The organism is Tardiphaga robiniae, from assembly GCF_001618955.1.
In the GTDB taxonomy this organism is placed as follows: domain Bacteria; phylum Pseudomonadota; class Alphaproteobacteria; order Rhizobiales; family Xanthobacteraceae; genus Tardiphaga; species Tardiphaga robiniae_A.
Genome location: NZ_LVYV01000013.1, coordinates 1 through 57,373, shown reverse-complemented (window position 1 = coordinate 57,373; position 57,373 = coordinate 1). Strand labels below are relative to the sequence as shown.

Here is a 57,373-nt window from a genome sequence, read left to right as displayed (position 1 = left end):
CGGATCGAGCGCCCTTCGGCGTAAAGCTGGGCAATCCTGTAGCGGTCATCCAGCGACAGCTGGGCGTAGGTTCGGTCCATCGCAACACCCTAGTCTGGTGTTGCACTTCGTTTGAGAACTCAGCGGACCCGTAAACACCGTGTCAGTGTTCGGGGGGCAGCCATGCGTCAATCCCGCACGTATTTCGTCTACATCCTCGCCAGCGGCCACCACGGCACGCTCTATATCGGCGTCACCAATGACATCCGTACCCGACTCGAATTGCACCGCTGCGGCCGCGGGTCTGAATTCGTAAAGAGATACAAGGTCATGCGGCTCGTCCATGTCGAGGAATTCAGCTCGATCGTTGAAGCAATCGCCCGTGAAAAGCAGCTCAAAAACTGGAAGCGGGAGTAGAAGACCGAATTAATCGAACGGAATAATTTAGATTGGAGCGACTTGTCCGCGATACTTTGACAACAGTGGGTATGGGTCCCGGCGTCCGCCGGGACGACAACAAATTTTGCCCAATTCCCGGGCAGTTCCATTGCAAAACCTCGCCACCTCTACGGGTTCCGGCAGCAGTCAAATGCGCGTATGATTTTGGTCAGTGACACAGCTCAGGATGGCCGGTTTGTCAGATCAATCAGTCCCAGCGAAATTCCAGCCGGAGAACACGCCTGTCGATGAACTGGCGCTTGCCGACATCAAGAGCGCCATTCTCGTCAAGCTGCGGCTGGCAATCGGCAAGGAAGCCGCCTTCGCCACCAAGCACGACTGGTACAAGGCTGCCGCCCTGACGCTGCGCGACCGCATGGTGCATCGCTGGCTGACCTCGGACAAGGAGAGCTATGATGCCGGCCGCAAGCGGGTCTATTACCTCTCGCTGGAATTCCTGATCGGCCGCCTGTTCACCGACGCGCTGAACAATATGGGCCTGCTGCCGCTGTTCGAAGCCGCGCTCGGCGATCTTGGTGTTGGCCTCGACGAACTCCGCAAATGCGAGCCGGATGCCGCGCTCGGCAATGGCGGCCTCGGCCGCCTCGCTGCCTGCTTCATGGAGAGCATGGCAACGCTCGGCATTCCCGCTTTCGGCTATGGCATCCGCTACGACTTCGGCCTGTTCCGTCAGGTCATCTCGCACGGCGTGCAGCAGGAATATCCCGACGAGTGGCTCGGCTTTGGCAATCCGTGGGAACTACCGCGGCGGGAAGTCACGTATAACGTCTATTTCGGCGGCAGCATCGAGACCGTCGATGACGGCAAGGGCCGCAAGCAGGTGATCTGGCATCCCGGCGAGACCGTGGAGGCTGTTGCCTATGACACCCCCATCGTCGGCTGGCGCGGCCAGCATGTGAATGCGCTGCGGCTGTGGTCGGCGCGCGCGCCGGATCCGCTGCGGCTCGACGTCTTCAACACCGGCGACTATGTCAGCGCCAGCGCCGAGCAGGCGCGCGCCGAAGCCATCTGCAAATTCCTCTATCCGAACGATGAGAGTGCTGCCGGCCGCGAATTGCGTTTGCGGCAGGAATACTTCTTCGTCTCGGCGTCGCTGCAGGATCTGGTGAAGCGTCACCTCCATTCCGACGGCAATCTGCGTGGCCTCGCCAACAAGGCCGCAGTGCAGATGAACGACACGCATCCGAGCCTGGCCATCGCCGAGCTGATGCGCATCCTGGTCGATCAGCACAATATGCGCTGGGATGCCGCGTGGCAGATCACCAACGCGACCTTGTCCTACACCAACCACACGCTGCTGCCCGAAGCACTGGAGACCTGGCCGGTCGAACTGTTCCAGCGTCTGCTGCCACGGCATCTCGAAATCATCTACCGCATCAATGAAGCGCATCTCGACCGCGCTGATGCGACGCGCCCCGGCGACACCGCCTATCGCGCCTCGGTCTCGATCATCGACGAGACGTCAGGCCGCCGCGTCCGCATGGGCAATCTCGCTTTCATCGGCTCGCACCGCATCAACGGCGTCTCGGCGATGCATTCGGAGCTGATGAAAGAGACCGTGTTCCACGATCTCAACCAGCTCTATCCCGGTCGCATCACCAACAAGACCAACGGCATTACTTTCCGCCGCTGGCTGATGCTAGCCAATCCGAAGCTCACCGACCTGTTGCGCGCCACCTGCGGCGAAGCCGTGCTCGACGATCCCACGCGCCTCATCAAGCTCGAGGCCTTTGCCGGCGACGCCGCGTTCCAGCAGGAATTCCGCAAGGTCAAACATCACAACAAGCTCGCATTGGCCCGCGTGATCGGAGAGAAGCTCGGCGTACAGGCCGATCCGTCGGCGCTGTTCGACGTGCAGATCAAGCGCATCCACGAATACAAGCGACAGCTGCTCAACCTCGTTGAAACAGTCGCGCTGTATCAGGCGATCAAGGACGAGCCGGGCAAGGACTGGGTGCCGCGCGTCAAGATTTTCGCCGGCAAGGCGGCAGCGAGCTATCGCTATGCCAAGCTGATTATTCGCCTGATCAATGACGTCGCCGAGACCGTCAACAACGACACCACCATCGGCAGCAAGCTGAAGGTCGCATTCCTGCCGGACTACAATGTCAGCCTCGCGGAAGTCATCATTCCCGCGGCTGATCTCTCCGAGCAGATCTCGACCGCAGGCATGGAAGCCTCCGGCACCGGCAACATGAAGCTCTCGCTGAACGGCGCGCTGACCATCGGCACGCTGGACGGCGCCAATATCGAAATCCGCGACAATGTCGGCCCGGAGAACATCGCGATCTTCGGTATGACCGCTGCCGAAGTGGTTGAGCGTCGCGCCAAGGGCCTGGATGCCTCCGACGTGATCAACAAGTCGCCCAATCTCGGCCGCGCGATCCAGGCTATCGAGACCGGCGCGTTCTCGCCGGATGATCCCGGCCGTTACGCGTCGGTCGGCCACGCGCTGCGCCACCTCGATCACTATGTGGTCTCGGCCGACTTCGACTCCTATTACGAAGCCCAACGCGGCATCGACACGCGGTGGAGGGCCGGCTCAGCCTGGAGCCGCGCCGCGATTCTCAACACCGCCCGGATGGGATGGTTCTCGTCGGACCGTACTATCCGCGAATATGCCGACGATATCTGGGGCGTGCCGGTTGCGGGCGATCTGCCGAGCACAACGAGTCTGCAGGCGCGAAAGGCGACGTGAGCGCGGCGGCGCTCACGCGCGATACGCGACGAGCACCGCGCCGCAAGCGATCAGGATGACGCCGAGCCAGTTCGGCAGCGACAATTTCTCGCCGAGAAACAACACGGCAAACACCGCCACGAACACCACACTGAGCTTGTCGATCGGCGCCACCTGCGCGGCATTGCCAAGCTTGAGCGCACGGAAATAGCAGATCCACGATGCTCCGGTCGCGAAACCAGACAGCACCAGAAACACCCACGTCTTCGCTGATACATTGGACGGCGACTGCCAGTTGCCGGTGACATAGACCATCATGCCCGCGGCCAGCAGGATAACGATGGTGCGGATGAAAGTGGCAAAATCGGAATTGACGTTCTCGATGCCGACCTTGGCGAAGATCGCCGTGAGCGCCGCAAAGGCCGCGGACAGCAGCGCCCAGAATGGCCAGGTGAGCATCATGTTCTTCATAGGTGGGCCTTCCTGAAGTGGGCTCTCAGTTCACTATGTGTCGTCGCCCGGCTTGACCGGGCGACCCAGTATTCGAGCGAGAGGCGATATTCACCGCTGGATCGACGCTGCATCCATGCAGAAGCCTGTGTGGCATGCCACTGACATTCGTGTGTGCTGGATCGCCCCGGTCAGGCGGGCCGATGACAACAGAGCGCGGTGACCAAACAAAAAGGGCGGCCTTACGGCCGCCCTTTCGCATTCAATCTTGAAGCAGCGAATTACTCAGCTGCCAGCTTCACATCCGGCGCCGCGGCGCGGACATCCGCGTCGACCTGCGCTTCGAACTTGGCGAAGTTCTTCTGGAACATGCCAACCAGCTTGCGCGCGGTGGCATCGAACTCGGCCTTGTCCTTCCAGGTGTTCACCGGATTGAGGATTTCCGACGGCACGCCATCCAGCGCGGTCGGGACTGCGAAACCGAAATACTTGTCGGTGCGGAATTCCACATTGCGGAGCGAGCCGTTCAGCGCGGCGGTCAGCAGCGCGCGGGTCACCTTGATCGGCATGCGCGAACCGACCCCATACTTGCCACCGGTCCAGCCGGTATTGACCAGCCAGCAGTCGACATTGTGCTTGGCGATCAGGTCGCGCAGCATGTTGCCGTAAACCGACGGATCGAGCGGCAGGAACGGCGAGCCGAAGCAGGTCGAGAATTCCGGCTCGGGATCATTGCCGAGGCCGCGCTCGGTGCCGGCGACCTTAGCGGTGTAGCCGGACAGGAAGTGATACATCGCCTGCGCCGGGGTCAGCTTGGCGATCGGCGGCAGTACGCCGAACGCGTCGGCGGCGAGCATCACGACGTTCTTCGGCTGCGGCGCGCGGCCGGTGCGCGAAGCGTTCGGGATGAAGTCGAGCGGATAGGCCGAGCGGGTGTTCTCGGTCTTCGAACCATCGTCGAAATCCGGCAGGCGGGTATTGGCGTCGAGCACGACGTTTTCCAGCACCGCACCGAAGCGCTTCGATGCCGCATAGATCGCGGGCTCGGCTTCCTCGGAAAGCTTGATGGTCTTGGCGTAGCAGCCGCCTTCGAAATTGAAGATACCGTCCTTGCCCCAGCCATGCTCGTCGTCGCCGATCAGCGTGCGCTTCGGATCGGCCGAGAGCGTGGTCTTGCCGGTGCCGGACAGGCCGAAGAAGATCGCACTGTCGCCGTCGGGGCCGACATTGGCCGAGCAGTGCATCGGCAACACGCCCTTGGCAGGCAGATAGTAGTTCAGCGTGGTGAAGACCGACTTCTTCATCTCGCCGGCGTAATAAGACCCGCCGATCAGGACGATCTTGCGGGCGAAATCGATGGCCACGACGTTCTCGGAGCGGCAGCCGTGACGTTTGGGATCGGCCTTGAAGCTCGGCAGGTCGATGATGGTGAGTTCAGGCACGAAGTCCTTCAACGCCGATGCTTCCGGGCGGATCAGCAGCGTGCGGATGAACAGGGAGTGCCATGCGAGTTCGGTGAACACGCGGGTCTTGATCTGGAAACTCGGATCGGCGCCGCCGCAAAGGTCCTGCGCGAACAGGGTCATGCCTTCGGCGTGCTTCTTGAAATCGATATAGAGCGCTTCGAACTGCTCCGGCGTGATCGACTGATTGCCAGCCCACCACATCTGTTCGGTGGAAGCATCCTTGACGGTGAACTTGTCCTTCGGGCTGCGGCCGGTGAACTCACCCGTGTCAGCGCAGAGCGCGCCATCGGACGACAATTCGGCTTCGCCATTGCGCAGCGAATACTCGTAAAGCTGCGGCGCGCCGAGATTCCAGTTCACCGCTTTGAGATTTTTCAGTCCGAATTTGTCGGCGCCATAGGCACCGTTGCGTACGCCCGTCTCTTGCACGGAATATTCCTCCTTGAGTCCGCATATCCGACCTGTGCAACTGTCTTCAATCGCACGTCAGCAGCGGTAGCCGTCATTATAACCACCGAGGCCGTAACCCGGCGATCTAATAGTGACGAAGATGTGAAATGCCAAGCTGCCGTCCATATATTTGGTTTATTCCAGCACGGCACTTGATACCGCTCAATTATTCAAAGCGCGGGCCTGCTCTGCGAGTTCCTTCAGGACTTGCCGCAATGCACCCGGAGTGACAATCCGCCGCGGAAAGTCCAGCCGGAGCACCGTCGCGCCGTTCTGCAGGTCCATGCCATCCGGGTCGCATCCGGTGCAGCGCCAGTCGCCCGCCTCCACGCGCAGAAGCTTCGTTGCATAGAGATTGAGCGCATCGAGATGGTCGGCGTTCATATGAGCAACAGCGCCCTCCTCTGCCTCCAGCATCCCTTCGGCATCAGTGAGATCGGTCAGGAATTGCTCCGGCTTCAGGTCGTTAATGCGGCCAAAGCCAGCCACCAGATGGGCGCTTTTCGGCACGACCCTGAAGAACGAGAAATCCTTAAAGTCTACAAAGACTTGCGCGGATGGATGGGCACTCAGATAGCGCCGGCGCAGCAGCGATTTTTCGCAGTCGCTGGCCTCCTGCGCGATACCCCCGAGCATGATGCGCGAGCCCTCCAGGGGGTCACCCGGAGCCCGCTCGTCCAGCATCAGCGAGACGCGGGCATCCGCCAGGATATTGCGGGTATGGAGCGCCAGCCGGGAAATCAGGAGAATCGGCGACCCGTCCGGGTGGCTGGCGATATTGGCCAGCGCACAATAAGGATCTCCGGAACCGACGGCCAGGGTGGCCAGCGCCCCCTGCCGACTACGCCGCAACAGCGACCGGATGACGCGCGAGGGGTCGAAATCAGGGGTCGGCTGCATCGTTAAATCCCGTATTTCATTGCAAAAAGTAGCTTCTTCTTCTTTGGCGGGAGGTCTATACATCTATGGAACCCACGCGTCATTCAAGCGTTCAGGGAACTCGGCCACACTTCAGCCCAGCTTGCATTGCTCGTTGCAGGACTTGTTTGTTGACTGTGTTCTTAAGGCCACCTCATACGGCGGATTGTTGAATTCTGCCGGATAGCCCATCCCGCTTCGGAAAGCAGGCTCATGCCAACTATCGCACTGGTCGACGACGACCGTAACATTCTCACATCCGTATCGATCGCGCTGGAAGCCGAGGGCTACCGCATCATGACCTATACGGATGGTGCTTCCGCACTCGATGGCTTCCGCACGAGCCAGCCGGACCTCGCAATCCTCGATATCAAGATGCCCCGCATGGACGGCATGGAGACACTGCGCCGTCTGCGCCAGAAGTCCGATCTGCCCGTGATCTTCCTGACGTCGAAGGACGAGGAGATCGACGAGCTGTTCGGCCTGAAAATGGGCGCCGACGATTTCATCCGCAAACCGTTTTCGCAGCGTCTGCTGGTCGAGCGCGTCAAGGCCGTGCTGCGCCGCGCCGCGCCGAAGGACCCGACTGCCGCTCCGAAGGAGACCGACGCCAAGGCGCTCGATCGCGGTTTGCTGCGGATGGATCCGGAACGTCACACCTGCACCTGGAAGAACGAGCCGGTCACGTTGACCGTCACTGAGTTCCTGATCCTGCAGGCGCTGGCGACGCGCCCCGGTGTGGTGAAGAGCCGCAACGCGCTGATGGATGCCGCCTATGACGATCAGGTCTATGTCGACGATCGCACCATCGACAGCCACATCAAGCGACTGCGCAAGAAGTTCAAGGTCGTCGACGACGACTTCGAGATGATCGAGACGCTGTATGGCGTCGGTTATCGCTTCAAGGAAACCTGATCTGTAGAGGGTTCCCGCGGCACGGTTGGGGCCTGACGGCTCAGCCGTGCTGCGCTAGAATGCGCATCCGCCCACGCAACAATGAGCACGGCATGGCGCATCGCAGATATCGACAACAACCGGGCAGTTTTGGCATTGCTGGATCGTACGCAGCCTGATGAAAGCCTGGACGCCGACGGCACGTCGCCGCATGCGGCAGGCGGCGATGCCGATCGCACCCGTCGCGGCTGGCAGCGCCCGCTCGACTGGCTGCGCCGCGCCCGGCAGTTCTTCGTTGCGCTGACTTTCTCGAGCCTGACGCGTCGCATCGTTTCGCTCAACCTCGCTGGCCTCTGCGCCCTCGTCGCCAGCATTCTCTACCTCTCGCAATTTCGCGCCGGCCTGATCGACGCCCGCGCGCAGAGCCTGCTGGTGCAGGCCGAAATCATCGCAAGCGCCATTGCCGCTTCGGCCACCGTCGAAACCAATACGATCACGATCGACCCCGACCGTTTGCTCGATCTCAAGCCCGGCGAAACCTATGGCGTGCCGGACGAACTCTCCGGCCTCGATTTCCCGATCAATCCCGAACGCGTTGCGCCGGTGCTGCGGCGGCTGATTTCGCCGACCAAGACGCGCGCACGCATTTACGACCGCGACGGCGTGCTCATCCTCGACAGCCGCAGCCTTTATGGCCGCGGTGATGTGTTGCGCTTCGAACTGCCGCCGCCGACCACCGAAAAGCCTGGCTTTGCCGAACGCACGATGATCGCGGTCCGAACCTGGCTCAATCGCGGCGACCTTCCGCTCTATCGCGAACTCGGTCCGGAAAACGGCAACGGCTATCAGGAAGTGCAGCAGTCGCTCGACGGCCTGAAGAGCAGCATGGTGCGCATCAACGAACGGGGCGAAGTCATCGTTTCGGTCGCCGTACCCGTGCAGCGCTTCCGCGCCGTGCATGGTTCGCTGATGCTGTCGACCCAGGGCGACGACATCGACCAGATGGTGACTGCCGAACGTCTGGCAATTCTGAAAGTCTTTGCCGTCGCGGCCGTGGTGATGATCGTGCTGTCACTGCTGCTGGCATCGACCATCGCAGGTCCGGTGCGACGGCTGGCCGACAGCGCGGAGCGTGTTCGCCGCCGTATCCGCACCCGTGTCGAGATCCCGGATTTTACGCGCCGCCGCGACGAGATCGGCCATCTCTCCGGCGCGCTGCGCGACATGACCGATGCACTCTATAATCGCATCGAGGCGATCGAGATGTTCGCGGCCGATGTCTCGCACGAGCTGAAAAATCCGCTGACATCGCTGCGCTCCGCCGTGGAAACACTGCCGCTGGCGAAGAACGATAACAGCCGCGGCCGTCTGCTCGCCGTCATCGAGCACGACGTGCGGCGGCTTGACCGATTGATCTCGGATATTTCCGACGCCAGCCGTCTCGACGCCGAGCTGCAGCGCAACGACACGGCGCCCGTCGATGTCCGACGGTTGCTGACTACGCTGACCTCGGTCGCCAACGAAACCAAGCTCGGTCATGACGTCGGCGTTGAAGTCCGCTTCGAAGGCGCTGCCACCGACGCGTTTTCGGTGCCCGGCCACGACTCCCGCCTCGGTCAGGTCATCACTAATCTCGTCACCAATGCTCAGTCATTCTCGACGCCGGGCGGCAAGGTGCGGATCGTCTGCCGTCGCCTGAAAGGCAAGATCGAGATCGTCGTCGATGACGACGGCCCCGGCATCGGACTGGATGCACTCGAACGGATCTTCGAGCGCTTTTACACCGACCGCCCGCATCAGGGCTTTGGCCAGAATTCTGGCCTCGGCCTGTCGATCTCCAAGCAGATCGTCGAGGCCCATAGCGGTACGATCTGGGCAGAGAACCGCATCGGACCGGCCAACGCCGACGGCGAGATCCCGGTGCTGGGTGCACGCTTCGTGGTACGGTTACCGGCCACATGAGCGCGGATGGCAAAAGCATCCATGCCTCCGCCGTACTGGTCGATGACCGCGCCGTCCTGATCAGGGGGCCGTCCGGCTCCGGAAAATCGCGGCTGGTATTCGACCTGATCCTCGCCGGTCAGAGTGGGCAGGTTCCGGAGGCCATGCTGGTCGGCGACGACCGGGTGCATCTGGATGTCAGGGACGGAAAACTGTGGGTACGGCCGGCGCCCGAACTGGTCGGGCTGCTTGAGATCAGGGGGCTCGGAATCCGGCGACTGGACTGCGCCACCGGTGCCATTGTCGGGCTGGTGGTCGATCTCGACGCCACCGACGCCGCGCGCCTGCCAGAGCCGGAAGCGCTCAAAACCACACTGGAGGGCGTCGAATTGCCCCGAATCCCGGTGAGTGCGGGCTTTTCACCACTACCATTGGTCGTAGCTGTACTTACGACAATCGATGGTTTAGCCGCAGTGCGACCTTTGGACGATTGCTCGAAGGGAATTGGTAACCATATTAGTCCCACTATCGCCACCGAATAGACCCGCGCTACTTCCCGCCGCATCCGTGCAATTTAAGGGAGATTCGCGAAGAGCCCTCTTGCATAGGGGCTCTGGATGGTCAAAGTGGCCCTTTCGTGCGGTGCACCAAAAGCACCCACGAGGAGTTTCCGATGATTGGTCTAGTACTTGTGACCCATGGGCGCCTTGCCGACGAGTTTAAGGCGGCGCTTGAGCACGTAATGGGTCCGCAAAAACAAATTGAAGCCGTGACGATCGGCGCCGAAGACGATTCCGATTTGTGTCGAAGCGACATTATCGAAGCGGTGAATCGCGTCGACAGTGGCGATGGCGTTGCCATCCTCACTGATATGTTCGGCGGCACGCCATCGAATCTGGCGATCTCCTGCATGAGCCGGCCGAAGGTCGAGGTTCTCGCCGGTATCAATCTGCCCATGCTGGTGAAGCTCGCAAAGGTGCGCGAAGAGCGCACGCTGCCCGATGCGATCGCCATGGCACAGGAAGCCGGCCGCAAATACGTCACCATCGCCAGCCGCGTTCTCGCCGGCAAATGAGCGGCAGCCCAGACGATACGACGGTGTCCAGCGGCGTCTCCCGCGAGATTCCGATTACCAACAAGCGTGGCCTTCATGCGCGCGCCTCTGCCAAATTCGTGCAGATGGTCGAACGCTTCAATGCCGACGTCACGGTGACACGCAACGGCGAGACCGTTGGCGGCACATCCATCATGGGCCTGATGATGCTGTCCGCCGGCCCCGGGACCAGCATCATGGTCACTGCCAAAGGCGTCGAGGCACAAGCGGCGCTGGATGCGATCACCGAGCTCGTGACCAACAAGTTCGGTGAAGAGTAGCGGTTCGCCGAAAGCTGCTTCGTCAGCGAACGGCTATTTCATCGCGCCAGGCGCCATCACATAGACATTCCACCGCGTGGTCGTGCCGATATTGCCCTTGAAGAAGCGTCGCGTCGACATCACGATGCGTTCGGCATTCGGCAGATTGTCCTTCATCCACGCTTCGCAGCGGTCGAATTTCCAGTCACCGACCAGGCAGATTCCGATGAAGCCGTTGCGCTTCGCTTCCTCCATCGACGTCACACCTGACGGCCATGGTTCATAGGGCGTCAGCGGCAGCGGATGATCCGGACTGTAGAACGTCATCTGCTCGGCGACATCGACGAAGCCCACGACCTCGCTCCAGCGCGTGTGGAAGCGCTTGTGCCAGACCTCGGTGAGCTCACGCGCAAGCTGCGAATAGGAGATATGGGCGAAATTGCCATTGGCATCGCGCGGCAGTGACGCAATAGCGATCTGCGGTGCCGCGGCGAGCGTGACCAGCGACAGTACCAGCCAGATCGCGGCGAGCCGTACCAGCGCGACCCGCGGCATCTTCAGCGCCGGGATCGCAATGACCGCCAGCGGCACCAGGAAGAACAGCGAGATACCCCAATCGGTCTTGATGTAGACGTCGAACAACAACGCACCGATCGGCGGGCCGATGGCGACGATGGCCTGGATCAGCCAGATATTCAGGGCCTGATCCCTGCGGACACCGGGATTGGTCGTCAGTGACCACGGCCGCTTGACGAATGCGCGGGGATCGCGCGCCACCGACGCCCACCAGCGTGGGCCCCAGGCCAGCACCGCAGCGGCCAGACCCAGCGGCAACAGCAGCAGCGCGACGTTGTGGCCGACATAGCCCCACGCCAATTGCAGGCTCTCCCAGCGCGACGAGATCTTGTAGGTATCGCCGGCGTAACGAAACGGCGCGTATTCCACCTGCCGCACCCAGTCGAGATGCGGAATCATCGCCGCCACCATCGTCGCGATGGCAATCCACGGGGCCGGCGAGCGCAGGAACAGCATCCGCTGCGGATGGATCAGCGCGGCCAGACCGATGGCGCCGATCATCGTCACCACCCAGTATTTGGTCATCAGCGCCAGCGCAGCGGCGAGGCCAAGCAGGAAGCCCGAGCGGATCGAACGCTTCTCGAATGCGTGCAAATAGGCCAGCACCACCAGCGGCAAAGTCACCAGCTGCAGCAGGTCCGGATTGTATTTGAAGCCCTTGAAATTGAAGATCGGATAGATCGCGACCATCAGCAGCACGAAAAAGGCGCGGCGCCGATCGACCACGCGCAACGCGATCGCCCAACAAAGGATCATGCCGATGCCAACGACGACCATGGCGAGCAGATAGGTCGCCCAGTCCACCGGCGGAAAAAATTTAAACCAGACGCCTGAGATCCAGCCCGACAGCGGCGGATGCTTGCCATAGCCCCACAGGAACTTCTGCCCCCAGGCATAGCCCTCGGAGACGTCGAAATGGATGTCCTGCGCGGCCTTCACCTGCGTCAGGATGGCGGTCCACAGCACCACATGGGCGATCGTGAACCCTACCACCAGGACGGTGCTCAAATGCGGATCACAGGCCCAGGCGACGAGCCGGGCGGCGCCGCGGCGACCGATTGAGAGAATACCCCGGCGCTTGGCAGGGGCGGAGGAAGCGATTGTACTCATGGGGCCCTGCCTAGCGCGTTTCGGGCCGGAGTAAAATCAGGATGCCGTGACGGAAACAGGGCCGGAATCCGGGCGAAAACCCGCATTAAGGTTGCTGCATCAGGGCCTGAATGCTATCCCGCGCGCATGACAACCTCCCCGATTTCGAACATCCGCAACTTCTCCATCGTTGCCCATATCGACCACGGCAAATCGACACTGGCCGACCGCCTGATCCAGATCACCGGCGGGTTGCAGGCGCGCGAGATGAAGGAGCAGGTGCTTGATTCCATGGATATCGAGCGCGAGCGCGGCATCACCATCAAGGCGCAGACCGTTCGCCTGCATTACAAGGCCAAGGACGGCAAGGATTACATCTTCAACCTGATGGACACGCCCGGCCACGTCGACTTCGCCTATGAGGTCTCGCGCTCGCTGGCGGCATGCGAAGGCGCGCTGCTGGTGGTCGACGCCTCGCAGGGCGTGGAAGCCCAGACGCTCGCCAATGTCTATCACGCGCTCGACGCCAATCTCGAAATCGTGCCGATCCTCAACAAGATCGATCTGCCCGCCGCCGAACCCGATCAGGTCAAGAAGCAGATCGAGGACGTGATCGGCATCGACGCATCCGAAGCGGTCATGATCTCGGCGAAAACAGGTCTTGGCGTGCCCGACGTGCTGGAAGCCATCGTGCACCGGCTGCCCCCGCCGAAAGGCGACCGCGACGCCACGCTGAAGGCGCTGCTGGTCGACAGCTGGTACGACGTCTATCTCGGCGTCGTCGTCCTCATCCGCGTCGTCGACGGCGTCATGAAGAAGGGCCAGCGCGTCCGCATGATGGGCACCAATGCCGCCTATGATGTCGAGCGCGTCGGATACTTCACGCCGAAGATGGTCAATGTCGATGAACTCGGCCCCGGCGAGATCGGCTTCATTACGGCCGCCATCAAGGAAGTCGCGGACACCCGCGTCGGCGACACCATCACCGACGACCGCAAGCCGGTCACCGAGATGCTGCCGGGCTTCAAGCCCGCAGTGCCGGTGGTGTTCTGCGGGTTGTTCCCGGTTGATGCCGACGACTTCGAAACGCTGCGCGCCGCCATGGGCAAGCTGCGGCTGAACGACGCGAGCTTCTCGTTCGAAATGGAAACCTCGGCTGCACTCGGCTTCGGCTTCCGTTGCGGCTTCCTCGGCTTGCTGCATCTGGAAATCATCCAGGAACGTCTGAGCCGCGAATTCGACCTCAACCTGATCGCGACCGCGCCAAGCGTGATCTACAAGATGCACCTCACCGACGGCGAGGAGATCGAGATTCATAATCCGATCGACATGCCGGATGTGGTGAAGATCGCCGAAATCCAAGAGCCGTGGATCGAAGCCACGATCCTGACACCCGACGAGTATCTCGGCAGCGTGCTGAAGCTCTGCCAGGAACGCCGCGGCAATCAGAAAGAGCTGACCTATGTCGGCGCGCGCGCGATGGTGAAATACGAGCTGCCGCTCAACGAAGTGGTGTTCGATTTCTACGATCGCCTGAAGTCGATCTCGAAGGGCTACGCCTCGTTCGACTATCATCTGACCGACTATAAGGCCGCCGATCTCGTCAAGATGCAGATCCTGGTCAATGCCGAGCCGGTCGATGCGCTGTCGATGCTGGTCCATCGCACCCGCGCCGAAGGCCGTGGCCGCGCCATGGTCGAGAAGATGAAGGAACTAATCCCGCCGCACATGTTCGTCATTCCGATCCAGGCGGCGATCGGCGGCAAGGTGATTGCCCGCGAAACTGTCCGCGCGCTGCGCAAGGACGTCACCGCGAAGTGCTATGGCGGCGATATCAGCCGCAAGCGCAAACTTCTGGAGAAGCAGAAGGAAGGCAAGAAGAAGATGCGGCAGTTCGGCAAGGTCGACATCCCGCAGGAAGCTTTTATCGCGGCGCTGAAGGTGGATAGCTGAGGGCATATCGCTTGCGGCTCTGACAGGAGGGGCACCACGTGGCAGCGATGCGGAAGTTGAGCAAAGCGGCCCAGCAACACTCCTCCGGTTTTTCCGATCCGGCCGTCAAAGCGGCATTCGACCGTTACCCGCCGCCCGTCAAGGCGCGGCTCATGGCCCTCCGGCAACTGATCTTCGGGACCGCCGCGGGCATCGAGGGCGTCGGTCCGCTGCAGGAGACCCTCAAGTGGAATCAGCCCAGCTATCTGACAAGCGAGACGAAAAGCGGCAGCACCATCCGGCTTGATCGCATGGGGGCCACAGCGCAGTACGCGCTGTTCTTTCACTGCCAGACCAATCTGGTTGCGACCTTTCGTGAATTGTATCCAACGGAGCTGAGCTTCGAAGGCAACCGCAGCATCTTGCTGCACGTCGATGATCCCGTGCCGGAGCAAGCCCTGAGTCACTGCGTTGGACTGGCGCTGACCTATCATCTCCGCAAGCGCAGGCCTTCAACGAGATCATCTCAGGCTGGATGAGCGCGGCGACGGCTGGCTGTCGCCCGGGGAACGAATAGCACCACGAATGAACGGATTCCGCCAATCCAATTTTCCGTCCGGCGCAACGCAGCAGATTTCTGCGACCAAACATCCCTCACCACCGCTCTTGCCTCCCCGCCCTTCGCCCCTCATGCTGCCGCTACGACGCCGAAAACGGCGCGTATGAAATTTGGGGAGGATTGAATGATCGCGCACCGCACGGTTGCGGCTACGACGTTTGCTGTTTCGCTGCTTTTCGGCGCTTCCGCACTGGCCCAGCAGGCCAATACGCTTCCGCTCAAGATCGGCGTGCTCGCCGACTTCGCCTCGGTCTATGCCGATATCGGCGGCCAGGGCAATGTCGAGGCAGCGAAGATCGCCATCGAGGAATTCGGCGGCAAGATGTTCGACAAGCCGATCGAACTGGTCACCGCAGATGCGCTGAACAAGGCCGACGTCGCCGCCACTATCTCGCGCAAATGGTATGAGGCCGAGAATGTCGACATGATCATCGACATGCCGACATCGGCCACTGCGCTGGCCGGCATGGAGATGTCGAAGCAGTTCGAGAAGATCATGATCGTCACCGACGCCGCGTCGTCGGACATCACCGGCAAGTCGTGCTCGCCCTATACCGCGCACTGGACCTACGACACCTATGGCAACGCTCACACGGTCGGCAGCGCCATCGTCAAGCAGGGCGGCGACTCCTGGTACTTCATCACAGCGGACTATCTGTTCGGCCATTCCATCGAACGTGACACCGGCGACGTGGTGCGCGCCGCGGGCGGCAAGGTGGTCGGCAGCTCCAAGCATCCGCTCAACACGGCGGACTTCTCGTCCTTCCTGCTACAGGCGCAATCGTCCAAGGCCAAGATCATCGGCATGGCCAATGGCGGCGGCGATACCATCAACACCATCAAGCAGGCGTCGGAATTCGGAATCGTCGCCGGCGGCCAGAAGCTCGCGGGCATCGTGATGTTCATCTCCGACATCCACTCGCTCGGCCTGAAGATGGCGCAGGGGCTGATCATCACCGAGGCCTATTACTGGGATCTCAACGATCGCACCCGCGCCTTCGGCAAGAAGTTCTTCGACAAGATGAAGCGCATGCCGACCATGAACCAGGCCGCGACCTACAGCGCGACGCTGCATTATCTCAAATCCGTGCAGGCCGCAGGTACCCGCGCCACCAAGCCGGTGCTGGCGAAGATGCGCGAGATGCCGGTGCGCGACGCCTTCACCGATAACGGCTATCTCCGCGAGGACGGCCGCATGGTGCACAGCATGTTCCTGCTCGAGGTCAAGAAGCCGGAAGAATCCAAGGCGCCGTGGGATTACTACAAGGTCCTCGCGGAGGTCCCCGGCGATCAGGTGTTCCGACCGATGAAGGACGGCGGCTGCCAGTATGTGAAGAAGGACTGAGGGTCTTTCGCATCAGCAACAACGGCCGTCACCCGGCCTGGCGCGCAATTGCACGCCTGGCTGGGCGACACGTTAGTTTTCATCGCATTCAGACGATGGCACTCGTTGCCGGCTTCGCCGCCGGCGTCCTTAACCAAAACAGCGCCAGGAACGCGAGCGACGTCAGCCCGCCTGTGATCGCCAGCGCGACGCGCGGGCCACCGTGATCCAGCACAAGGCCGAACAGCAGCGGCGCTGCACCCTGCAGGATGCGCGCCGGCGCGGCCAGCCAGCCGGTTCGCATGCCGTATCCGACGGCGCCAAACATAGCCAGCGGAAGCGTTCCGCGCGCGATCGTGAACAGGCCATTGCCGGCACCGTGCAGAAGAGCGAATGGAAGCGCGACGGGCGCTCCGAACAGGATCAGCAATCCGGCGCCGACGGGATGCAGGCCCGCGGCCAGGCGTGCGGATATCATGGCCGACGCATGTCGTAGCAGACCGAATTCCCCGATCCGGGCTGCGACTTGCGCAGGCCCCATCAAAGCCCCGGCGAGCACGGCCTGCGCCGGGGTGGCCCCGAGCGCTTCCAGCAGGCGCGGCATGTGCGCGGCAAAGGCGGTGGTGACAAACCAGGTCGCACCGAAGACGCCCGCCAGAACGATCATCGCCCATGGAATGCCTGATGTGGGGACGGCAGGCTCATCCAGATGCGCATGCGGCGGCGCCTTCGGAACGAGAAAGCGGTTGAGCGGCAGACCGATGACGATGTGCAACGCGGCCCATGCGAAGCAGGCGCCGCGCCAGCCGAAGGCATCGATCATCGCGGCACTGAGCGGCCAGCCGATGGTGCTCGCAAAACCGGCGAACAGGGTGATGCCGGTGATCGCACTTCGGGCCTGTCGTCCCCACAATCCCGCAACCGTCGCAAACGCAGCCTCATACAGGCCGAAACCCATGCCGGCGCCGATGACCAGCCAGGCCAGGGCCAGCGTGATCGGCCCCGTTGCAACCGCAAGCAAGGCCAGCCCCGCCGCAAACATCAGATTGGTGGCGACAAGCACGTCCCGGCCACCGCTGCGGTCGATCATGCGGCCGGCGAGCGGGCCGAGCAAACCCGACACCAGCAGCGCCACGGAGAACATGGCGAAGAACCACGTCCTGGACAGATGCAGGTCTTCGCAAATGGGATCCGCGAATACGGCCGGAACATAGTAGCTGGAAGCCCATGCCAGTGTCTGCGTCGTACCGAGCGCGGATACGACTTGCCAACGAACGACTGCCACCTCAGTTCACAGCTCCCCGCTCGTACCAGTCCCGCGTCGCCTTCACGATGTGAACCACGGAGAGCATCACCGGCACCTCGATCAGAACGCCGACGACCGTTGCCAGTGCGGCGCCCGATTGAAAGCCGAACAGCGCGATGGCCGCGGCGACTGCCAGCTCGAAGAAGTTCGATGCACCAATAAGCGCGGAAGGACCGGCCACGCACCAGGCGACACCGAGGCGCCGGTTGAGCCAGTAGGCGAGACCGGCATTGAAATAGACCTGGATCAGGATCGGGACGGCAAGCAGCGCAATGACCATCGGCTGCCGTGTAATCTGCTCGCCCTGCAGGCCGAACAACAGCACCAGGGTCAGCAGGAGCGCGACGAGTGATACTGGACCGAGCAGCGACAGCGCTTGCGATAGCGCCGCCTCGCCTCCCCTCGCCAGCAATGCGCGCCGCCAGAGCTGCGCGATTGCCACGGGCACGATGATGTAGAGCAGGACGGACAACAGCAACGTGCCCCAAGGCACGATGATGGATGATAGTCCGAGCAGAAGGCCGACGATCGGAGCGAAGGCGACCACCATGATGGTGTCGTTGAGCGCGACCTGTCCAAGCGTGAAGTTCGGCTCGCCGTCCACCAGATTCGACCAGACGAAGACCATGGCCGTGCAGGGCGCAGCGGCAAGCAGAATCAGACCGGCCGTATAGCTATCGATCTGGTCCGCGGGCAGATACGGCCTGAACAGATGGCCGATGAACAGCCAGGCGAGCAGCGCCATCGAGAACGGCTTCACCAGCCAGTTGATTCCGACGGTCGCGGCAATGCCGCGCCAGTGTGCGCCAACGTGACCGAGCGCTCCGAGGTCCACCTTGAGCAGCATGGGAATGATCATCAGCCAGACGAGAACAGCCACCGGCAGATTGACCTGTGCAATCTCCGCCGCGCCGAGCGCATGGAAAGCGGCCGGCATCCATCGGCCCAGCAGAATGCCGACGACAATGCAGAGACCGACCCAGATCGTGAGATAGCGTTCGAACAAACCCATGACCGGAGCAGAAACCGGCCTGCCGATGGCCTCACTGGTCATGACGTTGTCCTGCGATCCGCTGGCCGCTCGCATCCACGACCCGGTCGCCATCCTCTTTCGAGAACGCTCCAAGCTGCGGAGTGGGTATGATATCCAGGACCGCTTCGGATGGCCGGCAGAGTCTTACGCCCAGCGCCGAGACCACGATCGGGCGGTTCATCAGAACCGGATGGGCTTCAATGGCGTCGAGCAACTGCGCGTCGGTCAGGCTGGTGTCGGAGAGGCCCAGCTCGGCATAGGGCGTTCCCTTCTCACGCAGGACCTCGCGCACCGACATGCCGGCGCGCGCGAGCAATTGAACCAGCATGCCCCGCGACGGCGGTGTCTTCAGATACTCGATGATATGCGGCTCGATGCCGGCATTGCGGATCATCGCCAGCGTGTTGCGCGAGGTGCCGCAATCCGGGTTGTGATAGATGATGACGTCGACGCTATCAGGCACGTGACAGCTCCTTGCCATCCGACGTGCATGCGGACGCCGTGGCCGGCATACAGATGTCCGGATGGCCCGCGCAGCAATCCCGCATCAGGAACTGGATGAGGCCCGACAGCGCGTCGTAATCGGCCGTGTAGACGATCGAACGGGCCTCCCGCTTCGCGCTGGCAAGGCCGGCTTGGGTCAATTCCTTCAGATGGAAGGACACATTCGAGGCCGACACGCCTGCAGCCTCCGCGACGGCGCCGGCCGGCATCCCGGCGGGACCGGCCTGCACGAGCAGCCGCACGATGCGAAGCCGTGTCTCCTGGGACAGCGCTGCGAAAGCTGACAGGGCTTGACGTTCTTCCATATTTCAATAATCCTAAAAGTATCAAATCATGGAGTAACATCGATGCTGGACCTTGCCAAGCCGGAAATTCCGCCTTCGCCACAGATCACCACCGACGACATCAGCATCGGGGCACTCCTCGCCGCCTGCGACGCGGCACCGGCATTGCCTTTGGTGTTCGCCTATGGCGGTCACAGCATTCGGCCGGGCTATCACGTCACCGAAGTCAAGGCGGGCGCCTTTTCCGCGCTTGATTGCGGCGGCAATCCCGAAGCGTGGGCGGAGATCTTCGTGCAGTTGTGGGACATCGTCGAAGGCGACCGGACCCATATGACCGCCGGAAAGTTCGCGGCCATCATCCGAAAAGTCTCCGACCATGTCGCCCTCGATGCCAATGCGCGGCTGACCTTCGAAGTGAGCGATGGCGTCGCGCCGATGCAACTACACTGCGCGGATACACTGCGCTTGGAGGGTGACAATCTCACGGTGGCGCTTGCCCCACGTCCGGCGAGTTGCAAGCCACGCGACCGCTGGCTGGAGGCGCAGAACAAAACCAGTGCATGCTGCGCGCCGGTATCGTCCAAGAACGCGTGCTGCCCGTAGACGTCGCCGGTTCAGATCGGAGGCCTTGTTACTGGGCTCTCAATGATCGCTACGTCGGTCCGCGGGACGACCTGTCTCTTTTGGCAAAGCTCCTGGCGAAGAACCCGGCTGCGCTGACGCTTTTGCTTGCGACAGCAACCATGCACGGAATGCCTGTAACAGAGGATTCCCGGCTTTCTCCTCCGGACAGGCGAAATAGTACGAGCCGACGCTTTTCAGCGTCAGGCTCGACAACACCTTCAATTTGCCCGACCTGAGTTGATCGGAGATCAGGAATTCGGGAAGCAGGGCGACGCCAAGACCGGAGCTTGCCGCGCTTATCAAAGTGGACTGGATATCGAAGCGCGGCCCGCGGATCACATTCGTGCCACCAAGCTCCGCAGCATCGAACCAGCGACGCCATGCATCGGGGCGTGTGACCAGATGCAGAAGCCGCAGCTCGGCGACCTCGCTCGGCGGCAATTCGCCGCGCCTGCCGATCAGCGTCGGCGATCCGACCGGCAGAAGAACTTCGTCGAACAGATGGTCTGCCTGCGTGCCGGGCCAGTCCGGCTGGCCGAAGTAGAGGGCACCATCGAGCGCGGTCTCGCTGAAGAAGAAGCGCGTGTTGCGCGCACTCACATTGATGGCGACGCCGGGATGACGCGCATAGAAATCCGGCAGGCGCGGAATGAGCCATTGGGCGCCGACGGTGGGCAGCGCCGCAACGTCCAGAACCATGCCGTCGGCCTCGTAACCCATGATCTCGAGCGCATCGCGCTCGATCCGCTCGATCGTCTGTGCCACGCGGGTACTGTAGGCCGCGCCTGCTCGCGTCAACGTGATGCGTTTCTTGATCCGATGAAACAGTTTCACGCCGAGCTGCGTCTCCAGCTGCGTAATCTGTCGCGACACCGCGCTTTCGGTCAGCGCGAGTTCGCTGGCGGCGCGCGTGACGCTGAGGTGCTTGGCAGCCGCGCTGAACGCCATCAGCGCGCCGAGGCTCGGTATTCTGCGGCGCATAGTTCATTCCAAAAACGCAAGATGTCCGCAGATTAAATTGTTTGCACGCCTAAGCACAAGGCAACAATCTGCCGGCGGATGACAAAAGTCATGGTGGATAGCGACCTTTGGGTCGCGCCCCGGCAACGGTCTCAAGACATGCAGACTGCAGCGCGGTGCCCCGCACAGGTGCTTCGGTCATCAACTTCAAGGAGCACATCAGTGGCCGTCAACAAATTGCATGACGAATTCCACACGCTCGACATGGAGAGCGGCTGGCAATTGCCCGAGGGCTACGATCCCGCGTCGGGCGCGCTGGAGAAAATTCTGTCCGGATCGCTCGATACCGCGAACAAACGCGGCAGCCGGACGCGATTGCTGAAGTTCCCTCCGGGTCTCTTCACCACACAGCAGATCGTTCACGACCACTGGGAAGAAGTCTTTCTCGTCTCCGGCGACCTGATCGTTGGCAACGACGAGAACGGGCAAGGCGGCACGCCGTTCGCCGGCTACACCTACGCCGTCAGACCGCCAGGCGCGTGGCATGGTCCGTTCAAATCCGAGGGCGGCTGCCTGCTTCTCGAAATGCACTACTACGATCCCGCCTGAGAGCCACAGAGACGATGACGGCAGCCTCTTTCGAGCGGCTGCCGATCGGAGCCAATGCTCCCTGAAATCCCGCAAGAGGTCTTGATAGAATGAGTAATGCGAAGCTTCCCGTCATCATCGCTGGTGCGGGGCCGGTCGGCATGGTGGCTGCCGCAGATCTGGTGCGACAGAACATTCCAGTTCTGGTGCTCGAGAAGAACGACGCGCTGAGCAGCGAGTCGCGCGCATCGACGTTCCATCCGCCCACATTGGACATGCTCGACGATCTCGGTTTCGCCAACACGCTGATTGCACAGGGACTGAAGGCACCGACGGTCCAGTACAGCTCGTCCGAGGACGGTGTGCTCGGCACATTCGATTTCGCGGCGATCTCCGATCTGGTGCGGCACCCGTTCCGCCTGCAGGCCGAACAGTTCAAGCTCACGCGCATCATTCTCGACGCCCTGTCGGGCAATCCATTGTTCTCGATCGCGTTCGGCAGCGAGGTCAAATCGGTCGAACAGACCAGCGATACCGTCAAGGTGGTGGTCACGGCCAATGGCCACGACACGACGCATGAATGCGCGTGGCTGATCGGCGCCGATGGCGCGAACAGCATCGTTCGCCGCAGCCAGGACATGGAATTCGAGGGCTTCACTTGGCCCGAGCGCTTCCTGGTGATGACGACACCGGTCGATTTCACCGCGCTTCGGCCGGGCGTCTCGTCGGTCAGCTATGTCGCCGATCCCGAACGCTGGTACTTCCTTCTGCGTATCCTCGGCGCATGGCGCGTAATGATGCCGGTGGCCGCGGAAACATCAGATGAGGAAGCACTGTCCGAAGCCTATGTGACGGCGTCGATCCGGCGGATCGTTCCCGCAGAACTGGACGCCCCCATCCTCCACACGACGCTCTATCGTGTGCACCAGCGCGTCGCCGCGAATTTCCAGAAAGGCCGCACGTTTCTGGCCGGTGACGCCGCCCATATCAACAATCCGCTCGGCGGCATGGGCATGAATGGCGGCATTCATGATGCATTGAACCTGACGGCGAAGCTGGGTCCGGTCATCAACGGTACGGCCGATGAAAGCATTCTCGCCGATTACGACCTGCAGCGCCGCACGGTCACGATGCAGGCCATTCAGGGCGACACCATCCGCAACAAGAAAAACCTCGAAGCGAAAGACGAAGCCGATCGCGCGCGTTTCCGCGACGACATTCGCGCAGCAGCCGCCGATTCGGAAAAGGGACGACAGCTTTTGCGCCGGATCGCGATGCTCGACTCGCTCGAGCGGGCCGGTGCGTTGCATGTCGCTGAGCACCACCCGGGGTGATCAGCAACTCTCTCTGAGACGATGTCGACGGCAACCGGTCACTCGGCTGGATAAGAACCGCGGCAGTGGAAGCGCCAGTAAGCCTGGAGGAGCCAACACCATGGTTCCCAAGATGTCATGCAGGAGTTTCAGAATGCCAAGCAAGGATTTACGGATGAAGTGGACGACGTTTCTTTTGGCGGCGCTGGTAGCACCTGTCGCCTTGGGCGTGCCCGGCGCGGCAGCGGCCGGCTTTCCGGAAAAAATGATCACAATCGTGGTCCCTTATCCGGCTGGAAGCACGGCGGACGCGATTCCACGACTGGTGGCTCCGCTGATGTCGAAGTCGCTCGGCGTCACCGTGATCATCGAGAACCGTGGCGGCGCCAACGGCTCGATCGGGGCGGCTCGCGTCGCCGCTTCGCCGGCGGATGGCTATACGATTCTGCTCGCGACGACCGGCATGATGGCCATCAATCAATGGATCTATGAAAAGCCCGCCTATAATCCCGAAAAGGATTTCGCGCCGATCACCAATGGTGCTTCGACGCCGAACATCCTGGTCGTCAATCCATCGGTCAAGGCAAACTCGCTGAAAGAACTGGTAGCGCTGGCCAAGGCCGAGCCGGGCAAGCTGACATTTGCGTCAGCCGGCATCGGCAGCACGAGCCATCTGTGCGGCGAGACGCTGAAGGTGCTCGAAGGCGTCGATGCCGTCCACATCCCGTATCAAGGCGCAGCTCCGGCACTTCAGGATGTCATCGGCGGTCAGGTGTCCATGATGTGCGACAACCTGTCGAATACGGTCCAGCAGGTGCAAAGTGGAGCATTAAGGCCCATCGTCGTGACCGCGCCTGAAGCAAGCAAGCAGTTGCCCAATGTGCCGACGTCACCGCAGGCAGGCTATCCCGATCTCCTCGCAGGCAACTGGTACGGTTTTGTCGCTCCATCGGCGACCCCCAAGGACGTGATCGAGAAGCTCAACACATCGATCGTGGAGGCGTTACGAGATTCAACTGTTTCGGCTCGCCTGGAAGGCCTTGGTTTGACGGTGATTGCGGACAAGCCCGATCAGTTCGGAGCGGTTATCGCCAAGGATTCTGCGCGGATGGAAAACATCGTGAAGCGCTCGAAAGCGAAGATTTCCAACTAGGGAATCTTCCGCATACGGGACGATCCGGGCCATGCTCAGACTTTAGTCCTAGATCGGTGTATTGCCGCTGAAGCCTGTTCGGTGGCAGCAGCGGCCCGGCTTTCGGGCGCCCTAGTGCCACGGCGGCCATGGATCGTTCGCCTTCCTGGGCGATAGCAGCTTGTGGGGGGCGAAGTTTCAATCGGGCAAGAGCCCCAGATTGGCCGCCAGCAGTACGAGCGCTTCCATGATCATATGGGAGCACAGTTGCGCGGCCATCCCGTTGACGTCCTGTGGCGGACTGACCGTGTTGAAGTCCATCGCGACAATGTTCAGGCCTGACAGGCTGCGCAACAGTTCGATTCCTTCGCGGGCCGTGAGACCGCCCCACGCCGGCGTGCAGACGCCCGGGGCTACGGAGGGATCGAACACGTCCATGTCCCAGCACAGATAGACTGGCCGGCCGGCGACCGTGTCGCTGAATTCCGCAACAGTCTGCGCGAAGCCGCGTCGCAACAGGTCCTCGATGGTGATGACGCGAAAGCCGAGCCCGCGCGTGTGTTCCAGCACGCCCGAGCAATAGGTGAAGCCGCGAACGCCGATGTGCCAGGACGACGAGGCATCCACCAGGCCTTCCTGCGCCGCATTGGTGAACTGTGTCGCTGCGTTGTAGCGATCGTCCGGCGTATAGGGATAGGCGTCGGTATGGCTGTCGATATGCAGCGCGACCAGACCCTTGTGCTTTCGCGCTGCGGCCCGCATCAGCGGCAGCGAGACCGAGCCATCGCCGCCGATGCCGATGGGTACCGCGCCGGTCTTGACAATGCGCGCGGCAGCCGCCTCGATCCGCACGAACGCGTCGTCGATGCGACCGGGCACCAGCGCGACGTCGCCGGCATCGACCGCGCCGAGCAGCGACAACACGTCGACATCGGCGAGCGAAGGATGATAGCGGCGAATGAGCCGCGACTCGCGGCGCACTTCCAGTGGCCCCTGCCGCGCACCGACCCGGAACGGATGCGTGCCGCAATCGAACGGCACGCCAAGAATCGCCGCGCGGCATCCTGGCTGCGGCAGGCCCGCGGGCAAGCCCATGAAAGTCTCCGGACCGACGAACTGTGCCGCGTCACTCATCTGCTGCTCGCTTGTTTCGTGAGAAAATCAAAGGCCGTCAGCGCGTGAACGCGCGAGACGATGCCCAGTTCGGATATCTCGGCATATTCGTCGGGCGCGCCCATATTGTAGGGCGTCGGGCCATAGACCACCGTGGGGATGCCCGCCATCCGGAACCAGCGCGAATCCGAGCCACCGACGCGCATGTTCACCGCGGGCGCTGTTCCCATGACATCGCGCGCGGCTACCGCGCAGCGACGAATGAGCTCGTCGTCGGGGCTGGTGTAGTTCGGCTCGAAGCAGCGCAAGACGCGCCAGGTGACGCCGGGGAGATCGAGCCCGTGTCTCAGCCTGGCGAGAACGGCCTCGGCCGTGACGCCTACCGGCAGGCGAATATCGATCGCCGCATGCGCGGTGGACGGCACCAGGTTGGGCGACGTACCACCCGACACGATGCCGATATTGACGGTCACCGCCGACAGCACGTCGGCTTCACCGGCGCCACATAGCGGCTCCGAGATCGCCTTCGCACCGGTGATCGCGTAACGGACCTGATCGGGCATGTTAACCGGCAGGTCACGCAGCGCGCTGACCCGATCCAGCGCGACGCGCAAGCGATCCAGCGCATTCGCTCCGAGATGCACATGTGCGCCGTGCGCCGCCTTGCCCTCGACTGATATCTCGATCCAGATGAAGCCCTTCTCGCCGAAGCGCGCCACCATCGGCGATCCGGCGTCGCCGATGATCGTTGCGTCGCCTGTTGCGTGCGGGACCTGATCGAGCAGCAGCTTGGTCCCGAGCGAACCCATGGACTCTTCGTCGCCGGCCAGCGTCAGCACGGCTTCGCCGTTCCAGTGCGCACGCTGCTCGGCGAGTGCCGCCATGGCGGCGATGGATGCGGCGATGCCTCCTTTCATATCGGCGGCGCCGCGGCCATAGAGGCGGCCGTCCCGCGCCTCGCCGGCCGGATTGACCGACCACTGCGCCGGCGTGCCGACCGGATAGGTGTCGAGATGGCCGTTGAACACGATACGCCGGCCGGGACCGGCGCCGCGGATGCGGGCGACCACATTGACGATGTCGGCCGAGCCGGGATGGAGTTCGATCTCCACGCCGGGCACATGCGCCTTGATGAGGTCGGCGGCGAGCGCTGCGACCGCGCGCGTATCGCCATCGGGATTCGGCGACGGCGTGGCAATCAGCGGCAGCGCCAGATCAATCACCTGATCGACCCGGTCGCGCGCCACTTCCTGGCGCGCCGTATCAACGTTTGGCAAGGCGCGCCTCCCAGATGCGGATCGAATGGGTCAGCGGCCAGCAGATCACGAAATAGATCAGCCCGATGAAGGTGAAGATCTCCAGCGGACGGAAGGTCGATGACGACAGCTCCATGCCGCGCCGCGTCACTTCACTGACCGAGATCACGGAAGCCAGCGAGGAATACTTGATGAGCTGCACGAAGTTTGCCGCCAGCGGCGGCAGCACGCTGCGAATGGCCTGTGGCCCGACGATTCGCACGAAGCTTTGCAGCGGCGTGAGACCGAGAACCTGCGCAGCCTCGCGATGGCCGACAGGAACGGTCGCGATACCGGCCCGGAAGACCTCGGAGATGAACACTGCAGAATACAGCGAAAGGCCGAGGATCGACGCAGACAACGCGTCGATCTGGATGTTGAACACGATCGGCAGCACGTAATAGACCCAGAGCAATTGCACCAGGATGGGTGTGTTGCGGATGATCTCACCCACGGTCAGAGCCGCGATCCGCGCAATGCGAAACCGCGACATCTGCATGAGTGCGATCACCAGCCCGAGCACGGTTGCCACAATCAGCGTGACAACCGACAGGAAAAGGGTCATCTCGATGCCGTCGGCGAGAAAACCAAAATTCCTCGGGATGACGTCCCAGCGAAAGCTGTAGCTCTGCATTGGATGGCCTTATGGCGCGACGATCGGGCCGAGCTTGTTCTTCTCGGCGGCGGCCTTCAGCCGTCCATCGAGCTTGATGTTCTGGACGAACAGATTCATGTAGTTCAGCCAGATCTGGTCGCCCTGGTTCATCACATAGGCATAGGGCGTGACAGACAGCGGCTCCGGCGGCGCCAGGGTCATCGACCAGTCGAACTGGGCATTCATCTTCGTGGAGGCCGGGTAATCGGTGGCGATGGCATCGACGCGATGCGCCATCAACTCGGCCTGCGTGGTGTTCGGCGGCGCGATGGCGACCAGCTTGGCGTTCTTCAGATAGCCGCGCATGAACGGCTCGATATAGCTGCCGAGCGGCACCGCGATATTGACGCCGGGCTTGTCGAGATCGGCCCAGGTCTTCACCTTGCCGTCCTTGTAGGCCACGACATAAACGCCGCTGATCAGATAGGGCTGGGTGAAGGCGACGGCCTGGGCGCGTTTCATTGTCGCGCCGACGCCGAACATGCCGAGGTCGCATTTGTTGGCCTGCAGATCGGCGATGAAGGTACTGAACGAGGTCTCGACATATTCAAGCTTGGCGCCGAGATCCTTGGCGAGTTCTTCCGACAGGTCGATATCGATGCCTTCGAGCTTGCCGGTATCGGGATTGCGCAGCGAGATCGCATAGTAATTCGGCCAGATGCAGACCCTGAGCTTGCCGCTCTTGGTGATCTCGTAGAGATGCGACTGCAGTTGCTGGGCGCCGGCCTGATAGGCCGTCAACGACGTGACAGCCAATGCAGCGACAAGTGTCAGAAGCTTTTTCATGGTCATCAATCCTCAAAATGCGTCAGGAAACGCCTGGCTCGTTCAGTGGTCGGGTTCTCGAAGAAAAGCGATGGATTTCCCTGCTCGACGATGACGCCTTCGTCCATGAAGACGACACGGCTAGCGACACGGCGCGCAAAGCCCATTTCATGCGTGACGACCAGCATCGTCATGCCTTCGAGCGCCAGCGTGCGCATCACCTGCAGCACTTCGCGGCGCAGTTCCGGATCGAGCGCGGAGGTCGGCTCATCGAACAGTAGAATCTTGGGCTGCATGGCCAGCGCCCGGGCGATCGCGACGCGCTGTTGCTGTCCACCGGACAACCGGGCCGGATAGCTATCGCGCTTCGCTGCCAGGCCGACTTTTTCCAGTAGAGCTTCCGCGATGGCGATGGCCTCGTCACGGCCAAGGCCGCGCACCCGCATCGGCGCCTCGATGATGTTCTGCAGCACCGTCATATGCGGCCACAGATTGAACTGCTGGAACACCATCCCGATTTCAGGCCGCACCTTCTTGGCGGAGGCGCGCACGCTGGATGACGGCTCCGCTTGCGCCACCGTCATGCCATCCATCAGGATGCGTCCGTCGGAAGGAGCCTCCAGCAATGCCATGCAGCGCAACAGCGTCGTCTTGCCCGAGCCGCTGGGCCCGATGATGCAGGTCGATTCTCCCGAGCCCAAGGCCAGGTCCACGCCGCGCAAGACGGTGTTGGCACCGAATTGCTTCACTACCGCCTCGGCAACCAGCAACGGCTCGGCCCCTGCAATTGGCGAACTGATTTCATTCATGTCGGCGGCACTCCAAACAATGACGCCAATACATAAGCAAATCTGATGCCAAATAGGAATTTTACGCGCCGCGACGCCTTTATCGTTATTTTTACCGTCAATTTCAGCAAATAATGTATAGGTAAAGATTATGGATTTGAGGCTTATCGAGATTTTCAACGCGGTCATGCAGCATCGGTCAGTCACCGAGGCCGCGCGCACGCTCGGCGTCTCGCAGCCGGCCGTCAGCGCAGCGCTTAAGCGCCTGGAGCAGAATGTCGGCTTCGTGCTGTTTCGGCGCGAAAGCCGACACATCGTGCCAACAGTCGAAGCCCAACTGCTGCACCAAGAAGCCCTTCATGCCCTTGCAGGATTTGCCGAATTGGAGGATGCGGCTGCGGGCATCTCCGCCGGCCAGCGCGGCGTCCTGACGGTCGCGAGCAGCCCTGGCCCCGGCATCGTCTGGCTCCCGGAAATCATCAGCCGCTTCCGACGGGACCGCCCCGACACCAAAATCAGATTGCTCACCCGCAGCTCGGACAATGTCCGCAGTCTGGTGTCATCGCGGGCCTTCGACGTCGGCATTGCCGAACCGCCGTTCGACCGGACGAACACGGTGCTGAAGCGCTACCGCTTCGCGTTGCAATGTGTGTTGCCCGCGACCCACGCACTGACTGCCCATGAAACACTCACCCCCGACCTGCTCGAGGGGAGCGACCTCATCATTACCTCGGGGAGCCGAACGTCTTACGCGGCAATTTCGCGCGCCTTCGAGGCCAGCAATACGCCGTTTCACCCCGCCATCGAATGCGAGTTCTTTGCCATTGCACTCAATCTCGTCATCGCGGGTGCCGGCATCTGCCTGGTGGATGCCCTCAGCATTTCCGACACGCTGAGACGGATCGGCGATACCAGCGCGCTGGTCATCCGGCCCTTTTCGCCGTCAGTTTTCTACGAAGTGGGCCTGCTGAAGCCTAATCTCGGTGAACTCAGCGTGCTTGCCAAACAGTTCGCGAAACTGCTCGATGACTACACGGCGCCACACGTTGCCCAATCCTGAATGAGACTACAGCCACCTTTCACGCCGGCTGCGGATTAAGGTCCGCTTTACGCCGCGAAGGGGCATTCGCGTGGCCTAAAGGCCGGCGACTTGGATCGCTCTGCTGCAGGGCCCCTTGGCATAATTGACTTTAATCCTAGATCGGTGTATTGTCGCTGAAGCCTGATCGGTTGCTGCGTGCTCATGACACACAGCATCGATCAGACTGCAGCGGTGACCCGGTCATCCGGGCAGCTGCTGGTGGAGCGCCGGGAGGCGCAGCGTTCGCTCGGCGGGCTTCGCACCCCCACCGATGTCGTAACGCGTGCGTCTTCCCTGCGGGACTCGCAATCCCGCCGGTGCTGACGTGCGGGCCGGCCCTCGCAAGGCCAGCCTCAAGGGGTCTCGCAAGCCCCTGGCGCCTCCCGGCGCTCCATTCTCGCAATGGGAAACGGGATGAAGGGTCGTCCGCGCCCTCGCCGAAGCGGAGATCGGCGCGTGCCTTATGCGACCTGCGCGCGGACGGACAGTTCCGCGTCCGGCGCAGCAATCGCCTGAGCGCGCAGCAGCTCGATGATCTCCTCGTTCGGTCGCGCGCGGCTGAACAGGAAGCCCTGCCCTTCATGGCAGCCTTCGCTGCGCAGGCAGGCGAGTTCGGATTCGGTCTCGACGCCTTCGGCGGTGATGGTGACACCGAGGCCCATGCCGAGGCTGATGATCGAACGCACGATCGCCTGCGCATCGCGATTGGAGCCGAGATCGCGCACGAAGGACTGATCGATCTTGATCTTGTCGAACGGAAAGCTCCTGAGATAGCTCAGCGACGAATAGCCGGTGCCAAAATCGTCCATCGATATGCGCACGCCGAGTGCGCGCAGCGCGTGCAGGGTCGCCAGCACCTGATTGCTCTTTTCCAGTAGCAGCGTCTCGGTGATCTCCAGTTCAAGCCGCCGTGGCGGCAATCCGGAATGCTTCAGCGCATCCATCACCACCGAGAGCAGATTGCCAACGCGGAACTGCAGCGGCGACAGATTGACTGCGACGCGCACTTCATCGGGCCAGCGCGCAGCCTCGTTGCAGGCGCGGCGCAGGATCTGCGTGCCGAGCGCATTAATCAGGCCGGTGTCTTCCGCAACGGGGATGAAATCCGCCGGCGAAATCATGCCGCGCTCCGCATGCGGCCAGCGCACCAGCGCCTCGCAGCCGGTGATGCGGCCGGTCTTGAGATCGATCAGCGGCTGGTAGAATGGCCGGAGCTGATCGTCCTGAATGGCGGAGCGCAGATCGATTTCGATCTTGCGGCGCGCCTGCGCGCGGGCATCCATGCCGGACTCGAAGAAGCTGAAGGTGCCGCGCGAGTCGTTCTTGGCCCGCGACAGTGCCATATCGGCGTTCTTGAGCAACCGCTCGGATTCGTCGCCGTCGCTCGGCGCCATCGCGATGCCGATGCTGGCGCCGATGACCACCGAATGACCGTCGAGCAGATAGGTCTCACCGACCGCGTCGAGCAGCCGGCGCGCCAGCAACACGACATCCTCGGGACGGTTGATGCCGGTCTGGATGATGGCGAATTCGTCGGAGTTCAGTCGCGCCAGTGCGTCTTCCTCGCGCAACGACGACCGCAACCGCCGCGCCACGCCGCGCAGCAGCTTGTCGCCGATACCGTGGCCGAGCGTATCGTTGACGCCCTTGAAGTTGTCGAGGCCGAGAAACAGCACCGCAACCTTCTCGCCGGTGCGCCGCGTATGTGCGAGGACCTCGTCGAGACGCTGACGCAGCAGGTTGCGATTCGGCAGGCCGGTGAGACCATCATGATGCGACATGAAAGCCAGCCGCATCTCGGCACGCTTGCGCTCCGTGATATCCATCAGCGCCAGCATCACGGCTGGCTCCTCGTTGTAAACAAGGTGCCGCGAATAGATCGCCAGATCGATCAGCGAGCCGTCGGCCTTGACGTGTTTCCAGGTCCGTGCGGCCTGCTCGTCATTGGCATGATCGCCGACCCAGGGCGGGGCGGCGTCGAAGGCCTGCAACTGGCGGATGGTGAGCTTCTCGAATTCCGGACGCGTGTAACCGTAATGTTCGATTGCAGCGTCGTTGACGCTGAGGATGCGTTCGTCATCAAGCGCACAGACGATCATCGGCACCGGATTGCTCTCGAACAGCAGGCGGAACGACGCCTCGCGCTGCTTCAGCTCGGTGATGTCGACACGCAGACCGACGACGCCGCCATCTTCAGTGAGCCGCTCTTCGATCAGGATAACGCGGCCATCGGCCAGAACCTGCTCGTGGCGCTCGCCGGGATGGAACAGCTTGGCGACGCGCTCCGATATCCATTCGTCCTCGCGCCCGATGGCTTCAGGATAATCGCCGCGCTCGACACCGACGCGAATCGTGTCCTGCAGACGCGCACCCGGCACGAACTGATCCGAGCTGCGATTGTAGATTTCCGCGTACTTTTTGTTCCAGAGGATGTAGCGCCCGTCGGAATCGAGAAACACGATGCCTTGCGGCAGGATGTCGATCGCCTCACGCAGACGCTCATGGGATTTGCGGGCTTCCGCGATCGCCGCCTCGGCTTGGGCACGCTGTCGCACGATCTCGCGGATGGGACCGCTGACGAGACCCTTCTTTGGCGCCAATTTCGGAGCAGCCGCAATCGCCCGGCTCGGCCGGGTGATCCGAGACGCTAGTCCGGCTTTCACTTTCTTTTTCGCTTCGGGCCGGAACTTCGGCATCAATGATCCACTCGCAACGCGCGTATGACAATCTGTGCAAGAAGTGTCTGAAAAAACGGTATCAATGCCCGTTCGGCAGCAACGATTACCGTCTGCACTGCGTGCCTGTACACATCCAGTGCCTTCACAACAGGCAAAAGCTGTCGGCGTATGATTGCCCATCTCTAGATATCAGCGGGTCACGCGCGATCATCCCCGCCAAGTGAGAGACGCAAGCGGCTCGAAACGCTGATAAAACGACTGAGCCGGTGGCAACGGGAGGACCGGCAAACCCAGACGCAAAAAAAAGCGCCAGCGTCAGACGTGGTTACCCGCACGTTAAAATCATGCGTACCGCAGGTCACTCACCTCGTCGACAGCTTCAGCTATAGTCGCAGCATGAGCCTTCGCCTGATTCTCAGCCTCATATCCCTGCCGGCCGTCATCGCTTCAACGTCGCTGGCGTTGGCGCAAACCAAAGGCAGCGTCGATCTGAAACCGCTGCCGCCGCTGGCCAATCCGAACGACCCGGCCATCGGCGCCAAGGAACTGTTTGGCCGCAAGGTGCTGCCGACGAAATCGTCGGTGCGCGTGGTCGGCTTCTACGCCAAGGGCTGCATCGCAGGCGCCGAAGCGCTGCCGATCAACGGGCCGACCTGGCAGGTGATGCGGCTATCGCGCAATCGCAACTGGGCGCATCCGCAACTGGTCGAGCTGCTGGAGCGGCTATCGGTCAAGGCCAGCAAGAATGCGGGCTGGCCAGGCATCCTGGTCGGCGACATGTCTCAGCCCCGCGGCGGGCCGATGATCACAGGCCATGCCAGCCATCAGGTCGGGCTTGATGCCGATATCTGGCTGACGCCGATGCCGAACCGCCAACTCTCGCGCAACGAGCGTGAGGAGATGTCAGCGGTGATGATGGTGCGGCACGACCGGCTCGACATCGATCCGACCACCTGGACGCCGACCCATCTGCCGGTGATCCGCGCCGCGGCGCTGGAGCCCAGCGTAGAACGCATCTTCGTCAACGCCGCCATCAAGAAGGCGCTGTGCCGCGAGGCCAAGGGCGACCGGAGCTGGCTGTCGAAGGTGCGGCCGATGTACGGCCACGACTATCACTTCCACGTCCGCATCAAATGCCCGGTGGGCAGCACCGAATGCGAAGCCCAGCCGCCGCCGGTTGAGTCCGAAGGCTGCAGCGCCGGCGATCTCGCTTACTGGTTCAGCGATGCCGTGCTGCACCCGAAGCCGCCGCCGATTCCGCCCAAGCCGAAGCCTCCGATGACGCTCGCAGAAATGCCGGCTGCGTGCCGGCAGGTTCTGACGGCACCGTGATCGGCCGACTGGCTATCGCATTGTCGTGAAACCGGGTTAGAACACGCCATCGTTGTGCCGTAAGCCGACGATCGACACGGGAGCATCTCCCGAACTCCTCCCATATCAGCCGCGGCTGTCAGCTGCCCGGCCCAATCGACGAGATCCAACATGCGCATCAGTGCACGCAACCAGATCAAGGGTACTGTCCTCGAAGTCACGAAGGGCGCGACCACCTCCCATGTCCGCGTCGACATCGGCGGCGGCCAGATCGTGACGTCGTCGATCACCAACGAAGCCGTAGACGATCTGGCGCTCAAGGCCGGCGGCAAATGCATCGTCGTGGTGAAGGCCTCCGACGTCATGATCGCGGTGGATTGATCATGGTTGCGCGTCTGATTGTCGCGCTCACGCTGCTTGGTTCGGCGCCCGCATGGGCGGCCGAGCCCAGCGGCTGTGACAAGTTCAAATGGCCGATCGACAAGGAGCGCGCCGCACTGACAGCGCAAGATCGCCTCAAGATTGCCTCTGGCGCCGACCTCGCAATTCCCGCTGCAGCGACCCTCGATCTGAAGACACCCGCTGAGGCGAAGCTGCCGACATCGCCAGAGCGAAAGCCGAAAGACGGCACATTTGCAGGCTTTACGCGCTTCCAGAAGGCGCCCAAGGCCGGCACCTACACCGTCAGCCTGTCGAGCTACGGCTGGGTTGACCTGGTGCAGGATGGTGAGATCCTGAAACCGATGGAATTCAGCGGCGCGACCGACTGCGCCGGCATCCGCAAGACCATGAAGTACGACCTCGCGGCAGGTCCGTTCGTGATCCAGGTCAGCGGCGTGACTGAAAACACCATCAGCTTGGCCGTGCTGCCGTCCGAGTGACGGCAGCCTTAGAGGCCTCCGCGCCCAAGGGCCTTTACCCCCTTGGCCAGCCTGATATTATTCCCTAGCGATATCCCTGCGGACCGTAAGTCCTCGGGATTGCCGGAACGGCGCTTCCGCCTGTCGCATGTCCCACCCAACCAACGCCTGAGTTGCGCGCACTTTGCGCTGCGCTCACGCATGGAGCGCCACATGAACCGTTTTGCCGGACTTTTCGCTGCGTTCTCGATCCTGCTCGGATCGACCTTCACGCCTGCCCATGCGCAGGACAAAGCCCTCACCGTGTTCGCCGCAGCGTCGATGAAGAACGCCCTCGACGAGCTCGATGCCGCCTACACTGCCAAGACCGGCGTGAAGATCACCGCCAGCTATGCTGCAAGCTCGGCGCTCGCCAAGCAGATCGAACAAGGCGCGCCGGCCGACATTTTTGTCTCGGCCGACACCGACTGGATGGACTACGCCATCGGCAAAAAGAACATCAACACGGCGACGCGCACCGACCTGCTCGGCAACAGCATCGTGCTGATCGCCGCCAAGGACGCCAAGCTCGACAACGTCACCATCGGTCAAGGCTTCGATCTCGCCAAGCTCGCCGGCGACGGCAAGATCGCCACCGGCGATGTGAAGTCGGTCCCGGTCGGCAAATACGCAAAGGCCGCGCTTGAGAAGCTCGGCAGCTGGACCGCTGCCGAGTCGAAATTCGCCATGGCCGAGAGCGTACGCGCTGCGCTGACGCTGGTGTCGCGCGGTGAAGCTCCGCTTGGCATCGTCTATGCGACCGATGCCAAGATCGATCCGGGCGTGAAGGTCATCGGCACCTTCCCATCGGACTCGCACCCGGCGATCATCTATCCGGTCGCGGCGACCACCACCGCGAAAACCGAAGCTGCCGACTATCTGGCCTTCCTGAGGTCATCGGCCGCAAAGACGGTTCTCGAGAAGTACGGCTTCACGTTCCTGGTCAAGCCGACGTCCTGACACGTGTCCGACATCTCCCCTGAAGAATGGACGGCGATCCTGCTTTCAGTCAGGGTCGCCGTGATCGCGACATTGATCTCGACGCCGATTGGAATCGGCGTCGCCTGGCTGCTCGCGCGGCGTGACTTCTGGGGTAAGCCGATCATCGACGCCATAATCTATCTGCCGCTGGTGCTGCCGCCCGTCGTCACGGGCTATCTGCTGCTGCTGCTGCTCGGCAAACGCGGCCTTCTCGGCGCCTGGCTCGCCGAACATCTCGGCATCGTCTTCGCCTTTCGCTGGACGGGTGCCGCGCTCGCATGCGGCGTGATGTCGTTCCCTCTACTGGTGCGGCCGATCCGGCTCTCGATTGAAGCGGTTGACCGGCGGCTCGAACAGGCGTCGAGCACGCTCGGCGCATCGCCCTGGAAGGTGTTTGCGACCGTGACCTTGCCGCTGGCGCTGCCCGGCGTCCTGGCCGGCATGGTGCTCGGCTTCGCCAAGGCCATCGGCGAATTCGGCGCCACCATTACTTTCGTCTCAAACATTCCCGGCGAGACCCAGACGATTTCCTCCGCAATCTACTCGTTGATCCAGACGCCCGACGGTGACGCGGCAGCCTCACGTCTGGTGATGATCTCCATCGGCATCGCCGTACTGGCGCTTATCGCTTCGGAATGGTTCGCGCGCCGCGCGACGCAACGGCTGCACGGAAACTGATCGTGTTGCGCGTGGATGTGTTCAAACAACTCGGTGAATTTTCAGTCGACGTCGCCTTCACCAGCGAAGGCCGCGTCACCGGCCTGTTCGGCTCCTCAGGTGCGGGCAAGACCTCGCTGGTCAGCATGATCGCGGGTCTTGTGCAGCCGGATCGCGGCATCATCGCTGTGGATAGTGACGTGCTCTATGACGGCAGCGCGCGCATCCACGTCCCGCCGCATCGTCGCCGCATCGGCTACGTGTTTCAGGACGCGCGACTGTTTCCGCATCTGAGCGTCGCGCAGAATCTCGATTACGGTCGCCGAATGAACCGCCTGACACGCGATCCCGCTGAGGAAACGCGCATTACGGAGATGCTTGATATCGGACATCTGCTCGATCGTCGTCCCGGCGGCCTCTCGGGCGGTGAACGCCAGCGCGTAGCGCTGGGACGTGCGCTGCTATCGCAACCGCGGCTGCTGCTGCTCGACGAACCGATGGGGGCGCTCGACGAGGAGCGGAAGGCGGAGATCCTGCCCTACCTCAAGCGGCTGCGCGATGCAGGCGATGTGCCGATGGTCTTCGTCAGTCACGATGCCGACGAAATGCGGCAACTGGCGACGCAGGTCGTGATGCTGAAGCGTGGCCGTGTCGCGGCCTTCGGTGGCACCGAGATCCTCCCGCGTATCATCCCGGCAGCCTGAGCTAATCAGGCGCCGGACAGCGTGGTCCAGCCTCGCTTCAGTTTCCCCTTGAGGGCTTGCCTGCGTGTCAGCTTCGGCGGCGCGGGATCTTCATCTTCGGGCAAACGCAGACCAACCACATTGACACGCCCGCCGCCGAGGCTGCGCGCGACGAGATCGATGCTGTCGATCGGCAAGGCGGCACCAACAGTCGGTGCATGATCGAGGTGGATGTCGAAATAATCGGCCAGCGTCAGCGATGCCTGGGCTGGATCGACAGCGATACCGTAAATCGCCGCGAGGTCGCCGAGAGTGATTTCACCCGACACCATGAAGTCGCCGAGCAGATGCGGATCCGGCGCTGTACTCGGCGGCATGTCGACAAAGAAGCGATCCAGCGCCTCGGCCTTTTCCGGCGGCGCCAGCAGATAGATGTAATCGCCAGCCGTAACAGGCTCGGCCTCCGCCGGCGTCAGGATGCGCTCATCGCGAATGACCAGCGTCGGCTTCGACCACGACGGAATGAGGTTGCGTTTCAGGTAGAGGCTCTTCGGGCGCACGGCATAGCCGACCAGTTGCTGTTCGAGCTGACCTGGCAGATCGAGTTCGATACGGCGCGGCCCCCTGTCGGTGCGCGGCAGAGCGACATGCAGCTTCCGGGCGGCAAAAGCCAGCGTCCATCCCTGAAACAACAGCGAGATGATCACGACCACGAAAGCAACGTCGAAATACAGCGACGCCTTGGGCAGACCGACCAGCATCGGAATCGAGGCGAGGAAGATTGCGACGGCACCGCGCAGGCCGACCCACGAAACGAACATCTTTTCGCGCCAGTTGAAGCGGAAGGGCTGCAAACACAGGAAGACCGCGACCGGGCGCGCCACGAACATCAGAACCAGGGCAACACCGACCGCCGGAATGATGCTGCCCACCAGCCGCTCCGGCGACACCAGAAGACCGAGCATGACGAACATCACGATCTGCGCCAGCCACGTCGCAGCGTCGAGGAACGTCACCACGGAATTGTGCGCCCGCGTCGGACGATTGCCGATGATGATGCCGGCAAGATAGACCGCCAGAAAGCCCGAGGCGTGAGCGATCTGAGCCAGCCCGAAGATCACCAAAGCCGCGGTGCAGACGAAGGGCGCATGCAGCCCCTGCGGCAGCGCCACGCGATTCATGGCCAGGACAACCAGTCGGCCACCGACGACGCCGATCAGGGTGCCCAGCACGGCTTCCTGAATAAACTCCATTGCCACATGACCGGCGGAGGCGTCCCCCAGCGACAGAAGCTTGACCAGCGTCAGGGTCAGAAAGACCGCGAACGGATCGTTCGTTCCAGACTCAACTTCAAGCGTCGCGCCAACCCTCGGCCTGAGGCGCAGGCCTTGCGCGTGGACCAGCAGAAAAACAGCCGCCGCGTCGGTGGAAGCCACCACCGCGCCGGTCAGCAGCGCCTGGGTCCAGTTCAGGTCGAGGGCATATTTGGCGACCGGCGCCGTGATCAACGCCGTCAACAACACGCCAATCGTGGCCAGCACCATCGACGGGGCCAGCACCGCGCGAATGGCCTGAAATCGTGTCTTCAAGCCACCGTCGAACAGGATCAGCGCGAGTGCAACCGAGCCGACCACGTAGGTTGTATGGACATCGTCAAACCGCAGTCCGCCGGGGCCCGCTTCGCCGGCCACCATGCCGATAAACAGGAAGAACAGCAGCAAGGGCGCGCCGAAGCGAAGCGCAAGCAGGCTGGACAGGATGCCGGCCATGACCAGAACTGCGCCGAGAAGGATGGCAATGCTGACGGAATCAAGTGACGCCATGAGGCTCCGAGGCCGGAAATACTTGTAAATCCATGCTTATCGTCGTCATCCCGAGACGCCAAACGTTTTCTGCGTGATACCTATTTGCAGGTATATTTCTCGGGAATTGCTCAAGGCGGAAGCTCCGCTCGATGGCGCCAACGTGGTGCTTGTGTGAATCTCTGCCCATCCGAATCAAATGCACCGTCCAGCGATAATTCCACACCACACGATACATTCACGACAACGAGAGCCGCGCGATGCTTGACCTGACCGACACCCACGAATTCGTGCTGGCAACCGCACGATCGTTCGGCGCCGAGGTAACCTCGCCGTGGTTCTATCTGCAGCTCGGACTGATGATGGCCGGTGGTGGCATTGCCTTCGCCATCGGGGCCGCAATCCGCTCGCGGGTCGATATCACCTCGCTGGCGATGGGCTGGCCGGCGCCACTGCGCATGTTCATGCGCATTCTCGTCGGCAGCGCAGCCACCGCGGCCTTTGCGATCCTGATGACCCTCGACCGCGTGATCATGCTGAGCGTGACATGGCCGAGCCGCAGCTATTTGCTGTCGGTGGCTGCAAAGCTTGCACTCGCCTGGCTGGTGATCCGGCTTGTCACCAGCGTGATCCGTAACGAATTCCTGGTCCGGCTGGTATCGATCTCGGCCTGGCTCGTGGCGGCCCTCAGCATCGTCGGCCAGTTGCAGCCGACCATCACCATGCTGGATGCGAACGGGATTGATCTCGGCGGCCTCCGGCTGACGCCGCTGCTGCTGATCAAGCTCGGCGTCTTGCTCGCGGTGGCGCTGTGGCTGTCGAACGTTGCCAGCAATTTTCTGGAAGGCCGGATCAGGCAGTCCCATGACCTCACACCCTCGATCCAGGTCCTGCTGATCAAGCTCGTGCGCCTGCTCTTGATGGTGTTCGCCGTCGCTCTCGTCATGGGTGCGGTCGGCATCAACCTCTCGGCGCTCGCAGTGTTCTCCGGCGCAGTCGGTGTCGGTATCGGTTTCGGCCTGCAGAAAATCGTCGCCAATTTCATCAGCGGCGTAATCCTGCTGGCGGACAAATCGGTGAAGCCCGGCGACCTCGTCACCATCGGTGACAGCTCCGGCCGCATCAGCGCGATGAATACGCGCTACATCTCCGTCGCCGCGGGCGACGGCCGCGAGTTCCTGATCCCCAACGAGGACCTCATTACCCAGAAGGTGGTGAACTGGACCTATACGGACAAGGACACGCTGGTGAAGGTCAATTTCAGCGCCAATTACGATGCGGATCCGCGCGTCGTCTGCAAGCTGGCTATCGACGTCGCAACGGCATCGCCACGGGCCAATACGGCCAAGACGCCGAACTGCATCCTCACTGAATTCGCCGAAGCCGGCATGAAATTCTCACTGACCTTCTGGATCGACTCGCCCGATGGCATGGATGCCGTGAAGAGCGAGGTGATGCTGGGACTGTGGGATGCCTTCAAGCGTGAGGGCATCCGCGTGCCCTATCCGGTCCGCGAGCTGAAGATCCGTGGCGGTGCACTGCCGGTCGAAACGATCGTCGAAGTCGCATCCGGTCCGGAATAGTTCCGATGAAGCTACAGGCCGATCTGGTTCCAGCGACGCTGCTGCGGCGCTACAAGCGCTTCCTTGCCGATGTCGAGCTCGCCGATGGCAGCATGATCACCGCCCATGTCGCCAATCCCGGCGCGATGCTCGGCCTGCAGGCGCCGGGCGCGCGGGTCTGGCTGTCGAAGTCGCCGAGCAAGACCCGCAAGCTGCCTTTTTCATGGGAGCTGATCGAAGCCGATTTCGGCAATGGCCCGGAACTGGTCGGCGTCAATACAATGCACCCCAATGCCATCGTCGCCGAGGCGCTGGCCGCCAACGCGATCCCCGAACTCGCCGGCTACGACACCATCCGCCGCGAGGTGAAATATGGTGCGGCATCGCGGGTGGATTTCCTGCTGGAACACCCGTCACGGCCGCCCTGCTATGTCGAGGTCAAGAACGTCCACATGATGCGCCAGCCGGGATTGGCCGAGTTCCCGGATTCAGTCACCGCGCGTGGCGCCCGCCATCTCGACGAATTGGCCGCCATGGTCGCCGCAAGCGCCCGGGCCGTGATGCTGTTCGTGGTCCAGATCGGCTCCTCGACAGCTTTCGCGCTGGCGCGGGATATCGACCCGGCCTATGGCCGCGCCTTCGACAAGGCCTGCGCCGCAGGCGTCGAAGCCATCGCCTATACCTGCCGGATCGACCACGGCAGCATCGTTCTGGCCGGCCGAGTGCCGATTCAGCCATGAATATGGCTGGCGTGGGGACCGAGCGATGAGGTCCTGGAGGGGCTGCTTTGGCTTGCGCTGACCGCCCCAGCCATTAAATTGGGGCCTCAAATCGCACATTCCCGTCGCATCCTGCCTGGCAAGATCACCTGATGAGCTACGTCGAAGCCTCCGAAACCTCCCAGCGCAAAACCGGCCAGATCAAGCTACATGGTCCCGCCGCTTTTGCCGGCATGCGCAAGGCCGGCGCGCTGGTGTCGTTGTGCCTGGACGAGCTGACCGATCTGGTAAAGCCAGGTGTGCTGACTTCGGCGATCGACGACTTCGTGCGGGAATTCGCCTTCAGCCATGGCGCCTTTCCGGCCACGCTGATGTATCGCGGCTATCGCTATTCGACCTGCACGTCGATCAATCACGTGGTCTGCCACGGTATGCCCGGCGACCGCGCGCTGAAGGAAGGCGACATCGTCAATGTCGACGTCACCTTCATCGTCGAGGGCTGGTATGGCGATTCCAGCCGTATGTATGGCGTCGGCGAACTCGCCCGCAAGGCGGAGCGACTGGTCGAGGTCACCTATGAATCGCTGATGCGCGGCATCGCCGTGGTCAAGCCTGGTAATACCACCGGCGACATCGGCCATGCGATCCAGAGTTTCGTCGAACCGCAGCAGATGAGCGTGGTGCGCGACTTCTGCGGCCATGGCCTCGGCCGCATGTTCCATGATGAGCCGAACATCATCCATGTCGGCCGCCCCGGCGAAGGCGTGACCTTGCGCCCTGGCATGTTCTTCACCATCGAGCCGATGATCAATCTCGGCAAGCCGCATGTGAAGGTTCTGTCCGACGGCTGGACCGCCGTGACCCGCGACCGCTCGCTATCGGCACAGTTCGAGCACACCGTCGGCGTGACGGCGACTGGCGTTGAGATTTTCACACTATCCAAGCGGCATAACGAACAGCCACCGACGCCCGCCGCTTAAACTTCAAATCGTCACACGGCAACGAACACTTTCTGGTTGCAAATGCAGCCGGGCACGGCATGCTCGCGGATAATGTCCATGCGAGCGTTTGCGCCACATGCCCGTCAGCCCCATCGATCCGACTGCGCCGCCGGGTCTTGCCGAAGCGCCGCATTATCATGGCCATCGGGAGCGACTGCGGGAGCGCTTTCGCAGTGTCGGCGCCGATGCGCTGAGCGACTACGAATTGCTGGAAATGGTGCTGTTCCGTGCGTTGCCGCGTCGGGATGTGAAGCCGCTGGCAAAATCGCTGATCACCAAGTTCGGCTCCTTTGCCGAAACCGTGCATGCCCCGGACACCCGACTGCGCGAAGTCGGCGGGCTCGGTGAAGCCGCCATCACCGAGATCAAGCTGATCGCCGCTGCCACCAGCCGCGTCGCCAAGGGGCAATTGAAACAGCGCACCGCATTGTCGTCATGGGCCACAGTGATCGACTATTGCCGCACGGCCATGGCCTTCGCCGACAAGGAGCAGTTCCGCATCCTGTTCCTCGACAAGCGCAACCAGTTGATCTCGGACGAGGTGCAACAGGTCGGCACTGTCGATCACACACCGGTCTATCCGCGCGAGGTGGTGAAGCGTGCCCTCGAACTATCCGCGACGGCCATCATCATGGTGCACAATCACCCGTCCGGCGATCCGACACCTTCGCAGGCCGATGTACAGATGACCAAGGCCGTGATCGATGTTGCCGCCCCGCTCGGCATCGCGGTGCATGATCACATCATCGTCGGTAAACACGGCCATTCGAGTTTGAAGGGGCTGAAGCTGATCTAAGGCAAATCAGAACGCTTAGTTTTTGAAGGCTTTGACGTATTCTTCTGCTGCTCGAATACCGCTCTTTGCCTTGAGTGTTAAAGCAGTTGTCCGCGGCTTCCATTCGGACACCAGTTTTTCTGCGTTCTTGAGTTCGTGTTCGGACAACAGTGCAGCCATCTCATTCACATTTTTCGCGGGCGCCAGCTTCGAGAGTTTGAAATACGCATACGACAAAGATAGATCCTTTGGCGCTCCTTTTCCGGCAGAATACAAACGGGATAAACCAAAGAGAGCACCGGGATATCCCTGATCGCCCGCCCTCTTCCACCACTTGAGCGCTTCTTCTGAATTTCCCCGCTTGTCATACAGATTGGCGACATCGTGCTGCGCAAGCGCGTAGCCTGCTTCGGCAGAAACAAGCTTATACTTTAAAGCTTGATCCGAGTCTGACTCCACGATGCCTGCGCCTTGCCCGTCATAGTAACAACCAAGCTTATAGGCTCCCAACGGGTCGTTCGACGCAGCTGATTTTTGAAACCACTCAAAGGCCTGCGTACGATCCTGTTGTGTGCCGATGCCATTATTGTACATCATGCCCACATGATATTGCGCTTCTGCGTCTCCCTTGTTCGCCAATGCGGCCATTGCATTAAAGGTGTCTGCGTCATTTGCGTTGGCAGGCATTGAGAAGAATAAAAGGCACGAAAAAGCCAAGGCGAAAAATTTCATCTCACCCTCCAATCGGATTTGAACCATTCCATCTTGGTAACTCACAACGAAAATAGGTTCGAACCCGACTGAGATTTCGAACTCGGCGAATTTGGCGGACAGCCCGATCACGCAGTGCAATATCAGAATAGTCTTCTACCGTCGCTCCACCGAGTTTCGGGAAGAACAGTCTTACGCCTGGCCGGCAGCGATCCGCTGACAATATCCACGCGCGGAAATTGCCCCAGCCGCGGTAGCTACGCCGTCTTTTATCGGAGCGACCAATTTACTGCCGCAGCAGGATGAGTGGGTCAGCACTATCCGGCACACGGCGCCACTGCGCGTTGTCGTCGGCTTCAAAATGCCAGATCTCGCCTGAGGCCGACATCATCAGCAATTCGCCGCGTTCGAGGCGCCACTGCTTGGGATTGAAATTCGCCACCAGGGGGTCGCAGCGCGGCTTCAGGAACACGGCGAAATTATCCTGGGTCGTCTCGGTATTGGTCAGCGTCAGACCGCAGACCATGCGGCCGCTGCCGCGCACCATCGACCAGTCGCCAATCATCTGGTCCATCGACTTGGTCAGCGAGCGGGCGGCCGCCAGGTTCTGCAGGATATAGACGCCCTCGCCGGTACGAATGCCTTCAAAGATGCCGCTCTCGACTTCGGTGAAATCGATCACCGCTTCGCCCGTCGGATTCTGCAGCCGGACGATATCGAGCCCCTTGATGTTCCAGGCTGTGATATCCTTGGTGAAGGGCAGCGCCTTCGCGCAATCCGGTTCGAGTTCGAGCTTCAGCCCCTGTGGTGACGTGTCATTCTTCAGCGTCACCACACAGGTCTTGCTGCGTTCGGTGGTGGAGAGCTCCCACTGCCCGATCATGTTTTTCCGAAGGGTGGCAGCATCCTGAGCTCGCGCCGGCGCGCCGACGAGCATCGCACCGGCAACTGCCAGCGCAAAATATCGACGACGCCCCGACGCGAGTCTCACGATCAGCGTCCCTTTATCGGTGTTTCCGCAATCGGCGTCGTCGGCGCCTTGCCGGCGAACCAGAGCTTGAGGTTGTCGACCACCAGCTGATCCATCGCGTTGCGCGTCACCACCGACGCCGAGCCGACATGCGGCAGCAGCACGACGTTCTGCATGGACTTCAGCTCGTCCGGCACCTTCGGCTCCTGTGCGAACACATCGAGGCCCGCGGCCAGAATGGTGCCCGACTTGAGCGCCGCAATCAGCGCCGGCTCGTCGATCACCGAGCCACGCGCGATATTGATGATGATGCCACGCGGACCGAGCGCCTGCATGACTTCCGCATTGACCAGGTTGGCCGTCGACGGTCCGCCCGGCGTAATGACGATCAGCGTATCCACCGCCTTCGCCATCTCGATCAGGTTAGGATAGTGTTTGTGCGAGACGCCGGCAGCGGGGTTGCGCGAGTGATAGACCACCGGCACCAGCGAGGCGTCGAGACGGCGCGCAATCGCTTGACCGATGCGGCCCATGCCGACCATGCCGACCTTGCGGTCGCGCAGCGAGCCGACTGTGAGCGGATAAGGCTGTGTCAGCCACAGGCCCGAACGGACATATTTGTCCGCCTTGATGAATTCGCGGGCAGTGGCGATAAACAGGCCGAGCGCCGTATCCGCAACTTCCTCGGTCAGCACGTCCGGCGTGTTGGTGACGAGGATATCATTTTCGGCGGCATATTTAGCGTCGATGTGATCGTAGCCGACGCCGAAGCTGGAGATGATCTCGACCTTAGGATATTTCGCCAGCACCGCGCTATTGGTCGGCACCAGGCCGGTCACGGCGATGCCACGGATTTTCTCGGCGACACCCGCCGGCAACCGTTCGAGATCGTGCTGGGTTTCATACTTATGCAATACGAACTGATCCGAGAAACCATTATTGATCAGCGGCTTCGTCGGTCCATAGATCAGCAGGTCGATTTTGTCCGAAGATATTCCCGTCCCCATTATTTTTCCTTTCGCAGTGCACTCTCATGCCAGCGCCGCAACAACCCGTGGGATACCAGCGCGAGCAGCATATAAATCACAATCCCCGCAACGGACAGCAACAATAACGCGGCGAACATTCGGGGAATATTGAGGCGATAGCTGGATTCCGAAATGCGGTAGGCGAGGCCTGAACCTGCGCCCGCCGCACCTGCGGCGATTTCCGCCGCCACCGCGCCGATCAGCGACAATCCGCCGGCAATGCGCAATCCGCCAAGTATGAACGGCAGTGCCGCCGGAAGCTTCAGATAGCGCAGCGCCTGCCAACGCGATGCGCGATAGAGCTGGAACAACCCGGCCAGATTGCGATCCACCGAATTGAGGCCCAGCGTCGTATTGGCCAGCACCGGGAAGAACGCCACGATCCAGGCGCAGACGACGACGGCAGTCTGCTGCGGCAGATAGATCAGCATCAGCGGCGCGATGGCGATGACGGGCGTCACCTGCAGCACGATAGCATAGGGCAGCAGGGAATATTCCAGCCATTTGGACTGGTTGAACAACAGCGCCAGCGCGATGCCGCCGACGGCCGCGGCGATGAAGCCCTCCAGCGCTGTCAGCAATGTCACGCCGAGCGATTCAGACAGGACCGACCAGTCGGCGATCAGTGTCTGAAAGACGAGCACGGGACCGGGCAACAGATAGGGCGGGATTTCGCCGATCCGGACGACAAGATCCCACAAAACGATTCCAGCGACGAACACGACCACCGGCCAGACGATGCGCTGCCATTGCATATCGCTGCCCGGCACGACCGAACCGCGATCGACTGCGGGCAGTGGCTCCAGACCTTTCATGCCCGCGCCTTTGCGGCATTGGCCATCTCGTCACTGGCCGCGATCAGTGCTTGCGAGACATCGCGGCAATAGCCGGCATAGGCCATCGAGGTGCGAAACGCGTCGTCGCGCGGTTCAGCAGATACGATACGGCATTCGGCGCTGACGCGACCTGGCCGCGAGGTCATCACCACAACGCGCTGCGACAGATAAACCGACTCGAACACCGAATGGGTGACGAAGATGACCGTCTTGCCGAGTTCGCGCCATAACGCCAGCAAGTCGTTGTTGAGCCGGAAGCGCGTGATCTCGTCGAGCGCCGCAAACGGCTCGTCCATCAGCAGGATATCCGGCTCGGTCACCAGCGCGCGGGCCAGCGACGCCCGCATCTTCATGCCACCCGATAATTCGCGCGGATAGGCTCCAGCAAATTCCGTGAGACCGACCTGTGCCAGCACCTCGTTCACGCGCGCGCTCGATTGAGCATCCGGCATATGCGCCAGCTTCAAGGGCAGCCGTACATTCTCCCGGATTGTGCTCCACGGCATCAGCGTCGGCTCCTGGAACACGAAACCGATGGCGTGACCGCTGCTCTGCGCAGCGACATCTAAAGTGCCCGCTGACGGCGCGATCAGGCCGGCGATCAGACGTAATGCAGTAGATTTGCCGCAGCCGGACGAGCCCAACAGCGAGACGAACTCGCCCTTGCGGATATCGAGATCAAGAGGTCCTAACGCCACGGTGCCGTTGTCATAGACCTTCGTGACACCGCGCAGGCGCACGGCGGTGGGGGTATCGCTCGACGACAAGGCAGGTTCGACCATCTGCCGGGCTACTTCTTCGGCCGGAGATCGAGACCGACACCCTTGTTGATGAATTGCAGCGTATAGGCCTTGCGATAGTCGATGTCGCGCTTGACCACGCCTGCGCGTGACATCTTGTCGAAGAAGCTGGCAACACGCGCTTCGCTCATTGCGCCGATACCGTCTTTCAGCGTGTCACCTGAGTCGACGATGCCGTATTCCTTCATCTTGGCGATGGAATAGGCCAGCAGGTCATCGGTCATTTCCGGGTTGAGTTTCTTGATGATCTCATTGGCGGCTTTGTTGTCGCCATAGAGATAATTGTACCAGCCAATCATCGAGGCATCGACGAAACGCTGGACAAGGTCCGGCTTCTTGTCGACCCATTCGCGGCGCGTTTCGATCAATGTCGAATAGCCATCGAAACCGTAATCCGCGAGCAGCATCACGGTTGGCTTGAAATTGGCCTGCTTCTCGACGACGAACGGCTCGGATGTGACATAGCCCTGCATCGCGCTATTCTTGTCGACGATGAAAGGCTGCGCATTATAGGTGTAAGGCTTGACCTTGGACGCGCTGAAGCCAAGCTCGGATCGCATCCATTGGAAATAGCCGGCGACGCCTTCCTTCGATATCAGCAGCGTCATCGGCTTGAGATCTTCGAGCTTGGTCACCTTGGGATTCGGATGCGCCAGGAAGACCTGCGGGTCCTTCTGGAAGATCGCGGCAACAGCGACCACCGGCACATTATTGGCGACGGCATCGAAGGATTGCAGCGTGTTCGCGCTCATGAAGAAGTCGAGCTTGCCCGAAATCAACAGGATGCGGTTGTTCACATTCGGGCCGCCCGGCACGATGGTGACGTCGAGGCCGTAATTCTTGTAGGTGCCGTCCGCAACCGCCTGGAAGAAGCCGCCGTGTTCGGCCTCGGCCACCCAGTTCGTTCCGAAACTGACCTTGTCGAGCCTGGTTTCCGCTGTAGCGGGCGACCGCGCGGCCATCACGGCCAGTGCGCCAATGGTTAACGCGCGCAGCAGGGATATCGGGCTCATATTGGACTCCGTCGACCGTTATGGCCCATGATAGGAAGCAATCTGCTGCCAGACTACCCTGCAAAATTGACCAAAGAAACGCACCTTGATGACTGCCAACATGCCGCCCCGCGACTGGACTGCCATTCACTGGCCCGACATCGCCCAGAGCGATCCGGCCTCCTGGATTGCAGTGCTGCCGCTCGCCGCGACCGAGCAGCACGGACCACATCTGCCCCTCGGCACTGACGTCATGATTGCGGAGGCTTATCTTGCAGAGGTCCAACGCCTGCTGCCTGCCGATATTCCGGCGACGTTTCTGCCGCTTCAACCTGTAGGCATTTCAACCGAGCACCTCGCCTTCCCCGGTACGTTGACCCTGCCGACCGAGATCGCATTGCAGACCTGGACCGCGATCGGCGAAAGCGTCGCGCGCGCTGGTGTTCAGAAACTCGTGATCGTGACCAGTCACGGCGGCAACAGCGCAGCGATGACGCTCGCGGCGCAGGACTTGCGCGCCGAATACGGCATGCTGGTCGCCACCAGCGGATGGAATCGGTTCGGCGCGCCGGATGGCCTGTTCACCGACGAAGAATTGCGTCACGGGATTCATGGCGGCGCCGTGGAAACATCGATCATGCTGGCGCGCTATCCGCAGCACGTGCGCAACGACAAGATCGCAAACTTCGCGTCGTCAGCGATCGCGATGGAGAAGACCTATCGCTGGCTGTCGGCGAGTCGACCCGCGCCATTCGCGTGGCAGGCCGAAGACCTCCATCCCAGCGGCGCGATCGGCGACGCCACGCAAGCATCAGCCGACAAGGGTGAGAAACTGCTGGCACACGGCGCAAAAGCGTTCTGCGAATTACTCGCGGACATGCATCGCTTCGACGTGACAGCGTTTGATCGCGAACCGGATGCCGGCGTGTGAGGTGTGGTTAACCGCGGATTGCGCGATTCGCGCGACGACATATTCCGCGCGGATGACGACACAATCCTGAAACCAAATAGTTCGACCGGGTCTCGAACCTGATCCGTTTGGGCTCCGACTGATTGGCATGCAGGCCACGATGGCTGCACTTCAACAGGATGGAGTTATCCCATGTCGATCAAGTCCAAGATTGCTGCTTTCGCTCTCGTTGCTCTCACGGCTGCCGGCACCATGGCATCGTCCCAGCAGGCTCAGGCCAAGGGCCCGGGCATCGGCTTCGGCATCGCTGCCGGTGTTGTCGGCGCTGCCGTCGTCGGTAGCGCCATTGCCGCCAACAACGGCTACTACGGCTACGGATATCGCTGCGGCTGGGTCCGCCAGTATGACGGCTACGGCAACTATGTCGGCCGCGTCCGGACCTGCAACTACTAATCCCTTGATCGACTGAAGTGGATTTGCGTCCGACACGGGCGCCTCATCCACCCCGTGTCGCACCAGACCCGCTCGGTTGTCCCCCCGAGCGGGTCTTCTTTTGCGATCGCTGAGCCGCCTGCCTGAGGCGCGTCGGCCAGCCACCGTTATCCAATCGTCATGATCAGCTGCCACTTGAAACATGCCCTCCAGTCACCTCTTGCTATTGCGAATTAGTCGCAATAGTGATTAACGAATGGTGGTTGCCCATTTGGCTCGGCTTGTCTCAAAGGTGTCTTCGACACCCTGCAGGCATGGTCGAATCGGCTATTTTTATGGAATATCAAACGGTTCGTTGCGTGATCGGCAAGGACCTAAAGCGAGAAATGACGGCCGCATGAAGTACCCCGACCGACCGCGAGCATTGTCGTGAAGCGCGTTTTGGCCGGTTTTGCGCTGGGCGCACTGGCGTTCGATGGCTCTGCGATCGCAGCCGATATCTCGCCCGGCATGGCGCTGAAAGCGCCCCGCCTGGTTTACGACTGGACCGGGTTTTATCTCGGTGGTCACATCGGCTATGGCGGCGGCACCTTTGGTCCCGGCACCAACGCGCTGCCAGCGCAGGGCGTTCTCCTGCCGCCTTCGCCGACCGGCCTGATCGGCGGCTACCAGGTCGGCTACAACAGACAGTTCAACAACAATGTCGTTTTGGGCATCGAGGCCGACGCCACATTCATCAGCGCGGTGGACCCCGCGCGGCTGACGCCTGTGCCGTTCCACACCACCTTCGATTATTTTGCGACCGCGCGCGGTCGCATCGGCTACGCGTTCGGCGCGTTGATGCCTTACGTCACCGGTGGCGTGGCGTGGGGACGCACCAAGCTCAATCTCAATGATGCCGACGGCGATCTCTTGTCATCGACAACCCGCGATCATTTCGGCTGGACCGCCGGCGCGGGCGTCGAATTTGCCGTTGGCGGCAACTGGACTGCGAAGGCCGAATACGCCTATCTCGATTTGATGCGGCAGACCTATGACCTCGGCAATGCCGGGCTGCCGAATGTGAGCGTTGATCCGAATATTCACACCGTCAAAGTCGGCTTGAATTATCGGCTGTGGGACACGCCGCCATGGTCGCCGTCAGCACCCATCGCCGGCAAGACTCTGCTGCCGGAATCGACAGACTGGAATGTCCACGCCCAGACCACCTTCATCGCATCCGCCTATCCGCGGATTCGCTCGCCCTATGAAGGCACCAACAGCCTTCCCGGCGGCGGCCAAGGGCGCGAGACCTTTACGACGACGGCGTTCCTCGGCTGGCGACTGTGGCAGGGCGGTGAGCTCTATCTCAATCCCGAGCTGGCGCAGGGCTTCGGCCTCAACTCCACACTCGGCCTCGCTGGCTTCCCCAATGGCGAGGCGCAAAAGGGGGGCGCGCCGTTTCCGCGCTTTCGCATGCAGCGCTATTACTTCCGCCAGACGCTTGGCCTCGGCGGCGAGCAGGAAGACGTCCCGGACGCAGCCAATCAGCTCGTGGGCAAGCGAGACATCGACCGCATTACGCTCACGGTCGGGCGGTTCGCGGTGGGTGATTTCTTCGATGGCAATTCCTACGCCAAGGATCCGCGCGCCGATTTCATGAACTGGGCGATGTGGTCATCGGCCGCTTACGACTTTCCAGCCGATCTGCCGGGCTTCACCCGCGGCGCCATCGTTGAACTGAATCGCAAGGACTGGGCGATCCGAGCCGGCCTGTTTCAAGTGCCGGCGCAGCCTAACAACGACGTCCTGACGTTCAAGACTGGCGGCGCGGTCGTCGAATTCGAGGAGCGTCACCAGATCTTCGACCAGCCCGGCAAGCTGCGCGTCGGTGCCTTCATCAATCGCGGCAATACCGGCAGCTATCGCGGCGCCCTAGCGATCGAGGCCAATGATCCCACGCTGGATATCAACGACGTGATGTCCTCGATCCGCCGCGCCAGCGACAAATACGGCTTCTACGTCAACGGTGAGCAGCAGGTTGCCACTGACGTTGGCATCTTCGGGCGCGTCAGCTGGAACGATGGCCAGAACGAGATCCTGTCCTTCACCGATATCGACCGCAGCGTCTCTGCTGGCGTATCGATCAAGGGTAGCCATTGGGGCCGCGCCAATGACACGATCGGCCTGGGCGGCGCGATCAACGGCCTGTCCGCTGCGCATCGCGACTTCCTCGCCGCCGGCGGCAACGGATTGCTGATCGGCGACGGACGGCTGAATTACGGCACCGAGCGCATTCTCGAAACCTATTACGCCTATGCCATCGACAAGAACTTCACCCTCACGGCCGACTACCAGCTGATTGTGAACCCTGCCTACAACAAGGATCGCGGGCCGGTCTCGATCTTCTCAGGCCGATTGCACGGCGAGTTCTGACAACACATCCTGCGCCGTTTGTAGCCCGGATGAGCGCAGCGATATCCGGGATCGCCACACGCACGGTCCCGGATATCGCTGCGCTCATCCGGGCTACGATATCTAGGCCGAACGTTCCAGAGCCGCTGGCAGGAACGAACCCGCTTGCGCCATCTCCCATGCATCGCGAAAGCGCTTGTCGCCAGTGCCATCGACCAACTCGTTGTGGCGCAGCGCCGGATACATCCGCGTGAAGGACAGGACGTCGGTACTGGAGGCGCGATGCGAGAAATGGATCGGGCGAATATCCTGCGGATGATCGAGCCCGGCTGCTGCAATCAGCTCAGCCAGCGCATGCAACGTCGCCTCGTGATAGTTGTAAACGCGATCGGTCTTCTGTGGCACGGCGAGCGCGCGATTGCGCGTGGGATCCTGCGTCGTGACACCGGTCGGGCAACGATCGGTGTGGCAGCTCAGTGACTGGATGCAGCCCAGTGCGAACATGAAGCCGCGCGCCGAATTGCACCAGTCGGCGCCCAGCGCCATGACGCGGGCGATATCGAAGGCTGTCGCGATCTTGCCGGAGGCGCCAATCTTGATGCGGTCACGCGCGCCGATGCCGATCAGCGCATTGTGCACGAAGTTGACGCCCTCGCGCATCGGCATGCCCAGATGGTCCATGAATTCCAGCGGCGCCGCGCCCGTGCCGCCTTCATTGCCATCGATCACGATGAAATCTGGATAGATGCCGGTCTGCAGCATCGCCTTGCAGATCGCGAGGAATTCCCAGGGATGGCCGATGCACAGCTTGAAGCCGGCGGGCTTGCCGCCGGACAGCCGACGCATCTTGTCGATGAACTCGATCATCTCGATCGGCGTTGAAAACGCCTTGTGATAGGCCGGCGAAATGCAGTCCTCGCCCATGGCGACCCCGCGAATGCGCGAGATTTCTTCCGACACTTTCGCCGCAGGCAACACGCCGCCGTGGCCGGGCTTTGCGCCCTGGCTGATCTTGAGCTCGACCATCTTGATCTGATCGTTGACGGCAAGCTTCGCGAAGGCGTCGGGATCGAAGTTGCCATCGTGTGTGCGGCAACCAAAATAGCCGGAGCCGATCTCCCAGATCAGGTCGCCGTCCATTTCCTGGTGATACGGGCTGACGCCACCCTCGCCTGTGTCATGGGCGAAGTTGCCACGCTTGGCGCCGGCATTTAGCGCCCGGATCGCATTGGGGCTGAGTGCACCAAAGCTCATGGCCGAGATGTTCAGTACCGAGGCCGAATACGGCTTGAGGCAATCCGGGCCGCCGATGGTGATGCGGAATTGCTCAACCGCATGCGGCCGCGGCGCGACCGAATGATGCATCCACTCGTAGCCCTCTTCGTAGACGTTCTTCTGGGTACCGAAGGGACGCTTGTCGAGCACCATCTTCGCGCGCTGGTAGACCACCGCACGCGTGTCGCGGCTGAACGGCATGCCATCCTTTTCGCTCTCGAAGAAATACTGCCGCATCTCCGGACGGATTTCTTCGAGCAGGAAGCGGATATGCGCCGAGATCGGATAGTTGCGCAGAACCGCATGGTCCTTCTGCAGCACGTCGTGAATGCCAAGCACGGTCAGGCCGCCGAAGACGATGACCGGGATGACAACGAGAGGGATGACCTTGGGATCGTGAATGCCGATGCCGACCAGCAGCAAGGTGGCAACGCCGCAGATCGTCAAAACGATGAAGCGCGGCGAAAGGGGGAGCATCAACGTTTCCATATAGATCCTGCCTGACATGAATGGCGCTAGCGTTACACAGACCCGATGACGCAAACATCACAAACGCGTTGCCGGAGAGCATTGCACCAGAGTGCTCAATCTAGCGCGCTACGCTCAACGAATTGTTGCAAAAAGCGAGGGCCCCAGACGACAAAACCCGCGCCGGAGCGCGGGTTTTGCAGTGCAGTGAATTTTGATGGTGTCGGGCTGCCTTAGCGCTCGACGAACGCCTTCTCGATCACGAAGTGGCCCGGCTTCGAGCCGCTGCCCTCGATGAAATCGCGCTCTTCGAACATGACCTTGAGGTCTTCGAGCATGTGGGGGCTGCCGCACAGCATGATGCGGTCGGTCTCGATCGACAGCGGGCCCTGGCCGATATCGTTGAACAGCTGCGACGATGCGATCAGGTCCGTGATCCGGCCGCGGTTGCGGAACGGCTCGCGCGTGACCGTCGGGTAATAGGTGAACTTGTCCTTCATCAGCTCGCCGAACAGCTCGTCCTCGGCCAGCTTGGCGACCAGGCGCTCGCCATAAGCGAGTTCGGAAACCTGACGGCAGCCATGCACGAGCACCACATGCTCGTAGCGCTCATAGACGTCCGGGTCCTTGATCAGGCTGGCGAACGGCGCGAGGCCGGTGCCGGTGGAGAGCATCAGCAGGCGCTTGCCGGGCAAAAGATTGTCGGTGATCAGCGTGCCGACGGCCTTGCGGCCAACCAAGATGGTGTCGCCTTCCTTGATCTTCTGCAGGCGCGAGGTCAGCGGGCCATCCGGCACCTTGATGCTGAAGAATTCCAGCTCTTCCTCGTGGTTCGCGCTGGCCATCGAATAGGCGCGCAGCAGCGGCTTGCCATCGACTTCCAGGCCGATCATGGCGAACTGGCCGTTCTGGAACCGGAATGAGGTGTCGCGGGTGGCTTTGAAGCTGAAAAGTGTATCGGTCCAATGCTGGACAGAAAGAACTTTCTCTCTGTGAAAGGCGCTCATGAGATTTGATTTTCCAGTGCGGGCTTTTTTAGAACAAGTCCATTGTTTGCCGCGTCATGATGCCGAGAAACCATTGCGGCTATTGGCTAATTTTGGTTCTCGCAGCTGCGAATGACAATTAGTCAAAGTAGCCATGAAGTGCAATTGCGGACTGAGGGAGGCGGTCGATTAATTTCCAAAGCAGGTTACCCATGCAGCAACAGCCCATCTGGCCGCGACATTAAATTACCCGATATGGGAGGTTTCGTTCAATTTCTTGCCGGACACCGTTAATGGTATCCGGCTGGATCGCCCGATCCCGATCCGGTAGTTTCCGGCCACCCCGTTAAAGTCGTCGCAGGCGGCTTTTCGTTCAATTGTCGGCCTGGTCCTTGATGACATCCCTTCGCGACATCCGGGCCGGAAGGCCCCCATTTTATCCCGACCAGTCGATCTATGCCGAATACGCTTGCCGCCAGTTCGGGCTGGATTTCGCCGACATCGATGGCGGAACGGGTCTGATCTTCACTGTCGGCCGCAATGGCAGGAGCGCATCCTTCGGCGCCGGACGCGGCTCGTTCTTTCCGCAGAACAACGCCACGGCTGCGACGCTGGCGAACGACAAGTATTTCGCCAACGTGCTGATGGAGCGCGCCGGCGTCCCGACCCTGGGCGGGAAATACTTCTTCCTGCACGAGCGCTATCGCGCCCATCGCCCGCCCGGCCACGAACATGCCGACGCCGTCTGGCATTTCGCCGAACTCGGCGACCGGGCCTTCATCAAACCGCTCATGGGATCGCGCGGCGACTTTGCGGAGATTGTCGCAGGCGGCGATGCGCTGATGGCCTATCTCAGGCAGGTTGCGCAGTATTACGACGCGATCCTGATGCAGCGCATCTATACCGGCCAGGAATATCGCGTGTTCATCCTCGACGACGAGGTCGTGTATTGCGCACAGAAGACGGCGCCCTTTGTGACGGGCACCGGCAAGTCAACGCTCAGGCAATTGATCGCCGCGGAGACGTCCGCGCTGGACCGCCACGGGATTTCGTCGGCCACCACAGGTCTCGATGACACCACGCTCGATCGCGTGCTGCCATATGGCGAGCGACGTGCGATTCCCGGCCGGATGAATCGCAGCGCAGGCGGCAGCATGAGCTTTGCGGCGCCGGGCAACGAAACTGTTGCCTTTGCGATGGCGCTGCAGGCCGCCAAGGCGCTCGGCCTGCGCGCTGGCGCGGTCGACCTGTTTACGGATATCGACGGAGATGCTGCGGCCTTGCGCGTGATCGAGGTCAATGCCAATCCCTCGATCCGCTTTCTCGAAGATAGCGGCCGCGAGGATCTTATCCTGCGCATCTGGCGGCATACATTCACGGCGATCGGCCTGCTCGATGTTTAACCTGCCCAAATATGGCGATGGCCTCTGCCTCGCGCGGCTGTCCCAGCTGCTCGATGCGCTGTCCATCGATCGTATCAGGCTGCGCAAACATTCCGTGGTCGTTACCGGCTCGAACGGCAAAGGCAGCACGGCGGCATTCTGCGCCAGCATCGGACGCGCCTTCGGCCTGCGGACCGGGCTGTTCACCTCGCCGCATCTCTACCGCTTCAACGAGCGCTTCCAGATCGACGGCGTCCCGGTCGATGACGAGTTGCTCGAAGCGCTGGTGCTGCGAGTCGCTACCGCCATCGCCGATCTCAAGCAGCACACGCTGGATGAGGTCTTTGGCGCCTTCGAAGCACAATTCGCGCTGGCCTGTCTGTATTTCCAGGAGACCGAATGCGAATTCGCCGTGTTCGAGGCGGGCATCGGCGGACGCTACGATCCGGTGCGGCTGGTGGGCGCCGACATCACCTGCGTCACCTCGGTCGATCTCGAACACGTTAACTTGCTCGGCAACTCGCTGGAGCTGATCGCTTGTGACAAGAGCGATGCGTGCATCTCGGGCGGCACGGTCGTCTATGGCGAGAACTGCCTGCCCATGCGCAGCAATCTCGCCGAGTACAATCGCAACCGCAACGTCACCGGCCTGCATGTCGGCGCCGAGATCACGATCAGCAACGTCTTTGCCTCGGCCAAGGCGCAGGCCTTCAACTGCCGGCTGGGCGCATTCGATCTGCGCGCGCTCGAACTCATGCTGGCCGGCGAATTCCAGCTCAACAACGCCGCCATAGCGGCTGCACTGTTCATTCTCTGGATGCAGCGCATGCATCCGGATGCGACCACCAGTGCCATCGATCATGCTGTTCGGACCGGCCTGCGCGATACGAAGTGGCCGGGACGGCTCGAGATCGTTCAGCGCGATCCCCTCACCGTCATCGATGTCGGCCATACGCCTGATGGCGTGGCACAGGCCCTGAAGAGCCTTCGCGCCATCCATGGCGATGACAATTGGTTGCTCGTGCTCGGCGTGTCCGGCGACAAGAATGTCGACGATATCGCCAAACACCTCGCGCCCAATTTCGATACGATCGTCTGTACCCGTGCCTATCACAAGGGCGCAGATGCGCGCGTGGTCGGCGCCGCGGCGCGCAAGGCTCATCCGGCGGCGCGCATTCATGTGGCCAATGCCATGGAAGACGCGGTGCGCCTCAGCCAGCAACTGGCGCGCGCCGTGCCGCGCAAGATCTATGTGGCGGGTGGACTGTTTGCCGCGATCGAATACGCGACGGTGCTGCGCGGCGGCAAGGCGCAGGATCTGGTGTTTTTTTGAGGCTGCGTTTCCTCACTCGTCATTCCGGGATGAACGGAGGACGGCGAAGCCGGCTGGAGTTCAGACCCGGAATCCCGAAGTGATGAACACATCGAGATTCCTGTATCTGTCGATCTGTCACGCGCATAGTGACGGCAGGCGGAGATAGCCCGTTAGATTCCAGGCCCGATCGGCCGTAACCCGGCATGGGCATCTCGCCTGTTTTGTCTGATCGAACAGT

Annotated in this window: 54 protein-coding genes; 30 read left to right on the top strand and 24 right to left on the bottom strand. The window is 61.7% G+C overall.

What is annotated here, in order from left to right; all coding sequences use genetic code 11:
• Positions 1-162: 162 nt before the first annotated feature.
• Together A4A58_RS16245 and A4A58_RS16240 are read left to right on the top strand one after the other, a co-directional pair.
• On the top strand, positions 163-396 hold the full coding sequence (locus tag A4A58_RS16245; RefSeq protein WP_068733907.1) for a GIY-YIG nuclease family protein: 234 nt from the start codon (positions 163-165) through the stop codon (positions 394-396).
• A 208-nt stretch (positions 397-604) separates the two neighbouring features.
• Positions 605-3,136 carry a glycogen/starch/alpha-glucan phosphorylase gene (locus A4A58_RS16240; RefSeq protein ID WP_068733906.1) on the top strand — a complete coding sequence of 844 codons (2,532 nt, stop codon included), beginning with the start codon at positions 605-607 and terminating at the stop codon, positions 3,134-3,136.
• A 12-nt stretch (positions 3,137-3,148) separates the two neighbouring features.
• Here A4A58_RS16240 and A4A58_RS16235 read toward each other — a convergent pair whose 3' ends face one another.
• From A4A58_RS16235 to A4A58_RS16225, 3 genes are all read right to left on the bottom strand, one after another.
• Positions 3,149-3,586 (bottom strand): EamA family transporter, encoded by a 438-nt coding sequence (locus tag A4A58_RS16235; protein WP_068733904.1) that lies wholly within the window; start codon positions 3,584-3,586, stop codon positions 3,149-3,151.
• Between the two features lie 260 nt (positions 3,587-3,846).
• On the bottom strand, positions 3,847-5,460 hold the full coding sequence (locus A4A58_RS16230; RefSeq protein ID WP_068733901.1) for a phosphoenolpyruvate carboxykinase: 1,614 nt from the start codon (positions 5,458-5,460) through the stop codon (positions 3,847-3,849).
• A gap of 183 nt (positions 5,461-5,643) precedes the next feature.
• On the bottom strand, positions 5,644-6,381 hold the full coding sequence (locus A4A58_RS16225) for a HugZ family protein (protein ID WP_068733899.1): 738 nt from the start codon (positions 6,379-6,381) through the stop codon (positions 5,644-5,646).
• 231 nt (positions 6,382-6,612) lie between these two features.
• On the opposite strand from A4A58_RS16225, the gene A4A58_RS16220 reads away from it, so the two are divergent.
• The 5 genes from A4A58_RS16220 to A4A58_RS16200 all read left to right on the top strand — a co-directional run bounded on the left by A4A58_RS16220 (position 6,613) and on the right by A4A58_RS16200 (position 10,608).
• Positions 6,613-7,314, top strand: coding sequence for a response regulator transcription factor (locus A4A58_RS16220; protein ID WP_068733897.1), 702 nt, complete (start codon positions 6,613-6,615; stop codon positions 7,312-7,314).
• Between the two features lie 135 nt (positions 7,315-7,449).
• A complete protein-coding gene (locus tag A4A58_RS16215; protein ID WP_081421901.1) occupies positions 7,450-9,255 on the top strand; it encodes a sensor histidine kinase in 1,806 nt (601 codons plus the stop codon).
• A 17-nt stretch (positions 9,256-9,272) separates the two neighbouring features.
• On the top strand, positions 9,273-9,776 hold the full coding sequence (locus A4A58_RS16210; RefSeq protein WP_433993631.1) for an HPr kinase/phosphorylase: 504 nt from the start codon (positions 9,273-9,275) through the stop codon (positions 9,774-9,776).
• A 131-nt stretch (positions 9,777-9,907) separates the two neighbouring features.
• A complete protein-coding gene (locus tag A4A58_RS16205) occupies positions 9,908-10,309 on the top strand; it encodes a PTS sugar transporter subunit IIA (RefSeq protein WP_068733893.1) in 402 nt (133 codons plus the stop codon).
• Positions 10,306-10,608: an HPr family phosphocarrier protein gene (locus A4A58_RS16200; RefSeq protein WP_068733891.1), complete on the top strand. Its 303-nt coding sequence runs from the start codon at positions 10,306-10,308 to the stop codon at positions 10,606-10,608. Before A4A58_RS16205 ends, A4A58_RS16200 begins: the two co-directional genes overlap by 4 nt.
• 33 nt (positions 10,609-10,641) lie before the next feature.
• On the opposite strand, the gene A4A58_RS16195 is transcribed toward A4A58_RS16200, so the two are convergent.
• Positions 10,642-12,273, bottom strand: coding sequence for a glycosyltransferase family 39 protein (locus tag A4A58_RS16195; RefSeq protein ID WP_068733889.1), 1,632 nt, complete (start codon positions 12,271-12,273; stop codon positions 10,642-10,644).
• A 126-nt stretch (positions 12,274-12,399) separates the two neighbouring features.
• Here A4A58_RS16195 and lepA point away from each other — a divergent pair, with 126 nt between their 5' ends.
• From lepA to A4A58_RS16180, 3 genes are all read left to right on the top strand, one after another.
• Positions 12,400-14,205: a translation elongation factor 4 gene (lepA, locus tag A4A58_RS16190; protein ID WP_068733888.1), complete on the top strand. Its 1,806-nt coding sequence runs from the start codon at positions 12,400-12,402 to the stop codon at positions 14,203-14,205.
• Between the two features lie 47 nt (positions 14,206-14,252).
• On the top strand, positions 14,253-14,723 hold the full coding sequence (locus A4A58_RS16185) for a DUF1801 domain-containing protein (protein WP_068733886.1): 471 nt from the start codon (positions 14,253-14,255) through the stop codon (positions 14,721-14,723).
• Between the two features lie 204 nt (positions 14,724-14,927).
• The gene (locus tag A4A58_RS16180; protein WP_068733884.1) at positions 14,928-16,148 is read left to right on the top strand and encodes an ABC transporter substrate-binding protein; all 1,221 of its coding nucleotides are present in this window, start codon (positions 14,928-14,930) and stop codon (positions 16,146-16,148) included.
• Between the two features lie 88 nt (positions 16,149-16,236).
• Here A4A58_RS16180 and A4A58_RS16175 read toward each other — a convergent pair whose 3' ends face one another.
• The 4 genes from A4A58_RS16175 to A4A58_RS16160 are packed head-to-tail and all read right to left on the bottom strand — an operon-like array spanning position 16,237 to position 19,275.
• Positions 16,237-17,412 (bottom strand): MFS transporter, encoded by a 1,176-nt coding sequence (locus A4A58_RS16175; RefSeq protein ID WP_068733882.1) that lies wholly within the window; start codon positions 17,410-17,412, stop codon positions 16,237-16,239.
• 1 nt (position 17,413) lies between these two features.
• The gene (arsB, locus tag A4A58_RS16170; protein WP_068733880.1) at positions 17,414-18,445 is read right to left on the bottom strand and encodes an ACR3 family arsenite efflux transporter; all 1,032 of its coding nucleotides are present in this window, start codon (positions 18,443-18,445) and stop codon (positions 17,414-17,416) included.
• Between the two features lie 31 nt (positions 18,446-18,476).
• Complete coding sequence (gene arsC / locus A4A58_RS16165; protein WP_204378183.1) at positions 18,477-18,929, bottom strand: arsenate reductase (glutaredoxin); 453 nt, start codon at positions 18,927-18,929, stop codon at positions 18,477-18,479.
• Positions 18,922-19,275: an ArsR/SmtB family transcription factor gene (locus A4A58_RS16160; protein ID WP_068733876.1), complete on the bottom strand. Its 354-nt coding sequence runs from the start codon at positions 19,273-19,275 to the stop codon at positions 18,922-18,924. Before A4A58_RS16160 ends, arsC begins: the two co-directional genes overlap by 8 nt.
• A gap of 42 nt (positions 19,276-19,317) precedes the next feature.
• On the opposite strand from A4A58_RS16160, the gene A4A58_RS16155 reads away from it, so the two are divergent.
• Positions 19,318-19,857, top strand: a complete 540-nt coding sequence (locus tag A4A58_RS16155; protein ID WP_068733874.1) for a DUF6428 family protein — start codon at positions 19,318-19,320, stop codon at positions 19,855-19,857.
• Positions 19,858-19,896: 39 nt separating this feature from the next.
• Here A4A58_RS16155 and A4A58_RS16150 read toward each other — a convergent pair whose 3' ends face one another.
• Complete coding sequence (locus A4A58_RS16150; RefSeq protein WP_068733872.1) at positions 19,897-20,859, bottom strand: LysR substrate-binding domain-containing protein; 963 nt, start codon at positions 20,857-20,859, stop codon at positions 19,897-19,899.
• 201 nt (positions 20,860-21,060) lie between these two features.
• On the opposite strand from A4A58_RS16150, the gene A4A58_RS16145 reads away from it, so the two are divergent.
• The 3 genes from A4A58_RS16145 to A4A58_RS16135 all read left to right on the top strand — a co-directional run bounded on the left by A4A58_RS16145 (position 21,061) and on the right by A4A58_RS16135 (position 23,892).
• Entirely contained in the window at positions 21,061-21,447 is a 387-nt protein-coding gene (locus tag A4A58_RS16145; RefSeq protein ID WP_068733870.1) for a cupin, read from the top strand.
• 89 nt (positions 21,448-21,536) lie between these two features.
• Positions 21,537-22,760, top strand: a complete 1,224-nt coding sequence (locus A4A58_RS16140) for an FAD-dependent oxidoreductase (protein WP_068733868.1) — start codon at positions 21,537-21,539, stop codon at positions 22,758-22,760.
• On the top strand, positions 22,735-23,892 hold the full coding sequence (locus A4A58_RS16135) for a Bug family tripartite tricarboxylate transporter substrate binding protein (RefSeq protein ID WP_158005691.1): 1,158 nt from the start codon (positions 22,735-22,737) through the stop codon (positions 23,890-23,892). The genes A4A58_RS16140 and A4A58_RS16135 overlap by 26 nt, the downstream gene beginning before the upstream one ends.
• A 177-nt stretch (positions 23,893-24,069) precedes the next feature.
• Here A4A58_RS16135 and A4A58_RS16130 read toward each other — a convergent pair whose 3' ends face one another.
• From A4A58_RS16130 to A4A58_RS16110, 5 genes are read right to left on the bottom strand one after another with little or no spacing between them, the layout of a single operon-like run.
• On the bottom strand, positions 24,070-25,005 hold the full coding sequence (locus A4A58_RS16130) for an arginase family protein (RefSeq protein ID WP_081421898.1): 936 nt from the start codon (positions 25,003-25,005) through the stop codon (positions 24,070-24,072).
• Positions 25,002-26,261 (bottom strand): M20/M25/M40 family metallo-hydrolase, encoded by a 1,260-nt coding sequence (locus A4A58_RS16125; protein WP_068733864.1) that lies wholly within the window; start codon positions 26,259-26,261, stop codon positions 25,002-25,004. The genes A4A58_RS16130 and A4A58_RS16125 overlap by 4 nt, the downstream gene beginning before the upstream one ends.
• Positions 26,248-26,913, bottom strand: a complete 666-nt coding sequence (locus A4A58_RS16120) for an amino acid ABC transporter permease (protein ID WP_068733862.1) — start codon at positions 26,911-26,913, stop codon at positions 26,248-26,250. The genes A4A58_RS16125 and A4A58_RS16120 overlap by 14 nt, the downstream gene beginning before the upstream one ends.
• 9 nt (positions 26,914-26,922) lie before the next feature.
• Positions 26,923-27,720: an ABC transporter substrate-binding protein gene (locus A4A58_RS16115; RefSeq protein ID WP_086937066.1), complete on the bottom strand. Its 798-nt coding sequence runs from the start codon at positions 27,718-27,720 to the stop codon at positions 26,923-26,925.
• Positions 27,721-27,725: 5 nt separating this feature from the next.
• Entirely contained in the window at positions 27,726-28,508 is a 783-nt protein-coding gene (locus A4A58_RS16110) for an amino acid ABC transporter ATP-binding protein (RefSeq protein ID WP_068733858.1), read from the bottom strand.
• Between the two features lie 130 nt (positions 28,509-28,638).
• Here A4A58_RS16110 and A4A58_RS16105 point away from each other — a divergent pair, with 130 nt between their 5' ends.
• Positions 28,639-29,547, top strand: coding sequence for a LysR family transcriptional regulator (locus A4A58_RS16105; protein WP_081421897.1), 909 nt, complete (start codon positions 28,639-28,641; stop codon positions 29,545-29,547).
• A gap of 482 nt (positions 29,548-30,029) precedes the next feature.
• Here A4A58_RS16105 and A4A58_RS16100 read toward each other — a convergent pair whose 3' ends face one another.
• Positions 30,030-32,264, bottom strand: a complete 2,235-nt coding sequence (locus tag A4A58_RS16100; protein ID WP_068733856.1) for a putative bifunctional diguanylate cyclase/phosphodiesterase — start codon at positions 32,262-32,264, stop codon at positions 30,030-30,032.
• Positions 32,265-32,642: 378 nt separating this feature from the next.
• Between A4A58_RS16100 and mepA the strand changes: the two genes are divergently transcribed.
• The 6 genes from mepA to modC all read left to right on the top strand — a co-directional run bounded on the left by mepA (position 32,643) and on the right by modC (position 36,798).
• On the top strand, positions 32,643-33,578 hold the full coding sequence (gene mepA, locus A4A58_RS16095) for a penicillin-insensitive murein endopeptidase (protein WP_068733854.1): 936 nt from the start codon (positions 32,643-32,645) through the stop codon (positions 33,576-33,578).
• Between the two features lie 150 nt (positions 33,579-33,728).
• Positions 33,729-33,938 carry a TOBE domain-containing protein gene (locus tag A4A58_RS16090; RefSeq protein WP_068733852.1) on the top strand — a complete coding sequence of 70 codons (210 nt, stop codon included), beginning with the start codon at positions 33,729-33,731 and terminating at the stop codon, positions 33,936-33,938.
• A gap of 2 nt (positions 33,939-33,940) precedes the next feature.
• The gene (locus A4A58_RS16085; RefSeq protein ID WP_068733850.1) at positions 33,941-34,438 is read left to right on the top strand and encodes a hypothetical protein; all 498 of its coding nucleotides are present in this window, start codon (positions 33,941-33,943) and stop codon (positions 34,436-34,438) included.
• A 192-nt stretch (positions 34,439-34,630) separates the two neighbouring features.
• Positions 34,631-35,416, top strand: coding sequence for a molybdate ABC transporter substrate-binding protein (gene modA / locus A4A58_RS16080; protein WP_068733911.1), 786 nt, complete (start codon positions 34,631-34,633; stop codon positions 35,414-35,416).
• A gap of 3 nt (positions 35,417-35,419) precedes the next feature.
• Positions 35,420-36,115 carry a molybdate ABC transporter permease subunit gene (gene modB / locus A4A58_RS16075; RefSeq protein WP_068733848.1) on the top strand — a complete coding sequence of 232 codons (696 nt, stop codon included), beginning with the start codon at positions 35,420-35,422 and terminating at the stop codon, positions 36,113-36,115.
• A 2-nt stretch (positions 36,116-36,117) separates the two neighbouring features.
• The gene (modC, locus tag A4A58_RS16070; RefSeq protein WP_068733910.1) at positions 36,118-36,798 is read left to right on the top strand and encodes a molybdenum ABC transporter ATP-binding protein; all 681 of its coding nucleotides are present in this window, start codon (positions 36,118-36,120) and stop codon (positions 36,796-36,798) included.
• A gap of 5 nt (positions 36,799-36,803) precedes the next feature.
• Here the strand turns inward: modC and A4A58_RS16065 are convergent, their stop codons facing one another.
• Positions 36,804-38,600, bottom strand: a complete 1,797-nt coding sequence (locus A4A58_RS16065; protein ID WP_068733846.1) for a potassium/proton antiporter — start codon at positions 38,598-38,600, stop codon at positions 36,804-36,806.
• Between the two features lie 239 nt (positions 38,601-38,839).
• Between A4A58_RS16065 and A4A58_RS16060 the strand changes: the two genes are divergently transcribed.
• From A4A58_RS16060 to radC, 4 genes are all read left to right on the top strand, one after another.
• Positions 38,840-40,162: a mechanosensitive ion channel family protein gene (locus tag A4A58_RS16060; protein ID WP_068733844.1), complete on the top strand. Its 1,323-nt coding sequence runs from the start codon at positions 38,840-38,842 to the stop codon at positions 40,160-40,162.
• Between the two features lie 5 nt (positions 40,163-40,167).
• A complete protein-coding gene (gene sfsA, locus A4A58_RS16055; protein ID WP_068733842.1) occupies positions 40,168-40,881 on the top strand; it encodes a DNA/RNA nuclease SfsA in 714 nt (237 codons plus the stop codon).
• Between the two features lie 131 nt (positions 40,882-41,012).
• Positions 41,013-41,840, top strand: a complete 828-nt coding sequence (map, locus tag A4A58_RS16050) for a type I methionyl aminopeptidase (protein ID WP_068733840.1) — start codon at positions 41,013-41,015, stop codon at positions 41,838-41,840.
• Between the two features lie 97 nt (positions 41,841-41,937).
• Positions 41,938-42,657, top strand: coding sequence for a RadC family protein (gene radC / locus A4A58_RS16045; protein ID WP_068733838.1), 720 nt, complete (start codon positions 41,938-41,940; stop codon positions 42,655-42,657).
• Positions 42,658-42,672: 15 nt separating this feature from the next.
• Here the strand turns inward: radC and A4A58_RS16040 are convergent, their stop codons facing one another.
• From A4A58_RS16040 to A4A58_RS16015, 6 genes are all read right to left on the bottom strand, one after another.
• Entirely contained in the window at positions 42,673-43,368 is a 696-nt protein-coding gene (locus A4A58_RS16040) for a tetratricopeptide repeat protein (RefSeq protein ID WP_158005690.1), read from the bottom strand.
• 265 nt (positions 43,369-43,633) lie between these two features.
• On the bottom strand, positions 43,634-44,284 hold the full coding sequence (locus tag A4A58_RS16035) for an AprI/Inh family metalloprotease inhibitor (protein ID WP_068733834.1): 651 nt from the start codon (positions 44,282-44,284) through the stop codon (positions 43,634-43,636).
• Between the two features lie 56 nt (positions 44,285-44,340).
• The gene (locus A4A58_RS16030) at positions 44,341-45,324 is read right to left on the bottom strand and encodes a 2-hydroxyacid dehydrogenase (RefSeq protein ID WP_068733832.1); all 984 of its coding nucleotides are present in this window, start codon (positions 45,322-45,324) and stop codon (positions 44,341-44,343) included.
• Positions 45,324-46,160 (bottom strand): ABC transporter permease, encoded by an 837-nt coding sequence (locus A4A58_RS16025; protein WP_433993630.1) that lies wholly within the window; start codon positions 46,158-46,160, stop codon positions 45,324-45,326. Before A4A58_RS16025 ends, A4A58_RS16030 begins: the two co-directional genes overlap by 1 nt.
• Positions 46,157-46,963 carry an ABC transporter ATP-binding protein gene (locus A4A58_RS16020; RefSeq protein ID WP_068733830.1) on the bottom strand — a complete coding sequence of 269 codons (807 nt, stop codon included), beginning with the start codon at positions 46,961-46,963 and terminating at the stop codon, positions 46,157-46,159. Before A4A58_RS16020 ends, A4A58_RS16025 begins: the two co-directional genes overlap by 4 nt.
• 8 nt (positions 46,964-46,971) lie before the next feature.
• Entirely contained in the window at positions 46,972-47,994 is a 1,023-nt protein-coding gene (locus tag A4A58_RS16015; RefSeq protein WP_081421896.1) for an ABC transporter substrate-binding protein, read from the bottom strand.
• Positions 47,995-48,082: 88 nt separating this feature from the next.
• Between A4A58_RS16015 and A4A58_RS16010 the strand changes: the two genes are divergently transcribed.
• From A4A58_RS16010 to A4A58_RS16000, 3 genes are all read left to right on the top strand, one after another.
• Entirely contained in the window at positions 48,083-48,904 is an 822-nt protein-coding gene (locus tag A4A58_RS16010) for a creatininase family protein (protein ID WP_068733824.1), read from the top strand.
• Positions 48,905-49,075: 171 nt separating this feature from the next.
• Positions 49,076-49,336, top strand: coding sequence for a hypothetical protein (locus tag A4A58_RS16005; RefSeq protein ID WP_068733822.1), 261 nt, complete (start codon positions 49,076-49,078; stop codon positions 49,334-49,336).
• Between the two features lie 408 nt (positions 49,337-49,744).
• Complete coding sequence (locus tag A4A58_RS16000) at positions 49,745-51,730, top strand: carbohydrate porin (protein WP_244499786.1); 1,986 nt, start codon at positions 49,745-49,747, stop codon at positions 51,728-51,730.
• Between the two features lie 102 nt (positions 51,731-51,832).
• Here A4A58_RS16000 and A4A58_RS15995 read toward each other — a convergent pair whose 3' ends face one another.
• Together A4A58_RS15995 and A4A58_RS15990 are read right to left on the bottom strand one after the other, a co-directional pair.
• Positions 51,833-53,473, bottom strand: coding sequence for an FMN-binding glutamate synthase family protein (locus tag A4A58_RS15995; RefSeq protein WP_068733818.1), 1,641 nt, complete (start codon positions 53,471-53,473; stop codon positions 51,833-51,835).
• 212 nt (positions 53,474-53,685) lie between these two features.
• The gene (locus A4A58_RS15990) at positions 53,686-54,459 is read right to left on the bottom strand and encodes a ferredoxin--NADP reductase (RefSeq protein WP_068733815.1); all 774 of its coding nucleotides are present in this window, start codon (positions 54,457-54,459) and stop codon (positions 53,686-53,688) included.
• 374 nt (positions 54,460-54,833) lie between these two features.
• On the opposite strand from A4A58_RS15990, the gene A4A58_RS15985 reads away from it, so the two are divergent.
• Both A4A58_RS15985 and A4A58_RS15980 read left to right on the top strand, forming a co-directional pair.
• Positions 54,834-55,841 (top strand): ATP-grasp domain-containing protein, encoded by a 1,008-nt coding sequence (locus tag A4A58_RS15985; protein WP_068733813.1) that lies wholly within the window; start codon positions 54,834-54,836, stop codon positions 55,839-55,841.
• Positions 55,834-57,153: a bifunctional folylpolyglutamate synthase/dihydrofolate synthase gene (locus A4A58_RS15980; protein WP_068733811.1), complete on the top strand. Its 1,320-nt coding sequence runs from the start codon at positions 55,834-55,836 to the stop codon at positions 57,151-57,153. Before A4A58_RS15985 ends, A4A58_RS15980 begins: the two co-directional genes overlap by 8 nt.
• Positions 57,154-57,373 lie beyond the last annotated feature (220 nt).

Bases quoted from the DNA above. Each gene is read 5' to 3' on its own strand.
- A4A58_RS16245 (WP_068733907.1), top strand. From the start codon at position 163: ATGCGTCAATCCCGCACGTATTTCGTCTACATCCTCGCCAGCGGCCAC.
- A4A58_RS16240 (WP_068733906.1), top strand. From the start codon at position 605: ATGGCCGGTTTGTCAGATCAATCAGTCCCAGCGAAATTCCAGCCGGAG.
- A4A58_RS16235 (WP_068733904.1), bottom strand. From the start codon at position 3,586: ATGAAGAACATGATGCTCACCTGGCCATTCTGGGCGCTGCTGTCCGCG.
- A4A58_RS16225 (WP_068733899.1), bottom strand. From the start codon at position 6,381: ATGCAGCCGACCCCTGATTTCGACCCCTCGCGCGTCATCCGGTCGCTG.
- A4A58_RS16220 (WP_068733897.1), top strand. From the start codon at position 6,613: ATGCCAACTATCGCACTGGTCGACGACGACCGTAACATTCTCACATCC.
- A4A58_RS16205 (WP_068733893.1), top strand. From the start codon at position 9,908: ATGATTGGTCTAGTACTTGTGACCCATGGGCGCCTTGCCGACGAGTTT.
- A4A58_RS16200 (WP_068733891.1), top strand. From the start codon at position 10,306: ATGAGCGGCAGCCCAGACGATACGACGGTGTCCAGCGGCGTCTCCCGC.
- A4A58_RS16195 (WP_068733889.1), bottom strand. From the start codon at position 12,273: ATGAGTACAATCGCTTCCTCCGCCCCTGCCAAGCGCCGGGGTATTCTC.
- lepA (WP_068733888.1), top strand. From the start codon at position 12,400: ATGACAACCTCCCCGATTTCGAACATCCGCAACTTCTCCATCGTTGCC.
- A4A58_RS16185 (WP_068733886.1), top strand. From the start codon at position 14,253: ATGCGGAAGTTGAGCAAAGCGGCCCAGCAACACTCCTCCGGTTTTTCC.
- A4A58_RS16180 (WP_068733884.1), top strand. From the start codon at position 14,928: ATGATCGCGCACCGCACGGTTGCGGCTACGACGTTTGCTGTTTCGCTG.
- arsB (WP_068733880.1), bottom strand. From the start codon at position 18,445: ATGGGTTTGTTCGAACGCTATCTCACGATCTGGGTCGGTCTCTGCATT.
- A4A58_RS16160 (WP_068733876.1), bottom strand. From the start codon at position 19,275: ATGGAAGAACGTCAAGCCCTGTCAGCTTTCGCAGCGCTGTCCCAGGAG.
- A4A58_RS16155 (WP_068733874.1), top strand. From the start codon at position 19,318: ATGCTGGACCTTGCCAAGCCGGAAATTCCGCCTTCGCCACAGATCACC.
- A4A58_RS16150 (WP_068733872.1), bottom strand. From the start codon at position 20,859: ATGCGCCGCAGAATACCGAGCCTCGGCGCGCTGATGGCGTTCAGCGCG.
- A4A58_RS16140 (WP_068733868.1), top strand. From the start codon at position 21,537: ATGAGTAATGCGAAGCTTCCCGTCATCATCGCTGGTGCGGGGCCGGTC.
- A4A58_RS16135 (WP_158005691.1), top strand. From the start codon at position 22,735: ATGTCGCTGAGCACCACCCGGGGTGATCAGCAACTCTCTCTGAGACGA.
- A4A58_RS16130 (WP_081421898.1), bottom strand. From the start codon at position 25,005: ATGAGTGACGCGGCACAGTTCGTCGGTCCGGAGACTTTCATGGGCTTG.
- A4A58_RS16120 (WP_068733862.1), bottom strand. From the start codon at position 26,913: ATGCAGAGCTACAGCTTTCGCTGGGACGTCATCCCGAGGAATTTTGGT.
- A4A58_RS16115 (WP_086937066.1), bottom strand. From the start codon at position 27,720: ATGAAAAAGCTTCTGACACTTGTCGCTGCATTGGCTGTCACGTCGTTG.
- A4A58_RS16110 (WP_068733858.1), bottom strand. From the start codon at position 28,508: ATGAATGAAATCAGTTCGCCAATTGCAGGGGCCGAGCCGTTGCTGGTT.
- A4A58_RS16105 (WP_081421897.1), top strand. From the start codon at position 28,639: ATGGATTTGAGGCTTATCGAGATTTTCAACGCGGTCATGCAGCATCGG.
- A4A58_RS16100 (WP_068733856.1), bottom strand. From the start codon at position 32,264: ATGCCGAAGTTCCGGCCCGAAGCGAAAAAGAAAGTGAAAGCCGGACTA.
- mepA (WP_068733854.1), top strand. From the start codon at position 32,643: ATGAGCCTTCGCCTGATTCTCAGCCTCATATCCCTGCCGGCCGTCATC.
- A4A58_RS16090 (WP_068733852.1), top strand. From the start codon at position 33,729: ATGCGCATCAGTGCACGCAACCAGATCAAGGGTACTGTCCTCGAAGTC.
- A4A58_RS16085 (WP_068733850.1), top strand. From the start codon at position 33,941: ATGGTTGCGCGTCTGATTGTCGCGCTCACGCTGCTTGGTTCGGCGCCC.
- modA (WP_068733911.1), top strand. From the start codon at position 34,631: ATGAACCGTTTTGCCGGACTTTTCGCTGCGTTCTCGATCCTGCTCGGA.
- A4A58_RS16065 (WP_068733846.1), bottom strand. From the start codon at position 38,600: ATGGCGTCACTTGATTCCGTCAGCATTGCCATCCTTCTCGGCGCAGTT.
- A4A58_RS16060 (WP_068733844.1), top strand. From the start codon at position 38,840: ATGCTTGACCTGACCGACACCCACGAATTCGTGCTGGCAACCGCACGA.
- sfsA (WP_068733842.1), top strand. From the start codon at position 40,168: ATGAAGCTACAGGCCGATCTGGTTCCAGCGACGCTGCTGCGGCGCTAC.
- map (WP_068733840.1), top strand. From the start codon at position 41,013: ATGAGCTACGTCGAAGCCTCCGAAACCTCCCAGCGCAAAACCGGCCAG.
- radC (WP_068733838.1), top strand. From the start codon at position 41,938: ATGCCCGTCAGCCCCATCGATCCGACTGCGCCGCCGGGTCTTGCCGAA.
- A4A58_RS16040 (WP_158005690.1), bottom strand. From the start codon at position 43,368: ATGAAATTTTTCGCCTTGGCTTTTTCGTGCCTTTTATTCTTCTCAATG.
- A4A58_RS16035 (WP_068733834.1), bottom strand. From the start codon at position 44,284: ATGCTCGTCGGCGCGCCGGCGCGAGCTCAGGATGCTGCCACCCTTCGG.
- A4A58_RS16030 (WP_068733832.1), bottom strand. From the start codon at position 45,324: ATGGGGACGGGAATATCTTCGGACAAAATCGACCTGCTGATCTATGGA.
- A4A58_RS16025 (WP_433993630.1), bottom strand. From the start codon at position 46,160: ATGAAAGGTCTGGAGCCACTGCCCGCAGTCGATCGCGGTTCGGTCGTG.
- A4A58_RS16020 (WP_068733830.1), bottom strand. From the start codon at position 46,963: ATGGTCGAACCTGCCTTGTCGTCGAGCGATACCCCCACCGCCGTGCGC.
- A4A58_RS16015 (WP_081421896.1), bottom strand. From the start codon at position 47,994: ATGAGCCCGATATCCCTGCTGCGCGCGTTAACCATTGGCGCACTGGCC.
- A4A58_RS16010 (WP_068733824.1), top strand. From the start codon at position 48,083: ATGACTGCCAACATGCCGCCCCGCGACTGGACTGCCATTCACTGGCCC.
- A4A58_RS16005 (WP_068733822.1), top strand. From the start codon at position 49,076: ATGTCGATCAAGTCCAAGATTGCTGCTTTCGCTCTCGTTGCTCTCACG.
- A4A58_RS15995 (WP_068733818.1), bottom strand. From the start codon at position 53,473: ATGGAAACGTTGATGCTCCCCCTTTCGCCGCGCTTCATCGTTTTGACG.
- A4A58_RS15990 (WP_068733815.1), bottom strand. From the start codon at position 54,459: ATGAGCGCCTTTCACAGAGAGAAAGTTCTTTCTGTCCAGCATTGGACC.
- A4A58_RS15985 (WP_068733813.1), top strand. From the start codon at position 54,834: ATGACATCCCTTCGCGACATCCGGGCCGGAAGGCCCCCATTTTATCCC.
- A4A58_RS15980 (WP_068733811.1), top strand. From the start codon at position 55,834: ATGTTTAACCTGCCCAAATATGGCGATGGCCTCTGCCTCGCGCGGCTG.